Consider the following 56,421-nt stretch of genomic DNA (forward strand, 5'->3'; position numbering starts at 1 on the left):
GTCGCGACGAGCGCGCGCCAGTCGTCGCGTTCGACCTTGCCGGGCTTGCGCTCGCCGAACAGCAGCGCGACGTGGTCGCCCTGCCGATCGAACAGCTCGAGCGACGTGACGATGCCGTCGCTCGTCGGCTTCTTCACGACCCACGCGGCGGCGATCAGGTCCTCGCGCACGTGCAGGTTGAAGCCCGGATCGAGCACGTTGATCCACGCGCCGACCTCGCGCACGTTCGCGACCGGGCCCGTATGAATCTGGATCATCCCCGCGTTGCCGACGAACACCATGATCGGCTGGCCGCTTTGGGCGGCCTGTTCGAGCACGTGGCGCAGCGCATGCGCGGTTTCGACCGGATACGCGTATTGCGGATCGGCGAGGCGCAGCGCCTGCATGCGGCTCACGCCGAAGCGCTGCGTGATGCCGAAGAACTGGTGCGTGTCGGTCATCGCGTCCCAGGCGGCGCGAAAACCCGCGACGTCGATCTCGGTGTCGGCGCGCTCGGGCGTTTTCGGCGCGGCGGCCGCGACCTCGAGTCCCGGCTCCTGCGACGGCGCGCGCCAGCGCTCGACGAACGCGTCGTACGCGGCGTGGTCGCTGTGCGCGCGCAGGTAGACCTTGTGAATCGCATGCCCCTGCGCGTCGAAGAACTGCAGGCTCTTCAGCGGGCCGTGCGCGGTCTCGTCGCGCACCGCGAACGCCGACACCCAGTGACGATAGAAGATGCGCAGGTCGATATCGCCGAGCGCGAGGCCGACAGGCCCGTCATGGCTCATCTGCGCATATTCGCCGTCCTTCTCGTGGACGGCCGTGTCGTTGCGCGTGAGCGCCATTACGCGGCCGAGGCGCGGCATTTCCTCGAACATCGCCGGAAAGCGCGCGTCGAGCCGCACGACGTGCTCGCCGACGAACGCGGCGAGCGCCTCGCCTTCGCTGACGCCGAGCGCCTGCGCGACGTCGCGGTTGCGCAGCTGGCGCTCGGTCTTGAGCTTGATGAACGCGTCGCGCAGCGCGGCGGCCGCGCGGGCCGGCGTGGCCGGTTGACCGGGAAGGGCGGATTGCATCATGTCGGACTCCTTCAAGTAACGGTTGGGGTGGCAGCGCGGGCGGCGCGCATCAGAAATCCACTTTCATGCTGACGGCGACCGTGCGTCCGGACGACGTATACGCATCGAGCACCTGCGAATCGGCTGCGATGCCGCGCACGTCCGACCAGTTCCAGTATTTGCGGTCGAACAGGTTGCGGATGCCGATCGTCGCGCTCACGTGCTTGTTGAAGCGGTAGCCGCCGCGCAGGTCGACGACGAACGACGACGGCGGCGAGAAGCACGTCTTGTTCGAACAGTCGGACTTGTCGATGTCCTTGTCGCGTTTCGCGGCCTGGAACAGCAGGTCGGTCTGCACGAACCAGCGTTCGGTCGGCTCGTAGCGCACGCCGAACACGGCGGAGAACGGGTTGACGGTGTTGAGTGGCTGGCTCGCCGCGCCGTCGTTCTGCGTCGAGCCCTTCGTGAACGCCATCGCCGTCTTCAGCGTGATGCCGTTCGGCATCACCCATTCGGCGCGGCCTTCGAGGCCGTGGATGCGCGCGTCGGCGAAGTTCACGTACTGGAACACGAACGGGTCGGCCGGCCGGCCGCTGCCCGCGATCGTCGTGCGCGAGATGAAGTTGCGGTAGCGGCCCGTGAACGCGGCCGCGCTGTAGCGCACGACGCCGTAGCCGGTGCCGGCCTTGCCGCGCAGCCCGGCTTCGAAGGTATCGCTCGTCTCGGGCTTCAGGTTCGGATTGCCGATCGACGTATAGCCGTACACCGGGTTCGAGAAGCTGCTGTTCACCTGGTCGGGTGTCGGTGCGCGGAAGCCGTGCGCGTACTGCGCGTACGGAATGACCGCGGGCGTGATCTCATAGAGCACGGCGACGCGCGGCGACAGTTCGTTCGCGCTGGTCGACACGGCCTTGCCGGTGAACAGCGGATCGTTTTCGGTCGGGCTCAGCCGGTACGTGTCGAAGCGCAGGCCCGGCGTGACGAGCAGGCGGCCGTAGCCGATCTGGTCCTGCAGGAACGCGCCGAACAGCGTGTAGTCGGTGTCGGGGAACGCCTTGTTCGGGAACGCTTCGCCGACGCCCGGCACCGTGCCGTCGCGCAGGTTCGTCACGCGCGACACGCTGCCGTCGACGCCATACAGCAGCTTGTGCGCGAACGGCCCGGTCGCGAAGCCGCTTTCGGCGAACGCCGAGCCGCCGAACGTGCGTTCCTTGTACTGGTTGTCGCGAGAACGCGATTTCAGCGGCGCGCCGCGCGTCTCGAACGCGTACTGGTCCTGCTTCGCGTCCTGGTAGTAGAACTGCACGTGCGCGGTCTGGAACCAGCGGAACGCATCGTCGCGGAAATCGTAGTCGACGCTGAAGCGGTTGCGTTCGAGCCGGTCGTTCGTCGTGAGGCCGAGCGTGTTCGGCGGATTGATCGCGGACAGCACGTCGGTGCTCACGCGCCGCTGCACCGTTTCGGCGGTGAGCTTGAACGTGTCGCGCGCGGTGGGCGTCAGTACGAGCTTGCCGAGCAGCGATTCCGAATAGACGTCCTGCGGGTTCGACGTGGTGCGCAGCGTGCTCGCCGAGTTGTTGCTGCCGCGCGTGTCGACCTCGTGGCCGCGCCGGCCGTCGGCGATGATCATTCCCTGGACGCGATCGTTGCCGCCCGCGGCCGACACGGTCGCGCCGATGCTGCGGTCGGCCGAGTCGTAGCTCGGCCGGAACGAGAAGTAGTAGGGCTTGTTGTAGATCGACAGCAGGTCGCGCGGATCCTTCGTGATGAAGTTCACCGCGCCGGTCAGGCCGTCGCTGCCGTAGAGCGCCGACGCCGGCCCGCGCAGGATCTCGATGCGCTTGAGCGTGTCGAGATCGGCGTAGTCGCCGCGCCCCGCTTCGAGCGGGCCGAATGAAAACGCGTTCGGCAGGCGGATGCCGTCTTCCATCAGCAGCACGCGATTGCCTTCGAGGCCACGGATGTTGATGCTCGAATCGCCGTCGCGGCCGCCGCCGAGCGCGGCGCTGCCGGGCCGGTACGCGGTGCGGCGCACCGTGATGCCCGGCTCGTAGCGCAGTGCATCCTTGATGTTGGTGGCCTGCTGTTCCTCCAGATCCTCGTCGGTGATCACCGAGACGGACGCAGCCGTGCGGCTCGTGGCCGTTGCGGTGCGATTGGCCGTGACGGTGACGGGGTCGAGCAGCGCCGCATCGCCGCGCGTGGACGCGGCAACGAGCAGGGTGGAAGGCGGGGTGGCGCCTTGCGGCGACGAATCGGCGTGAGCCGGGGCGGCGGACAGGCCGAACGCGCCGAACAGCGCGGCACAGATCGGCCGCCGCGCCAGCGTATAGCAATGCACAGGTGGTCTCCCATTGACGAAAACAAGCCCGAAGGCTGGCTGGGTGACGCGTTCACCTGGCTGGCCCGCCCGCGCACGGAATGCGGCGAGCGGCGAATTGAAAGGCAACTGACAATTTTGCCAGTGTAAATGAGAATTATTATCAATACAAGAACGAAAAGCGGCGCGCGTGGGTGAGCGCTCACCTGCGCGGCTCGGGCGAGCCGCGCCGGAAAATACGGAAGAAACGCGGGCCGTGGAGCAAGCCCGTCACGAGCGTGAACAGGCTCTAGGCGAGTGCTTCGATGCGGATCAGCAGGTTGCGCGCATGCGTGATGAACGCATCGTGGGTCGCGCGATCGCCGTGGCCTTCGAGGCCGGCCTGTTCGGCGAACGCGATCTGCTCGGTGTAGAGGTCGACAAGCGCACGGCGTGCATCAGGGGGAAGCGCGCGGACCATCGACACGATCAGCAGTTCCTGCGCGCGAAGCGTGCCGGACAGCGTCTGGACGTTCATGCTGGCCTCCTCGGACGATGCGGCGACGAGCCGCTCTTTCCATACTAGGCGGTCGGCGTACGCAGCGCAGGCGAGGCGTCGGCGGAATGCGATTCGACGGGGCAATCGAGGGCGCCGTTGCGCGACGCGAAACGCGCCGCGCGCGGCCGGGCACCACGAATTGAAGCGTGCAGGGATGCGAACGGAATCAGCCGGCCGTCGTTGCGGCCCGCGCATCGCGCACGACCTGCGCGACGCGTTCGACGAACTCGACGTCGACGCTCGACAGCGCTTCGCGCTTGCCGTCGGGCATCTCGACCATCAGGCGATACGTGACGTCCTGCGTGGTCCATGCGAGATAGCCGACGACGGCGAGCATCACGCCGACGACGAGCGCGGCGCTCGATCCGGCGATGCCGCCCGCGACGGCGGCGGCCGCGCCGATCAGCGAGATCAGCGACGGCACGAGGCGGTTTTTCGGAATCTTGACGACATCGACGTGGCGGATGTCACGCAGCGCGAATACCTGCCCGGCGGCCGACAGGCCGTTGCGCGTGATCATCACGCCGCGTTCGTTGAATGCGTTTTCCATCGTGTGTTGCGTGGACGAAAACGCGCAGCGTAGCAGGTTTCGTTGCTGCATCAAACGAGACCGACTGCCGCACGATGCGTGCGGCGCGCTCGAAAGACGGGCAGCGGGTGGAACGGGACGGCGTTCAGAACTGCAGCCGGCCGTCGCCGTAAAGCCGGCCCGGCACGTGCGACGCGACGACCTCGGCGATCTCTTCGTCGGTCGATTCGGCCGGCACGATCTGGCGCCGCGCGGGTGCGTCGAGGTGCATCGTCCATTCGACGAGACGATACGGTCGTCCCCACGGGCGCTGCATTTCGACCGATACGCGGCAGCTCTGGACCGGCATCGAGTGTTGGCACGTCAGAATCGCGTGCAGATGGCTGAAAACGGTATCTTCGATCATCATGGCCTCCGATCCTGTCTTGTGGGCAATCGATGGCGGCGCCGTCGGCGGTTCAAAAAAAAAGCCGCCGATGTTCAGGCGGCCAACAGGGGGGGTGAGAGCATCCTCTCAGCCCAGAATTAAGCGAAACTTAAAAGCCCATAAAAAAGCGCCCCGCGTGGAGCGGGGCGCTTCTTGCCGTCGTGATCCGCGAGTTAAGCGGATGCTTTAGAACTTGTGACGGATACCGATACGAGCGGCCAGCTGATTCGACGAACCGTTGCCCGACGTGTTGAAGTAGCTCGTGCTCGAACCGATCTGCGCTTGCACGTTGTTGCCCGACGCCTTCTGGTAGACGACCAGGCCGTACACGTCCGTACGCTTGCTCAGTGCATAGTCGAGGCCCACGTTGCCCTGGTTCCAGTGCGCGGAGCTGCCGCTTTGCGTCGCGCTCGTGTACGTGTAGCCCGCTGCTGCCGACAGCGCCGGCGTGAACGCATACTTCACGCCTGCCTCGTATGCGTTGTAGAACGTGCCTGATGCGCCGGCCGCGATCGGGGTGAACTGCGTGCGCGTCCAGAGCAGCCATGCCGTTGCCGGGCCGAAGATGTAGCGGCCGCCGACGCCGTACGTGCGCAGGTCGCGGATGTTCGTCAGCGCGAGGTTCGCGATCGACGTCGAGAAGGCCGGCGTCGACTGGCTCGGGAAGCGGATGTCCGTGTAGGCTGCGCCGACCGACAGCGGGCCGTTCGCGTAGTTCAGGCCGAAGCTGTATGCGCGCGACGAGCCTGCCGTCGTCGTCGTGCCCGACGTCGTTGCCGGTGCGCCGGCGAAGTCCGTCGAGTTCGAGAAGCCGTACAACGCGCCGAACGTGAAGCCCGAGTAGTTCGCGCTCTGGAACTTCACGGCGTTGTTGATGCGGCTCGACGTGAGCTGGTCGATGTCGTTCACGTGGTACGCGTAGTTGCCCGCGACCGTGTTGCCGCCCGTCGAGTAGTTCGAGCCGAGGATGTCGGTCGAGAACGAGTACTGGCGGCCGAACGTGACCGTGCCGTATTGCGACTGGCTCAGGCCGACGTAAGCCTGGCGGCCGAAGATCGCGCCGCCCTGGCCGATCGTGCCGTTACCGCTGTTGAAGCCGTTTTCGAGCACGAAGATCGCCTTCAGGCCGCCACCGAGGTCTTCGGTGCCGCGCAGGCCCCAACGGCTGCCCTGGGCAACGCCGTCGTCATACTTGAACAGCTTGCCCGAGCCGCCGTTGGCGGTCTTGCTGTGGTTCACGTAGCTGATACCGGCATCGATGACGCCGTACAGCGTCACGCTGCTTTGTGCGTGCGCCGTGCCGGCCGTTGCTGCCAGGACGGCGATGGTCAACAGTTTCTTGTTCAAAGGATTCTCCGAGCGAATAAATGGCGTGTCCAGTTGCGGTTCCGGCGCTCTCTGTGGGCGCTTTCACGGACCGGCGGCAACTTTATCGAGGGGCCACGTAATGAATATGACAGCGACTGTCATATGAAGAATGTGTGGCGCCGATGCGACACTGAATTCTGCCCGGTTGTACCGTCGCGGGTTATACCGAATTCGGCTGAGAATCGATCCGGCCCCGGAATATGCACATGAAATAAGCTTGGTTGGTGGCGTTCCGGCCCCGTGCCACGATCCGTCTTCCAACAAACGACACGGGACAAGAGGACACCATGCGACGTTCATTCCTGACCGGCCTCGGCGCGCTCGCAGCCGCACTGGCATTCGCGGCGCCCGGCGCGCACGCCGACTCGCAAACGCTGAAGATCGGCACGATGAGCGGCCCCGACGCGCAGATCTGGACCGAGGTGACGAAGGTCGCCGCACGCGAAGGCCTCGCGATCAAGGTCATCGAATTCAACGACTACGTGCAGCCGAACGCGGCGCTCGATGCCGGCGACCTGGACGCGAACGGCTTCCAGCACCAGCCGTTCCTCGACAGCCAGATCAAGCAGCGCGGCTACAAGATCGTCAACGTCGGGCTCACCTACACGGCGCCGATGGGTTTTTATTCGAAGAAGATCAAGTCGCTGAAGGATTTGCCGGTGGGCGCGAAGGTCGGGATCCAGAACGATCCGTCGAACGGCAACCGCGCGCTGCTGCTGCTGCAGAAATACGGCGTGATCAAGCTGAAGCCGGGCGTCGGCACCAACGGCGTGAACGCGACGCCGCTCGACGTTGCCGAGAACCCGAAGAAGATCAAGATCGTCGAACTCGACTCCGCCCAACTGCCGCGCGCGCTGCCCGATCTCGACGCCGCGTCGATCAACACCGACTACGCGGTCAAGGCCGGGCTCACGCCGGTGAAGGATGCGATCGCGATCGAGGACCTGCGCGGGCCGTACGCGAACCTGATCGCCGTGCGCGCGCAGGACAAGGACAAGCCGTGGGTGAAGAAACTCGTCGCGGCCTATGAATCGGCCGACGTGCGCAAGTTCATCGACCAGAAGTTCGGCGGCGCGATCGTGCCGGCGTTCTGAACGCCCACGCGTGCCTTCGCCCGGCCGGATGGATCGCCGGGCATTCCGGAAAGCAAATCGCCCGCGCAAGCGGGCGATTTCGTTGGTGCGCGCGGGTGAGCGCCGGGGGATGCCCGATACGCGCCGTGACCCGGCGCGCGGGCCGGCCGCTCAGGCCGACAGCAGCGAACCCGTGCGGATCGCGGTCGCGCCCGCGATGCGCGCGACTTCCATGCCGGCCGTCGCGAAGCGCACGATCTGGCGCGCGTACAGCACGCCCGACACGCTGCTCTTCAGCGTGACGACACGATCGGTCAGCGGATCGACGATGTCGGCCACGGCCTGGCCGGCCTCGATCATCACGCCGACCGGCGTGCGGAACACGATCACGCCCGACACGGGCGCGACGAGCGGATCGGTGCCCGCGAGCGGCGTGGCCGGATGCGCGAGCGGCGGCAGCGGCGCCGGCGTGCCTTCGACGACACCGCGCTCGGTCAGGTATTCGACGATCGCCTGCGCGTCCTTTTCGGCGAACTCGTACGACACGTCGCGTTCGCTGCGCAGTTCGACCGTGACGGAAATCGCGCCGTTCGGGATCGGGAAGCGGTCGCCGAAACGGCTGCGCAGATCCGACCAGCAGAAGCTGTGGATTTCATCGAACGGATTGCCGACCGAATTCAGCGCGAGCAGCGACGCCTGCGCGTCGAGATAGCGCGCCAGCGGCTCGACGTCGGTCCACAGATCGGGATTCGTGTAGAGGTGCATCACCGCATCGCTGTCGCAGTGCAGGTCGAGCACGATATCGGCGTCGAACGACAGCTTCTGCAGCGCAAGGCGCTGCGAATCGAGCTCGGTGCGCGGCTTCTGCTCGTCGAGCGCTTCGCGCATCGCGGCGCGCACGGCGACGAGGTTGTGCTGCGCATCGTGCGTGAGGCGGTGTTCGACGCGCGGCAGCACGAGCGCCGCGAGATCGTAGAAATTGCGGTTGAAGTTCTGCATCGAGCCGAGCTCGAAGCGGCCGAGGTGATCGCCGAACACGTGCTGCGACAGGCCGATCGGGTTCGGTACGGGCACGATGACGACTTCGCCGCGCAGCTTGCCGGCCGTTTCGAGGGCGGCGATCTTGCGGCGCAGCAGCGTGGCGACCAGCATGCCGGGCAGTTCGTCCGCGTGCAGCGACGACTGGATGTAGACCTTCTTGCCGCCGCGCGGGCCGTAGTGAAAGCTCGTGATCTGGCGTTCGGTACCGACGGCGGGGGAAATCAGCGGATGGGTCTGCGTTTGCATGATGGGGGAGTGCGGCGCAGCCGCGAATGATCCGGTGTGCGTGGAAGATCGATTGTACGTTGCCTTCCTCGCCCCCATCAAACCGGCGCCAGAACGCGCCGATTTTCGTTGCGAATCATCAGGTTGGTGCGGAAAAAATAACGCCGCGTCCGCCGTGCACGAAAAAAACGGGCTCCTTGCGGAGCCCGTTCGTGCCGAAGCGAAGCGTGCGCTTGCGTGGCGGATTACTTGCCGTAGACGTCGAAATCGAAGTACTTCTTCGCGATCTTCGCGTACGTGCCGTCCTTGCGCATGCCGGCGATCGCGCTGTCGATCTTCGCCTTCAGGTCGGTGTCTTCCTTGCGCAGGCCGATGCCGGCGCCTTCGCCGAGCGTCTTCGGATCGTCGAGATCCTTGCCGGCGAAGTCGTAGTTCGCGCCGCGCGGGGTCTTCAGGAAGCCGATTTCGGCCTGCACCGCGTCCTGCAGCGCGCCGTCCAGACGGCCGGAGATCAGGTCGGCGTAGACCTGGTCCTGGTTCTGGTAAGGCACGACGTTCACGCCCTTCGGGGCCCAGTACGTCTTCGCGTAGGTTTCCTGGATCGTGCCCTGCTCGACGCCGACCGACTTGCCCTTCAGCGATTCGGCCGTCGGCATCAGGCCGGCACCCTTCTTCGTGACGAGGCGCGTCGGCGTGTTGAACAGCTTCGCCGAGAAGGCGATCTGTTCCTGACGCGCCGGCGTCATCGACATCGACGACAGCACGCCGTCGAACTTGCGGGCCTTCAGTGCCGGGATCATCCCGTCGAAGTCGTTTTCGATCCACACGCACTTCGCGTTCATGCGGCGGCAGATTTCGTTGCCGAGATCGACGTCGAAACCCACAACCTTGCCGTCGGCGCCTTTCGATTCGAAAGGCGGGTAGCTTGCGTCGACGCCGAACCGCACGGTCGACCAGTCCTTCGCATACGCGCTGCCGGCCGATACGGCGAGCAGGGCAACGGTCACAGCCGCAAGAATCTTTTTCACCAGGTGACTCCTCGTTTTGTTCGATGGGTGCGCGGTTGTGCCGCGCCGTAAGCCTTCGGCCCGCCGCGGCTTCGCGTCAGGCTGTCCGTTTCGCCCACCCGATGCGGGCGCGCGACGTGCGCAAGATTATCAAGACAAAATACCGGCAGGGCGCCTAGGACAAGCCCCGATACCGGGCCCGGCGGCGGCGCGTTGCGTGCGCCGCCGTTTCAGACACAGGAACGATTCAGCCGAGCGTTTCGTTGACCGCACGCTGCAGGCACGTGACGAATTGCGTGACGGCGGGCGTGGGCAGCAGGTCGCGCCGCGCGATGATCGACAGGTCGAAGCGCGGCATGCGCTCGTCGAGTTCGGCCGTGCGGATGCCGAGCGGCGCGACCGTCGCGGCGAGCGGGCGCGTGAAGCAGCCGATCACGTCCGAGCGCGCGACGAGCCCGAGCGTCACCGCGAACGACATCGGCGAGCGCAAGAGCCGCTTCGGCAGCGGCAGCCCGTGCGCCTGGAACATCCCGACCATCACGCTGTGCGGAAACTGCTCGGCGCCGACGGTGACGATCCACTCGGCATCGAGCAATTCCTCTAACCGGCGCGCGTGCGCGAGCGGGTGGCCTTCGCGCATCACGACGGTGAATTCGGTGGACAGCAGCGGCAACTGCGTGAAATCGCGGTCGAGCGCGGGCACGTGGTGCATCGCAGCGATGTCGAGCGTGCCGTTGCGCAACTGCGCGAGCGCGTCGGGCACCGTCACTTCCTCGAGATACAGGCTCACGTCCGGCATCGACCGGCGGAACGCCGTCACCGCGCGCGGCAGTGCCGTCAGCGCGATCGACGGCATCGTGCCGACCGCGACGCGGCCGGACATCTCGCCCTTCACCTGTTCGACGGCCTCGACCGTGCGGCGGATATCGCCGAGCAGTTGCTCGGCGCGCGGCAGCAGCGCATGGCCGCACGCGGTCAGCTCGACGCCGCGGACGCTGCGCGCGAGCAGCTCCGCGTTGAGCGCCGTTTCGAGCTCGCGGATCGTATGCGTGATCGCGGGCTGCGTGACGCCGAGTTCGCGCGCCGCGGCGCGCAGGCTCTTGTGATGCGCGGCGGAGACGAACGCCTGGAGCTGCGCGATGTTCAGGGGATTGCGGATGCGGGTCATCGATCGGGTCCGGTTGGCGCGAAAGGGGGCGGCGGCTGGATGCTTCAGGTAGTGATCCTGACGAACGTCACGCGCCGGTGCGTGCGCGGAACGTCTGGCGATAACGCTGCGGCGACGTGCCGACGATGCGCACGAACCGCTCGCGAAATGCGGTGACCGAACCGAATCCGGCTTCCGTCGCGACATGCTCGATCGACAGCGCCGTCACCTCCAGCAACTGCTGCGCGTGCCTGACGCGCGCGGTCTGCAGCCATTGCCGCGGCGACGTGCCGGTCTGTTCCTGGAAGCGCCGCGTCAGCGTGCGCACGCTCGTCGATGCCTTGCGGGCCATCTCGTCGAGCGTGAGCGGCTTGCGCAGGTTCGCCTGGAGCCAGTCCATCAGGTCGTGCAGCCCGTCGCCGCCGGTCGGCCATTCCGGCGCGATGAACTGCGCCTGGCCGCCTTCGCGCACGCGCGGCGCCACCGCGCTGCGTGCGGCGTCGACGGCAACCGCCGCGCCGTAGTCGGCCTGGATCATGTGCAGGCACAGGTCGAGGCCGGCCGCCGCGCCGGCCGACGTCAGGATGCGCCCGTTGTCGACGAACAGCACGTTCGGATCGACGTCGACGTCCGGATAGCGGCGTGCGAGTTCGGCGGCCGCGAGCCAGTGCGTCGTCGCGCGCAGGCCGTCGAGCAACCCGGCTTCCGCGAGCACGAACGCGCCGCTGCAGATCGACGCGATCCGGCAACCGCGCGCGGCAGCCGCGCGCAACGCCGCGAGCACGCGGGGCGACGTGGGCGCGAGCGGCTCGGACGTGCCGGGGACCATGATCGTATCGGCGCCGGCCAGCGCGTCGAGCCGAAACGGCGGGCGCAGCTCGAACAGGTCGCCGGTGACGCGCGGCTGTTCGCTGCACACCCGCACGTGGTAGGCCGGCGCGACGTCGGGCGACCGCACGCGCGCGAACGTGTCGCAGGCGACGCCCAGGTCGAACGGGACGACATCGGGCAAGGCAAGAACGGCGACCGTGTGCATGGCGTTCGCGGCCGTGGCCGGAATCCGTTGAAAGATGTCATTCTAGCCAATGGCTCGAACCCGCACCACGCGCGACAATCGCGGCGGATCAACCTGGAGCCCGCCGATGAAACAAGACGATCGCAACGCGTTGCGGAACCTGCAGTACCTGTCGTTGCTGGAGGCGGCCACGCTCGTCGTGCTGGTGTGCGTCGCCGTGCCGCTCAAGCATCTGGCCGGCTACCCGGTCGCGGTATCGATCATGGGGCCGGTCCACGGCATCGCGTTCGCGATGTACGTGTGGGCGGTCGTCGGCACCGCATCGAGCGGGCTGTGGAGCAGGGACGACGTCGCGCGGCTCGTGCTGTCGGCCGTCGTGCCGTTCGCGGGGCTGGCGAGTGCGGGATGGATCGCGCGCCGGAGGCACGCGCGATGATCTACCTGATGATGAAGACCGTGCACGTGGCGGCCGTCGTCACGTTCGTCGGCGGGCTGCTGATGCTGTCCGTCGGTGTCCGGATCGCGAACCTCGCCGTGCATCGCGCGGTGCGGCGCTGGGATCGCACGGTGACGGCGCCCGCACTCGCGATCGTCTGGATCACGGGGATCGCGATCGCGCTGAGCGGTCACTGGTTCGGCGCGGCGTGGCTGCCGGTGAAGCTTGCGATCGTCGTCGCGCTGTCGGCGCTGCACGGCATGCTGGCCGGCACGCTGCGGCGCATGGAGCGCGACGATCTCGTCGTCGTGCCGACACCGTGGCTCGGGCAGGCGGCGGGCGCGGTCGTGGCCGCGACGGCGATCGTCGTCGGGCTGGTCGTGATCAAGCCGTTCTGACGAGTGCCGTTTCGACCGCCGCCAGCGTACGGCGCCGGATCCAGCCGCTTCCCAGCCGGATCGCGAGCCAGTACGGCGTGAGCAGCCAGCGCGTGCGCTCGCTCGGGCAGTGGATGAACGTTTCCGTGCGCAGCATGTGCGCGCCCGATGCGAGCCCGACGACCTCGAAGCGGAGCACCAGCTTCGCATCGCGCGGGTCGTCGTGCCGCACGAAGGCCGTTGCGTCGGCGATCGTTCGAACGTCGGGCGTGGGACGCCAGAAGCGGCCGACGAGGCCGAGCGACAGCGATGTGTCGTCGCGGTGGAGCAGCGTGAACGAGTCGAAGCCGAAGCGCGCGTGTTCGGGGCGGGCCGGCCCGTTGCGGAGCGCGCCGGCGACGGCGGCCGGGAATTCGCGCACCATGAGCAGTGCGTCGATGACGGGATCGGCGCGCATGTCGAGCGACGCGACGGCGTCGATGATGCGCGCGGGCGGCGCGTCGATCGGCTGCGATTCATGCACTTCGTGGAACCCGAACGACGGGATGAACGGCGGCTTGCGCGCCGAGGTCCGGGTGCTCGATTCGGAGACGATGCCGAGCGCGTTCATCGCGGCTCCTGAAGGGGGCAAAGCGCGATCGTAGCACCGGGCGCGAATTTGCGTCGCGCCGTTTCCGCGACGCGCATCATGCTGCACTGCACGCACAAAAAAAGCCTGGAAACTTGCGTTCCCAGGCCTGGAGACCATCAACGACGATGGTGGAGGAGACGATGTCGTCCCGATGCGCGCCGCCCTTCTGCAGGCGACGTCGCGCAGGTTTCGCGGTCAGATCGCCCAGCCGCCGAGATAGAACGTGACGAGCACGGCCGCGATGAGCACGGTGCCGACGTTCAGCTTGCGGAATTCGCCGCTGGCGATGCGGCCGATCACGAGCGTCGAGAAGCCGAGCATGATGCCCGTCACGATGTTCGCGGTCAGCACGATGAACACCGCGCACACGAGGCCCGACATCGCGTCGACCATGTCGTCCATGTGCAGCTTGCTCACGCTGCCGAGCATCAGCAGGCCGACGTACATCAGCGCGGGTGCGGTGGCGTACGACGGCACGAGGCCCGCGAGCGGCGAGAAGAACATCACGACGAGGAACAGCAGGCCGACCACGGCGGCCGCGAGGCCCGTCTTCGCGCCGGCGGCCACGCCGACGCTCGACTCGATGTAGGCCGCCGCCGGCGCGCCGCCGAGGAAACCGGAGAAGATCGAGCTGATCGAATCGGCGGTCAGCGCGCGGCCGCCGTTGATGATGCGGCCGTTCTCGTCGAGCTGGCCGGCCTGGCCCGCGACCGCGCGGATCGTGCCGGTCGCGTCGAACACGGCGGTCATCACCAGCGCCAGCACGCTCGGCAGCACGGCCATCGACAGCGCGCCCTTGATGTCCATCGCGCCGATCAGCGATGCGTGGCCCGGTGCGCTCAGCGACGGCAGCGCGAAGACGCCGTGGTACTTCACGGCGGGATCGAAGATCAGCCCGAAGATCGAGATCGCGATCACGACGAGCAGGATGCCGCCCGGCACGCGACGTTTCTCGAGGCCGAAGATCGCGGCGAGGCCGACGACGGACATGATCACCGGGAGGGCGGTGATCTGGCCGAGCGAGACCGGCAGGCCGGCGCCCGGGTTCTTGATCACGAGGCCGACGTCGTTCGATGCGATCAGCAGCAGGAACAGGCCGATGCCGATCCCGGTGCCGTGCGCGACGCCTGCGGGCAGGTTGCGCAGGATCCACGAGCGCACGCCGGTCACCGAGATGCCGGTGAACACGAGGCCCATCAGGAACACGGCGCCGAGCGCGACCGTCGGATGCAGCCCCTTGCCGAGCACGAGGCCGAACGCGGTGAACGCGGTCAGCGAGATCGCGCAGCCGATCGCGATCGGCAGCTTCGCCCACAGGCCCATCAGCAGCGAGCCGAATGCGGTCGTGAGGCAGACCGCGACGAACACCGCGCTCGTGTCGAAGCCGGCCTTGCCGAACATGCCGGGCACGACGAACACGGAATAGACCATCGCGAGGAAGGTGGTGACGCCGGCGACGATCTCGGTGCGTTGCGTGCTGCCGCGCGACGAAATGCCGAAGTACCGGTCGATGACTCCCTGGGTGCCAAAGTCAGATTCTGCCGCGCCGACGTCGACCGTCGGCTGCACCGGGGTATCACTCATGAGCTTGCTCCTTTATCAGCATGCTGAAACGGCCCGTAGCGAACCGTCGTCAGGGTGTCTCGTATCTAGTTGGGATTTGTCGGCAACGTCGTGGGGACGAATGACGCGTGATGCGTGTCGTTACGTGCGAATCGAAACGATCGCGAGGGTGTCGCGTCGGACGACGCGTGGTGTGGTCGACCCCGTCACGTGTGCTTTGCCGTAGCGAAGGTTAGGCGAGCGGCCCATCACGTCCCATCGGGGGAAGTGCATGCAGCGCATGTCGCAGCGCTTATATCGGCGTGCGACCGGGCTCCGTCGCGACGACACGCGTGTATACGCCTAGTTCGAATCCGTTAAGGCGACTATTTGAATGCAGGGTCGACGGGCAGGGCGGGAGCGGGTGAGGCATTGAATCTTACGAATATCTTTCATCGAGGCGGTGCACGCGCATGAAAACGGCGGCGCGCGACGCGATGCGGTGCGCGGCCGTGTACAAGCGGCACCCGGATGATACCGATGCCGCACGCGGCTTGCGCTCGCGCGTTCCGGCCCTCGTCGCTTCGGTCGCGCCGGTCGCGTCAGGCGCTTGCGAGATGCGCGAGGTACGCGCAGAACATGTCGGCCATCGCGGTCGAATAGGCGTCGATTTCCGCCGGCGTGCGCGCGGTTTCGGAGAACGCCTTGCCGCCCGACGTGAGCGTCGTCATGAGCAGCTCGCAGGCGAGCGCATGCGCGGCGTCGGGCACGCCGGGCAACGCTTCGCGCATGAACGCGTTGAAGACCCGGTTGCCTTCGGCTTTCACTTCCTGCGCTTCGGGGGCGTCGCGATAGAGCGGTGCGGCGTCGTCGAGCGCGATGCGCATGCTCGCCTCGTCGCATTCCGACTGGATGAACGCATGGACGGCCGTGCGCAGTCGCTCGGGCGGCGTCTTCTGCGTGTCCTGCAGTATCTGGCACAGCATGTCGGACGTCTGCCGCCATTCGTCGTGCTGCAGCCGGAACAGCACCGACGCCTTGTTCGGGAAGTACTGATACAGCGAGCCGACGCTCACGCCGGCGCGCTCGGCGACGCGCGCCATCGTGAAGCGCTGCGCGCCTTCGGTCGCCAAAACCTGAACAGCAGCCTGGAGGACGTCTTCGACGAGACGGGTCGAGCGCGCTTGCCGAGGCAGCTTGCGCGTGGCAATCGGGGCGTTTCGGCGGTCGGTCATGGGCGGTTGGCCAATGCGAATAGTAAAACCTGAATAGTTCGTCATATTCTAGTCGGGCGCACTGACGCACTCAACCTGACACCGGAGATTCGCATGACCACCCTGATTCACGACCCGCTGGCGTCGCTGCTCGCGCGCCTGTTCGACGAAGCCGAGGCGGCGTCGCCCGCGACGAGCCCGGACTTCGCCGACCTGTCGCGCGACGAGCAGGCGCGGCTGATGCGCAGCAAGACGGACTACACCGATCTGTATGCGCGCCTGAAGGACTATCCGCTTCCCGTGTCGCGCGAGACGGGCACGCTGCTGTACATGCTCGCGCGCAGCCGCGGCGCGCGGGCGATCGTCGAATTCGGCACGTCGTTCGGCATTTCGACGCTGCATCTCGCGGCCGCGCTGCGTGACAACGGCGGTGGCCGGCTGATCACGAGCGAGTTCGAACCGTCGAAGGTCGCGCGCGCGAGGGCGAACCTGACGACGGCCGGGCTCGCCGATCTCGTGGAGATTCGCGAGGGCGATGCGCTGCGCACGCTGGCCGCCGATCTTCCGGATTCGGTCGACCTGTTGCTGCTCGACGGCGCGAAGGGGCTGTATCCGGAGATCCTGGCGCTGGTCGAACCTCGCCTCGGCGCGGGGGCGTTCGTCGTGGCCGACAACGCGGAATACAGCCCCGACTACCTCGCGTACGTGCGCGCGCCGGAAAACGGCTATCTGTCGGTGCCGTTCGGCGGCGATGTCGAGTTGTCGATGCGGATACGCTGAACGGGCGTAACGCGGGTGTCGACGCTGTCACGCTTCCGCGCATGAAAGACAGGAAAACTGAATGAATGGCGGCGTGGCAGCGTGGTGGCAGGAAGCGGGAAGAGGCCCGGTGCCGGCGGCGCCGGGCGTTACCTCACTTCACTTCAGGAACACATAGCGTGCGAAGTAAGGAAAGCGTCCGACCGCATGCTCGGTCGTGCACGTCGCGGCCGGCGGCGTGCCGCCCGCCGTGTCGAGCCGCTGCACGAAGCGCACGCCGGCAAGCGTGCCGGTGGCGGCCGGCGTGGCCGCGAGCAGCAGTTGAGGAACGCTGCCCGGGCGTGCGCTCGGCGCTTCTTCGAGCTTCTTGCCGGTGATGCGGCTGCCGTCGAGTGCCTCCCACGACGGGCCCGCGCCGTGCCGGACGACGAGGGTGCCGCCGGCATCGAACAGCAGCGCTTCGGGGTACTGGAATGCCCACGCGAGCCGGTGCCCGGCATCGTATTCGCAGGCATAGACCTGCATGCCGCTCGCGGTGGTCGACAGCACCGGCGTGGCCGGCTCGGGCGGCGCGAGGCCGGCGGCCTCGTCGGCATGCGCGGGCGCGGTGAACGCCGCGCAGGAAAGACCGGCCGCAAGGGCCAGCAGCATGTCGCGTGTCGGGGAACGGCTGGGCATGGCGGAGCGTCCTCTCAGGTCGGGTGACGGTCGTGTGAAGTCGATCTCGTCAACACTAGACGCCGATGGCGCGGGCCGCAACCCGGAAATGACAATCGCGGCGCTAGCGGCCGCGATTGTCCGGGGAAGGCGGATGCGCGATCAGCGGATCGCAACCGGGTTGATGTTGACCTGCGTGGAGCCGACGTACAGCGGCTGGCCGAGCACGAACAGGAATTCCCACGCCTTGTCGCGCACCAGCGCGCGGCTGTCGATCAGCTCCAGGTTGTAGATGCCGCGCTTCGCGAGCATGTACTGGTTGATCGGGAATTCATCCTGCGTGTGCGGATTCGGATAGACCTCCGACGCCCACGTGTCGCCGCCGAACGCGACGATTCCCTGGTCGGCCAGCCATTTCGCGGCTTCCATGCCGATGCCGGGCTCGACTTCGAGGAACTGCTTGTTGTCCTTGCCGATCAGCTCGAGCCAGCCGGTGTTGAACAGCACGACGTCGCCCTTGCGCAACGTCAGCCCCTGTTTCTTCAGCACGGCCTGGATGTCGGCGACCGTGAACTCGGTGCCGCCCGGCACGATCGGCTTGCCGTAGTAAGCGGTCATGTCGAGCACGACGCCGCGCGTGACGATCGGCGGCACCTTTTCGACGCCGAGCTTCTTCACGCCGTCGACGGTCACGAAATCGGCCGCCCGGTTGCCGTTGTAGTACACGTTGTCGATGCCGATGTGGCCGATGCCGTTGAGCTGCGTGCCGACGCCGGTCCACGCGTTCACGAGCTCGTCGTTGAACGTGAACCTGTTCGGGCCGAGGCTCTTGCCGGCCTGCTGGCCGACCTGCACGTTGTACAGGCGGAAGCTGCGGTGGCGGAATGCCGGCAGGTTCTTGTCCACCGGCACGGCCAGCGGATAGGTCTTGCCGGCCTTCACGAGGCCGACGGCCTGCTTGACGACGTCGGGCGTCAGCAGGTTGGCCGCGCCGATTTCGTCGTTCGCGCCGTAGACGGACGGATACCAGTCGGCCGCGGGTGCGGCCGGCGCGGCGTGTGCCGCCTGGGCCGCCGCGAACGGCAGGATCGCGGCGAGCGCGAGCCGGGCGAGCGTTGCTTTCATTCCGGACTCCGGTGAATCGTTACGCCGCGGCTTGCGCGAGCGTCGGGTAATCGGTCAGGCCCCGGGCACCGCCGCCGAACAGCGTGTTGCGGTCGTGCGGCGCGAGCGCGGCGCCGGTGCGCAGGCGTTCGGGCAGGTCGGGGTTCGCGACGAACGGGCGGCCGAACGCGACGAGGTCGGCCCAGCCGGCGGCGATCGCTTCGCGTGCGCGCTCGGCGGTGTACGCGCCGGCGTAGATCAGCACGCCCGGGTACGCGGCGCGCAGCTGCTGCTTGAATGCGACCGGCATCAGCGGCGCGTCGTCCCAGTCGGCTTCCGCGATGTGCAGGTAGCCGACGCCGAGCTCGCCGAGCAGCTTCGCGGCCGCGAGATAGGTCGTTTCCGGATCGTCGTCGACGCAGCCGTTCAGCGTGGTCAGCGGCGCGAGGCGGATGCCGACGCGCGTCGCGTCGCCGGTGCCTTCGATCAGCGCCTGCGTGACTTCACGCAGGAAGCGCAGCCGGTTCTCCAGCGAGCCGCCGTATTGGTCGGTACGCGTGTTCGCGTTCGAATCGATGAACTGGTTGACGAGGTAGCCATTCGCGCCGTGCAGCTCGACGCCGTCGAAGCCGGCTTCGATCGCGTGGCGCGCGGCGGCGCGGTACTGGTCGACGATCTCGCGGATTTCGTCGACGGACAGCGCGCGCGGCTCGGATGCCTGCACGAAGCCCGGCGTGCTGCCGTCTTCACCGGCGATGAACACGTTCACGCCCTTCGCCTGGAGCGGCGACGACGATACGGGTTGCGCGCCGCCGAGCAGGCTCGTGTGGCTCAGGCGGCCGACGTGCCACAGCTGCGCGAAGATGCGGCCGTGCGCGGCATGCACGGCATCCGTCACCTTGCGCCAGCCGGCGACCTGCGACGGCGTGTGAATGCCGGGCGTCCATGCGTAGCCCTTGCCGAGCGGCGCGATGTAGGTGCCTTCGCTGACGATCAGGCCCGCACTCGCGCGCTGCGCGTAATACGCGGCCATCAGTTCGTTGGCTTCGTCGCCGGGCTGGCTGGCGCGCGAACGCGTCATCGGCGGCATCACGATGCGGTTCGGCAGCGTCAGCGTGCCGAATTGCAGCGGTTGGAAAAGCGGGTCCTGGGTCATGATGGAGTCCTGTCGGTGCCGCGGCCGGCTGGCCGCGGACGATTCGATTGAGAGAGCGGTGCGCTTAGTCCCACTTCGGCGCGAGGCCGGCCGGGTCGACTTCGCGGCCGTTGCGCTCCAGCGCGGCGATCTGCGCCATGTCTTCGTCGGTCAGGCGCAGCGTCTGCGCGAGCAGGTTGCTCGCGAGGTTCTCGCGCTTCGTCGACGACGGAATCACCGAGTAGCCGAGCTGTAGCGCCCACGCGAGTGCAACCTGTGCCGGCGTCGCGTCGTGACGCTGTGCGATCGCGCCGATCACCGGGTCGCCGAGCACCTTGCCGTACGCGAGTGTCATGTACGACGTCACGTGGATGCCTTCGGCGTTCAGGAACTCGACGAGCTTGCGGTTCTGCAGGTACGGGCTCAGTTCGATCTGGTTCGTCGCGATCGCATCCTTGCCGACGGCCGCGATCGCTTCCTTCGTCAGTTCGATGTTGAAGTTCGAGATGCCGATCTGGCGCGTGAGGCCCTTCGCCTTCGCGTCGGCCAGCGCGGTCATGAACGCCTGGATCGACACGCCGTTGCCCGGGGCCGGCCAGTGGATCAGCGTCAGGTCGACATAGTCGGTGCGCAGCTTGCGCAGGCTTTCCTCGAGGCTCGCGACCAGCTTTTCCGGTGCGTAGTTGTCGACCCAGATCTTCGTCGTGAGGAACAGGTCTTCGCGGCGCACGCCCGACGCGGCGATCGCTTCGCCGACTTCGGCTTCGTTGCCGTAGATCTGCGCGGTGTCGATCGCGCGGTACCCGACTTCGAGGCCGTTGCGCACCGAATCGATGACCACCTGGCCTTGCAGGCGGAACGTACCGAGGCCGAATGCGGGAATGTTGCTCATCAAGTGCTCCTGAAAGGGGTGGAACGGTTGCGGTATGGAAGTCATTCTGGCGCTTGAGACTGATGAGATAAACGCCTTTAGAGGTCAAAAATATTTGATTTGAATTCAAATATCGGTCGTGCGGCGGGCTCGCTCGAGGCCGTTGCCGGCCTTATGCGGCGCGCGTCTGCGCGTTTGCCTTCGTCTTCGCGTGGAATGCCGGCAGCACGTCCGACGCGATCTCGGCCATCGTCTCGTCGAGCGGGCGGCGGTTGCGGCGGAAATGCAGGCCGATGTGCCGTACACCCGCGTCGCGCATCGCCGCGAGTTCTTCCGTCAGCGCGATGCGTCCGGCGCGGGCGCCGAAGCGGTGGCGCTGCAGCGGCTCGTGCGGATCTTCCGCGAGGTCGAGGTGGATGAAGCTCACGTAGGGCTTGTCGCCGGCCACCGCGCGCCAGTTCGCGGCGCGCTGCGCGTGGTCGGCCGGCGTGCCCGGATACGCGAGGCAGCCGTCCATGTGTTCGCCGATCCACGCGGGCGTCTGCTGGGCGAGACCCGCGACGAGCAGCGGCACCGGCGAGCGCGCGGCCGGCAGCACCTCGAGGCCCGGCGGCAGGTGCCCGCGCGCGCCGTCGCGCAGCAGTGCGACCTGGTCGCGGAAATTCGCGCCGCGCGACGCGAAGTCGCGGCCGAACAGCGGATATTCGACTGGCCGGTCGCCGCTCGCGACGCCGAGCATCAGGCGGCCGCCGCTCAGTTCCTGGATCGTCGCGGCCGATTTCAGCGTCAGCAGCGGCTCGCGCAGCGGCAGCACGACGGCCGCCGTGCCGAGCAGGATGTCGTTCGTGATGCCGGCAAGGTAGCCGAGATACGAGAACGTTTCGAACACCTGCGCGGCGTCGCCGAACGACGGGTCGTACACCGGCACGTCGCGCACCCAGAGCGCGCGGAAGCCGAGCGTGTCGGCCAGCTGCGCAAGCTCCGCGTGGATCGCCAGGTCGGGCACGCCGGGGCGGCGGCCCTGTTGCTGGCGCTTCGCATCACCGGCCGGCGACCAGTCGTTGTCGAGCGGCAGTTCGATGCCGACGCTGAAGCCGCCGTCGGCGAGTTTCTCGAGTGAAGTGGACATGGTCGGGCTCCGTTCAGACCGCGCGCAGGCTGCCTTCGAGGCGGTAGAAATCGAGCGACGCCGCGGTGAAGAACGAGCGCGACGTGCCGGCGGCGAAATCGTCGACATGTACGACCGTCGCGCGGTCGGCTTCCTGCCACGAGATCGCGTAGGTGTCGCCGGCGACGTGCTGCCACGTGTATTCGACTTCACCCTTCGCGCCCGCGTACGGGCCTTCGGTGATCTCGTAGCGCATGTGGAGGCCGTCCTCGTCGTACGCGTTGAGCGCGGTGAGACCGTCGTAACGGACTTCGAAAGTCTTGCCGGCGAACGGCGGACGTTGGGTCGATGCGTTCATGCTGGTTGGCTCCTGCAAAAAGTGACGTTCAATGAGCGAGTTCGACGGGTTCGGCCGTGCGTTCCGGCAGCCCGTGGCGGCGGTCGAGACGGCCGCTCAGCGCGGTGAGCGCGAACGCGCCGAGCGTGACGACGGCGGCGATCCACGGCGTGTGGCCGAGGCCGACGTTCGCGACGATCAGGCCGCCGAGCGACGAGCCGCCGGCCACGCCGAGGTTGAAGGCGGCGATGTTGAAACCCGATGCGACGTCGGTGGCGTCCGGCGCGAAGTGGCGCGCCTGCGTGACGACGTACACCTGCAGCCCCGGCACGTTGCCGAACGCGACCGCGCCCCATGCGAGCATCGTCAGCACCGCGAGCCATTTCACGTGGATCGTGAAGGTCAGCGCGAGCAGCACGATCGCGAGCAGCAGGAAGATCCGCTTGAGCGCCTTCACGGGGCCGACGGCATCCGCGAGCTTGCCGCCCCACACGTTGCCGAACGCGACCGACACGCCGTAGCCGACGAGCACGAGGCTGACCTGCGACGGCGTGAAGCCGGCGATCTGTTCGAGCAGCGGCGCCATGTACGTGAACGCGATCAGCGAGCCGCCGTAGCCGACGGCCGTCATCGCATAGACGAGCAGCAGGCGCGGCTGGGCCAGCACGCGCAGCTGGCGGGCGAGCGGCGCCGGCGGCGTCTGCGGCAGGCCGCGCGGCACGAACGCCACCGCGCCGAGGAACGCGACGAGGCCGAACAGCGCGACGATCAGGAACGTCGCGCGCCAGCCGAAGTGCTGGCCGATGAAGGTGCCGAGCGGAATCCCGGCGACGAATGCGACGGTCATTCCGCTGAACATCGTCGCGATCGCGCTGGCGGCCTTGTCTTTCGGCACGAGCGTGGTCGCGATGATCGAGCCGACCGAGAAGAACACGCCGTGCGCGAGGCCGGTGAGCACGCGCGCGACGATCAGCGATTCGTAGCTCGGCGCCTGCCAGGCGACGAGGTTGCCCACGGTGAAGAGCGCCATCAGCCCGGCGAGCAGCGTCTTGCGCGGCACGCGACCGGTGAGCGCGGTGAGCAGCGGCGCGCCGATGGCGACGCTCAGCGCATAGAGGCTGACGAGCAGGCCGGCCGACGGCAGGCTGACGCCGAGATCGGCGCCGATCGTCGGGATCAGCCCGACGATCACGAATTCGGTCGTGCCGATGGCAAAGGCGCTGATGGTCAGCGCAAGCAGGGCGAGTGGCATGATGGGATCCAGGTTCCAGTAAGGATGGATCGCAGTGTGCCGACTTTACTTTTGCGGAAAAACTGGTCTATAAACCAAATTGTTTTGATTTCAGATCAACAATGAAGATCACGCTCGACGAACTCCAGGCCTTTGCCGCCGTGGTCGACACCGGTTCGATTACCGCGGCGGCCCAGCAGCTCGACCTCACCGTGTCGGCCACGAGCCGCACGCTCGCGCGGCTCGAGGAGAAGCTGAAGACCACCCTGCTGCGCCGGACCACGCGCCGGCTCGAACTGACCGAGGAAGGGCGCGCGTTCCTGCAGGACGCGCGCGCGATCATCGAATCGGTCGAGACGGCGGAAGAGCAGATGCTCGCGCGGCGCGAGATGCCGTCGGGGCGGCTGCGCGTCGACGCGGCGACGCCGTTCATGCTGCACGTGATCGTGCCGCTCGTACGCGGCTATCGCGAACGCTTCCCGAAAGTCGAGCTGGAACTGAACAGCAACGAGGGCATCATCGACCTGCTGGAGCGGCGCACCGACGTCGCGATCCGGATCGGGTGGCTGAAGGATTCGACGCTGCACAGCCGGCGCATCGGCAACAGCCGGCTGCGCATCTTCGCGAGCCCCGCGTATCTCGAAGCGCACGGCCAGCCGCGCAAGGTCGAGGATCTCGGCAAGCACACGCTGCTCGGCTTCACGCAGCCCGAATCGCTGAACGTGTGGCCGATCCTCGGCGCGGACGGCGAAGCGTGCCGCATCGAGCCGGACATCTGTTCGTCGAGCGGCGAGACGTTGCGGCAGCTCGCGCTGGAGGGCGCGGGTGTCGTCTGCCTGTCGGATTTCATGACCGCGCAGGATCGCGAGGCCGGGCGGCTTGTGCAGGTGCTCGCGCGCCAGACGCTCGAGGTCGAACAGCCGATCAACGCGGTGTATTACCGGAATACCGCGATTTCGTCGCGGATCGCGTCGTTCGTCGATTACATGATCGAGGTGCTGGGCGGCGGGAGCGGCGGCAGCGATGCGCCGGCGCGGCGCAAGGCGGCGTGGATGGGGACGGTGTAGCCGGGGAGGGCTGCATCGTTGCCGCCGGGCGCCGTTCCCGCGCGGGACGGCTCGGCGGACTTCCTCCTGCCGAAGCGAACGGCGCGGAGGCGGGCGCGCCGATGTGATCCGGCATGCCGACGGCGCTTGCGCTGCCGACATGCCGTCGCGTGCCGCGCTTCCTACGCTTCCTCGGACCACGACATCCCGTCGCGCGCGAGCAGCGCCGACGAAGCCGCGGGCCCGAACGTGCCGGCCGTGTACAGGCGCGGCCGGTCGCCGAGCTGCTTCCAGCCGTCGAGGATCGGCTCGACCCACGACCAGGCGGCTTCGAGCTCGTCGCGCCGCATGAAGTGCGTGAGGCGGCCGCGGATCACGTCGATCAGCAGCCGTTCGTATGCTTCCGCGCGCCGCTCCGGAATCGCCTGCTGCAGGTCGAGGTTCAGGCTCACGGGCACCATGTTCATCCCGCTGCCCGGTTCCTTCGCGAGCATCTGCAGCTGGATCGACTCTTCCGGCTGAAGCTGGATCACGAGGCGGTTGCTGTAGTGGCGCGGGCCGGTCGGGATGATCGAGAACGGCATGTCCGCGAACTCGATCACGATTTCCGACTGGCGGCGCTGCAGCCGCTTGCCGGTGCGCAGGAAGAACGGCACGTTCGCCCAGCGCCAGTTGTTGATGTGCGCGCGCAGCGCGACGAAGGTTTCCGCGCGGCTGTCGGCCGGCACGTTGTCTTCCTCGAGGTAGCCCTTCACCGGCTGGCCGTCGACCGCGCCGGCCGTGTACTGGCCGCGCACCGTGTCGCGCGCGACGTCGGAGAGCGCCATCGGCCGCAGCGAGCGCAGCACCTTCAGCTTCTCGTCGCGCACCGCGTCCGGGTCGAGCGACACGGGCGGCTCCATCGCGACGATGCACAGCAGCTGCAGCAGGTGGTTCTGCACCATGTCGCGCAGCGCGCCGGTATGGTCGTAGAAGCCCGCGCGGCTGCCGACACCCACCGTCTCCGCCACCGTGATCTGCACGCTGCGGATGCTCGGCGCCTGCCACAGCGGCCCGAAGATCGGGTTGCCGAAGCGCAGCACCATCAGGTTCTGCACGGTTTCCTTGCCGAGATAGTGGTCGATCCGGTAGATCTGCGATTCCTCGAAGTGCTTGCCGACCGCGTTGTTGATCGCCTTCGCGGACGCGAGATCGTGACCGAGCGGCTTTTCGAGGACGACGCGCGAGTGCCTGTCGACGAGATGCGCGGCCGACAGGTTGTCGCAGATCGTCGTGAACAGCTCCGGCGACGTCGACAGGTAGAACACGCGGATCGCGTCGCCGCGCGCCGCTTCCGCGAGCCGCAGGTAGTCGTCCGGCGCGTTCACGTCGATCAGCACGTACTTGAACAGGTCGAGGAAACGGCTCCAGGCGGCGGGATCGAACGCCTTTTCGTCGATGAACGGGCGCGACTGCTCGTCCATGAACTTGCGATAGCCGTCGATGCCCCAGTCGCGGCGGCCGACCGCGATGATGCGCGTCTCGGGCGGCAGGTTGCAGTGCAGGTGCGCCATGTACAGCGCGGGCAACAGCTTGCGGGCGGCCAGGTCGCCGCCGCCGCCGAAGATGATCATGTCAACGGGCCGGTCGGCCGCGGTCTGGGTAGGCTGATTCGTCATGGGAGGTTCGCGTCTGAAACGGTGAGCGTGGAACGAACGTCGAAGGCGCCGGGCGCCGGTACGGCAAAACCCTAATAGTGCACGCATTTGATGGATCGCGTGTGTGTCCGTTTCCTGTCGCGCAGCTGGCGGATGGGTCGCAGGCGGTGCGGGCGCTGAAGGAGCCGGGCCGCTGCCGGAGCGGGCGAGCGGCATGGACGGCCATCAGGGGGCGGCTCGTCGGCAGGGTGTGGTGCCGCCGGCCTGCGAGCCGCGTCGCCTCGCTCGATCGGTACGGCGACCGGCACACGCATCCGGTACAGCGACACGGCCTGGATCGCGAGCGTACAGACGATCGCGAAACCGTCGGCCGGAATCGGGTCATGCCGCGTGAGCGTCAGGCTCGGCACATGAAAGAACGCTGCGAAGCTCGGCAGCCCGGTGGCCGTCCCGCCCGCGTGAGCGCACGACTGCCCGCCGAGCGCTCAGCGCCCCAGCGCGTAAAACTCCGCGTTCGGCCGCATGTTCGTCACGTTCGCGATGCGATTGGACATGCCGAAGAAGGCCGAGATCGCTGCGATGTCCCAGATGTCTTCTTCGACGAAGCCCTGCGACTTGAGCGTGTCGAAATCCGCTTCGCCGACCTGGTGCGCGGCCTGCGACACCTTCATCGCGAAGTCGAGCATCGCCTTCTGCCGGGCGGTGATGTCGGCCTTGCGATAGTTGGTGGCGACCTGGTCGGCGATCAGCGGATCCTTCGCGCGAATGCGCAGGATCGCACCGTGCGCGATCACGCAGTACTGGCACTGGTTCGCGCTGCTGGTGGCCACGACGATCATTTCCCGTTCGGCCTTGCTCAGGTTGCCCGGCTTGTCCATCAGCGCGTCGTGGTAAGCCATGAACGCGCGAAACTCGTCCGGGCGATGCGCGAGGGTCAGAAAGACGTTCGGGATGAAGCCCGACTTCTCCTGGACGGCCGCGATGCGTTCGCGAATGTCCTCGGGCAGGTCTTCGAGCGCGGGCACGGGAAAGCGGCTGATGGGGGCGGTGCTTGCGGCGGTCATGAGGTCTCCTGGATAAGACGGCGCGGCCGCGCTCGATGCGCGGGCGGCCGTCCGAAAAATGAAGCGCCGGTGGTCGGCGGCGACGTTACGCGTTGACGTCGACGACGATACGGCCGCGAACCTTGCCGGCGATCAACTCCCCGGCAAGCGGGATGACGTCGCCCAGGCCGACCTGGTGGCTGATCGCGCCCAGCTTCCCGACGTCGAGATCGGACGCGAGCCGGCGCCACGCCTCCAGGCGGTCGGCGCGCGGGCACATGACGCTGTCGATCCCGACGAGCGTGACGCCGCGCAGGATGAACGGCATGACGGTCGCGGGGAAATCCATGCCGGCGGCCAGGCCGCAGGCCGTCACGACGCCGCGGTACCGCGTGGTCGCGCACACGTTGGCGAGCACATGGCTGCCCGCCACGTCGACCGCGCCGGCCCATCGTTCCTTGCCCAGCGGCTTGCCGGGCTCGCTGAATTGCGCCCGCTCCAGGATCTCCGCCGCGCCGAGCTGCCGCAGGTAGTCGGCATCGGCGGGGCGGCCGGTGACGGCGACGACGCGGTATCCCAGCCGCGCGAGAAGGGCCGTGGCGACGCTGCCTACCCCGCCTGCCGCGCCGGTCGCCACGATCTCGCCGTCGTCCGGTCGCACGCCATGCCGCTCCAGTGCCATCACGCACAGCATCGCGGTGTAGCCCGCCGTGCCGATGGCCATCGCCTGTTGCGGCGAAAAGGCGGACGGCAGCGGCACCAGCCAGTCGCCATCGACGCGGGCCTTCTGCGCCAGGCCGCCCCAGTGCGTTTCGCCGACGCCCCAGCCGTTGAGCACGACCTGGTCGCCGGGGCGATAGTCCGGGTGCGTGCTGTCCTCGACTTCCCCGACCAGATCGATGCCGGGCACCATCGGGAACTTGCGGACCACCGGGCTCTTGCCGGTGATCGCCAGCCCGTCCTTGTAGTTCAGCGTCGAATAGCCCACGCGTACCGTCACGTTGCCGGCCGGCAGCTGCGCGTCGTCCAGCGTCTCGAGCCGCGCTTGCTGGCCGGTTTCATGCCTGTCGATCACGATGCCTTGAAACATGCGTCCTCCTTTCTAGACCGATCGTCTAGTTAATGGCAAAAAAATTCAGCGGCGGGGCAGTCCGTTGAAGAAGAACTGCGCGAACAGGGCCAGCGGTGTATCGCTGCGCTCCAGCTTTGCGCGCAGCACGGCGCCTTCCCAGCCGATCCAGAAGAATGCGGCGAGTTCGGCAGGGTCGGCCGAGTCGGCCAGTTCGCCGGCTTGCTGCGCGGCGGCCAGGCAATCGGCGAGGCGGCGTTGCCAGTCCTCGAAGGTGGTGCGCAGGCGTGCGCGGAAGCTTTCGGGCAGCGCGCCCATTTCCTGCCCGAGGTTGCCGATCAGGCAGCCCCGGCTGTATTCGTAGCGGGCCATGCCGTCCCGGGCATCGTCGACGAACGCGCGCACGCGCTGCAACGGCGAGCGTGCCGCATCGCTGAAATGGCGGTCCAGCTTGCGCGCGAAGAAGTCGGCATAACGGTCGATCAGTTCGAGGCCGAACGCTTCCTTGCTGTCGAAGTAGTGATAGAAGGAGCCCTTGGGCACCCCGGCGCGCCCGAGGATCTCGTCGAGCCCGGTGGCCGAAAACCCCTTCTCGGTGAGCACTTCCAGCCCGGTGCGCAACAGCATGTCCCGCGTGGCGACGAGGTCTTCATGCTGCTTCGGTGGCCTGCCGCGACGGCGAGGCGGATCAGTTCGAACGTCCATGCGCGAATAATAGACCGTTTGTCTCAAAAATCAACGGGCGCGTGTCGAGCCCATCCGATCAGGCACGGACGGCGAGCGACGCCCGTATTAACCCTGATTAAAAAACCTTATCGCGGTGAAAAATTCCGCATCTTATTGAACCGATATCGGCTCGATATAGTGGCTCGCTTTCCCGCACGCACCGGTTGCGTGTGCAGACAAACAGCAGGAGCCCCTTGATGACCACCGATACCCGATTCACCGAAATCGAGGATCTGATGCCCGCCGCCGGCGGGTTGCGTGAGATCCGTCACCACATCCACCACCATCCCGAGCTTGCATACGAAGAGCACGACACGGCCGCGCTCGTCGCCGAGAAGCTCGAACAGTGGGGCTGGCAGGTGACGCGCGGGGTCGGCAGGACGGGCGTGGTCGGCACGCTGCGCATGGGCGACGGCACGCGCAGCATCGGCATTCGCGCCGACATGGACGCGTTGCCGATCGTCGAGGCGACGGGGCTGCCCTATGCGAGCGGCACGCACGGCAAGATGCACGCCTGCGGCCACGACGGCCACACGACGATGCTGCTCGGCGCCGCGCAGCAGCTCGCGAAGACACGCAATTTCTCCGGCACCGTGCACCTGTATTTCCAGCCGGCGGAAGAGCACGGCGTCGACAGCGGCGCGAAGAAGATGATCGACGACGGCCTGTTCGAACGCTTCCCGTGCGACGCCGTGTTCGGCATGCACAACCATCCGGGCGCGGCGCCGGGCGTGTTCCTCACGCGGCGCGGCCCGTTCATGTCGGCCGGCGACAAGGCGATCATCACGATCGAAGGCGTCGGCGGCCACGCGGCACGGCCGCACCTGACGGTCGACCCGGTCGTCGTCGCGGCCAGCATCGTGATGGCGCTGCAGACGATCGTCGCGCGCAACGTCGACCCCGCGCAGCCGGCGGTCGTCACGGTCGGCTCGATGCACGCGGGCACCGCGAACAACGTGATCCCGAACGGCGCGCGCCTCGAACTCAGCGTGCGTTCGTTCAGCCCCGACGTGCGCGCGCTGCTCAAGCGCCGCATCACCGAGCTGGCCGAATCGCAGGCCGTGAGCTACGGCGCGACGGCCAGCGTCGAGTACATCGAAGGTTATCCGGTCGTCGTCAACACGGACGCCGAAACGGATTTCGCCGCGCAGGTCGCGCGCGAACTGGTCGGCGACGCGCACGTGGTCGAGCAGACCGACCTGCTGATGGGCAGCGAGGATTTCGCGTTCATGCTGCAGCAGCGGCCGGGCTCGTTCGTGCGGCTCGGCAACGGCGAAGGCGAGGACGGCTGCATGGTGCACAACCCGAAATACGACTTCAACGATCGCAACCTGCCGATCGGCGCGGCGTTCTGGACGCGTCTCGTGGAGCGCTACCTCGGGCGGTGATTCCGGCGGCGGGGCGCGCGGCCGGCGCTTCCGGCCGCATTGAGAGGAGAGGACAACGATGCAGAAAGACCATCTCGCGCTGCACCCCGTGTCGACGGGGAGCGCCGAAGTCGGCACGCCGCGCGCACCGGCCGTCACGCGGCGCGGTGCGATCGCGGCGGCCGTGATCGGCAACTGGCTGGAATTCTTCGATTTCACCGTGTACGGCTTCTTCGCGGTGCTGATCGGCAAGCTGTTCTTCCCGTCGAGCGACCCGACCACGTCGCTGCTGCTGTCGGTCGCGACGTTCGCCGCCGGCTTCTTCACGCGGCCGCTCGGCAGCGTCGTGCTCGGCGTCTACGCGGACCGCAAGGGGCGCAAGGCCGCGCTGAACCTGACGATCATGCTGATGGCGCTCGGCACGGGCCTGATCGCGATCGCGCCGACGTATGCGCAGGTCGGCGTGGCCGCGCCGCTGCTCGTCGTGTTCGCGCGGCTGATGCAGGGCTTCTCGCAGGGCGGCGAATTCGGCGCGGCGACGTCGACGCTGCTCGAGCAGGGCGGCACGTCGCGCCGTGCGTTCCGCGCGAGCTGGCAGTTGGCGACGCAGGGCGGCGCCGCGCTGATGGGCTCGGGTTTCGCGGCGCTGCTGTCGAACACGATGACGAAGGACGCGCTCGAAAGCTGGGGCTGGCGGCTGCCGTTCCTCGTCGGCGTGCTGATCGCGCCGGTCGGCATGTACCTGCGCCGCCGGCTCGCGGACGATGCGCCGGGCGACAGCCATCACGGGATCGAACGCGGCGTGCTGCACGAGCTGTTCTCGAAGCACACGCGCACGGTGCTGCTGCTGATGCTCACGGTGATGGGCGGCACGGTGTCGACCTACATCCTGACGTTCTACATGCCGACCTACGCGATCCACACGCTCGGGCTGCCGATGAAGCTGTCGATGTTCGTCGGCGTCGCATCGGGCTGCGTGATGCTGGTCACGTGCCCGCTGTTCGGGTGGCTGTCGGACCGGCTCGGCAGCCGCCGCCTGCCGATCTTCGTCGGCCGCGGCGTGCTGGTCCTGTTGCTGTTCCCGGCATTCTGGCTGATGAACCATCACCCGACGCTGTCGGTGATCCTGCCGCTGACCGCGCTGATGCTGCTGTTCTATTCGCTCGGCTCGGCGTCGGAAATGGCGCTGATGTGCGAGTCGCTGCCGCGCCACGTGCGCGCGACCGGCATCTCGATCGCGTATGCGCTCGCGGTGACGATCTTCGGCGGCACCGCGCAGCTGATCGCGACCTGGCTCGTGAAGACGACCGGCAGCAAGCTCGCGCCGGCCGGCTACGTGGCCGCGTGCGTGGTGCTGTCGCTGATCGCGGTCGCGATGCTGCGCGAGACGGCGCGGGATTCGATCGACTGACGCGCGGCACAGCACGGCGGGCGGCGGGCTGCAGTACGCGCTTACCGCCCGCGCACCATCCGCAGGTACGACGCGAGCATCGTCGCGAGTTCCTGCGCGGCCGGTGTCAGCGGCACGGCCGCGCGCTGCAGCAGGCAGATGTCCTGCGATTCGGCCTGTTCGCGCACGGGCACCTTCGCGAGCGCGCCGGCGAACGGCCCGTGCCGCGTGATGGCTTCGGTTTCGAGCGCGAGGGAATCGGTCTGCGTGACGATCTGCAGCGTCTCGAACATCCCTTCGACGGTCGCGAGAATCCTCGGCGGCGGCTGGCCATGCGCGTCGAAGTACGCGAGCAGCCGGTTCACGACCGGGTCGGCGCTCAGGTTCGGTGAGCGCGTCGACACCCACGCGTAGCCGGCCAGTTCGGCGAGCGATTTTGCGTGCATCGCCGGATGCCCGTTGCGGCACACGACCACCGGCGCTGACGCACGCAACGGCGTGACCGCGAGATCGGTCGTGTCGGTCTGCTTCGCGACGAGTGCGATCGCGAAATCGACCGCGCTTTCGCGCAGCCAGCCGATCATCATCCGCGACGTGCCGGTGCGCAGGTGCACGTCGACCTTGTCGAAGCGCGCGCGGAACGCGCTCAGCACGGGCGCGAACGCGTCGATCAGCGGTTCGGCCACGAGGCCGAGCGTGACGGTGCCTTCGTACGCGCCGCTCAACTGCCGGATCTCCCGCTCGACCTGCTCGCATTCGCCGAGGATCGAACCGGAGCGCGCGAGCAGCCGCTGGCCGACGGCCGTCGGCACGATCCCGCGATTGGTGCGCGTGAACAGCGTCGCGCCGAGCGTCGCCTCGAGGCTCTGCAGCTGCTGCGTGACGCCGCTCTGCGCGAGATCGAGCGCGCGTGCGGCGGCGCGCAGGCTGCCGTGCTCGACGACGGCCTGGAAGATGCGGAGCTGGGAGAGCGTGAACGCCATGGGCACGCGCGGGGCCGGTGATCGGAAATACCGATCATGATAAGGCAGTCGATGGTTCCGGCGGCGGCCCGTGCCGCCTACGATCGCAGGCAGTCCGGCTGATGCCGTTTGCCTTCCTTCCTGTCCTCCGTCGACCATGAAACGTATCCTCGTCCCGCTCGTTTCCCTGTGCCTTGGCTGGGCCGCCACGTCCGCGTTTGCACTCGACGCGCACGTCGTGCGCCTCGGCATCGATCCGACCTATCCGCCGATGGACTCGAAGGCGCCCGACGGCAGCCTGAAGGGCTTCGACGTCGATCTCGGCAACGAGATCTGCCGCCGCGCGCAGTTGCGCTGCCAGTGGGTCGAGCTCGAATTCTCCGGGATGATTCCCGCACTGCAGGCGCGCAAGATCGACGCGATCCTGTCGTCGATGGCGATCACCGAAAAGCGCGAGAAGCAGATCCTGTTCTCGTCGAAGCTGTTCCGCTTCAAGTCGCGGCTCGTCGCGCGGCCCGGGAGCGGCCTCGGCAGCACGACCGCGTCGCTGGCCGGCAAGCGTGTCGGCGTGCAGTCGGGCACGCAGTTCGAATCGTGGGCGCTCGCGCACTGGGCGACCGCCGGCGTGAGCGTGGTGCCGTACAAGAGCCAGGACGACGTGTTCGCCGATCTCGTCAACGGCCGCCTCGACGCGGCGCTGCTCGGCACCGTGGAAGCCGACTACGGCTTCCTGCGCACGCCGAAGGGCAACGGTTTCGCGTTCGTCGGCGCGCCGCTCGACATGGGCGATCGCGGCGTCGGCATCGGCATGCGGCAGTCGGATACGGCGCTCAAGGCGTCGATCGACGGCGCGATCGCGTCGATGCTGAAGGACGGCACGTACGACCGGATCGCGAAGAAGTATTTCGACTTCAACCCGTACGGCGACTGAGCGCCGAGCCACCGCGCCGTTGTACCCGCGGCCCCGTTTTCATCCGTTCGAGACCCTCGATGCAGATTCGCACCACGCCACTCCTGTCGCCGTCGATCGGCACGCAGCGCACGCTGACGAGCTTTCATTTCGGGCCGGCCGGCACCGGCCGCAAGATCTACCTGCAGGCCGCGCTGCACGCGGACGAGACGCCCGCGATGCTCGCGGCGTTCGTGCTGAAGCAGCGTCTCGCGCAGCTCGAGGCCGAAGGCCGGCTCGCGGCCGAGATCGTGCTCGTGCCGGTCGCGAACCCGGTCGGCCTCAATCATCATCTGCTCGGGCAGTTCATCGGCCGTTTCGACCTTGCGAGCGGCCGCAACTTCAATCGCGGCTTCCTGCCGCTCGCGGACATCGCCGCGCGTGCGCGCGACCGGCTCGGCGACGACGGCGAACGCAATCGCGCGATCGTGCGCGAATGTGTCGGCGCGGCGCTCGACGATATCGCACCGCGTACGGAATTCGATGCGCTTCAGCTGGCGCTGCTGAAGCTGTCGTTCGACGCCGAGGTCGTGATCGACCTGCATTGCTCGCTCGAAGCGGTGATGCACGTGTACACGAGCGATACCGCGTGGCCGCAAGTCGAGCCGCTTGCGCGCTATCTCGGCGCGCAGGTGTCGCTGCTCGCCGAGGATTCGGGCGGGCACGCGTTCGACGATGCGCATCATCTGCTGTGGTCGCAGTTGCGGCAGCACTTGCCGGCCGGCACGCCGATGGCGGCCGGCGCCGTGGCCGTGACGGTCGAGTGCCGGGGGCAGCGCGACGTCACGTACGACCATGCGGAGCGCGATGCCGATGCGCTCGTCGCCTATCTCGTGTGGCGCGGCGCGATACGCGGCGAACGCGTGCCGCTGCCGCCGCTCGCCGCGCCGGCCACGCCGCTCGCGGGCAGCGAGCAGTTCTACGCACCGGTGAGCGGGATCCTCGTGCACCGCGCCGCGATCGGCGCGACGATCCGCGCCGGCGATCCGCTGTTCGACATCGTCGATCCGCTGACCGATGCGATCACGACGATCTCGAGCGGGACCGACGGCGTGTTCTACATGCGCCGCGCGATTCGTTTCGTCACGGCCGGCGCGCCGCTCGGCCGCGTCACGGGCGCCGTGCCGGTGCGCAAGGGGATGTTGCTCGGCGCGTGACGAGCGGCGCGCGTCGCGCGCGACGAACCCGATCTGTATGAGATCGGCAAGAAACTTCGGTTTCCTCAGATAATCGCTCGTCGCTCGATCCCGGCCTGCACCGGGTCGGCCGCCTGTAGACGGCCGGCGGACGCAGGCCGCATCGTCAGCCGTGCCGTTCATGGCCCGCCGCGACGCACGGCAGCACGCTTGCCTGACTTGCCGCGCGCCGTCGTCCCGCCGTTGCGGCCGTCCGCGTCCGAAAACATCTTCATGTCCCGAAGGATGCCGCGCAGCAGCGTATCGGCTGCCACCCCGAGCGTGCGGCCGGCCTTGACCAGCAGCCGCGCGTTGGCTGCCTCGAGCAGCGGATGGGCGACGGGAACGGCGACGAGTTCTCCCGCCTCCAGTTCCTGATAGGCCGCGAACGCCGCGAGCAGCGTGACGCCGTCGTTGCGCCTGACGAAGTGGCGCAGCACGGCCAGCGAGTTGGTGGTCAGCGTCGGGTGGAGCTGGATGTTCTCTGCATAGGCGAGCATCTGCACGGCCTGCCCGAGACCGAACGCCGGCGGCATCAGCGCGAGCGGATACCCGGCGAGTTCGTGTACCGCGACGGGCCGGCCCCGCGCGGCGAGCGGGTGCCCGGGATGCACGAGCGCCACCACCGGCTGCGGCGCGGTGGCGACGTACTCGATATCCGGATGCGCCGGGGGATTGTAGGCGAGGCCGATATGCGCGCGGCTCTCGGCGACTTCCTGCAGCAATGTGCTGACCGGAAGGATATCGACGGTGACGTCGAGCTTCGGATAGCGCGCGCAAAAATCGGTGAGCACCTCGTCCATCAGGCAGTCGATATAGCCTTCGCTGGTGGCGATGCGGATCTGGCCGTGTTGCAGGCCGTGCAGCGCCTGCAGGCGGTCTTCGAACAGTTCCTGCTGGGAGCGGCAGCCGCGCCAGTATTCGAGCAGGTGCGCCGCGGCTTCGGTCGGCCGGACGCCGCGCGGCTGGCGCTCGAACAGCGGCGCCCCGATTTCTTCCTCGAGCAGCCGGATCTGCCGCGTGATGACGGACGGCGACGTGTTGATGCTGTCGGCCGCGCCGCGGATCGAGCCGTGCGTCAGGACTTCATGGAAATAGCGCAGGCGGCGCTGGTTCAGTTCGCGCATGGTGTCGGTCCGTTTGCCGTTGAAGTGTTGCTCGTTGAGCAACGATAACTCGCTTAGGTTGCTATTGCGCTGCTTTTTCGGCTCCTCGACGATTCGAACGGAGTCGATCATCGATGCGGGATTCGAAGCAATACGCCCTAAAGGAGAGCGCATGTCCGCCATTCCATCCCCTCAAGACCCGGTCGCGCCCGACAGCCCGGCGCATCAGGCCCTGTATCGCAAGCTGAACTGGCGCCTGCTGCCGTTTCTGCTGCTCTGCTACACGTTCGCCTATCTCGATCGCGTGAATATCGGGTTCGCCAAGCTCTCGATGCAGAGCGACCTGGGCATCTCCGATGCGGTGTACGGGCTGGGCGCGGGCATCTTCTTTCTCGGCTACGTGCTGTTCGAGATCCCGAGCAACCTGCTGCTGCCGCGGATCGGCGCTCGCAAGACCATCAGCCGGATCATGGTGCTGTGGGGCCTGACCTCGGCGGGCATGATGTTCGTCCACAACGAGACCACCTTCTACGGGATGCGTTTCCTGCTCGGCGTGTTCGAGGCCGGTTTCGCGCCGGGGATGATCTTTTACCTGACCTACTGGTATGGCCAGCGCCGCATGGCCGGCGTGATGGCGGTCGTGATGCTCGCGGGCCCGATCGGCGGCGCCTTCGGCTCGCCGCTGTCGGCGTGGCTGATGACCGGGCTGTCCGGTGCCCACGGCCTGGCCGGCTGGCAGTGGATGTTCATCGTCGAAGGCCTGCCGTGCGTGCTGCTCGGCGCGCTCGCACTCAAGGTCCTGTCCGACCGGCCGGCCGACGCAGCCTGGCTGACCGACGACGAGAAGCGCATGCTCGCCGCCGAGCTGCACGCACCCGGTGCCGGTCATCACTCGTTCGGACAGGTGTTGCGCGACCCGCGCGTGTACCTGCTGGCGTTCGCGTACTTCACGATCATCTGCGGAATCTACGCGGTGAGTTTCTGGCTGCCGTCGATCCTCAAGGCCGACGGCGTGACCGACACGATGCAGATCGGGCTGTACTCGATGATCCCGTACGTCTGCGCCGCGATCGCGATGATCGTCATCGGCCGCCGGTCGGACCGCCGCGGCGAACGCCGTTTCCACAGCGCCGTGCCGGCCCTGATCGGCGCGATCGCGCTGGCCGTGGCGACGACGGCCAACGGCAATCTCGTCATTTCACTGGTCGGCATGACGATCGCCACGTCGATGATCTGGGCCGCGTACACGGTGTTCTGGGCGATTCCGTCGCAATACCTGAAGGGCGACGCGGCTGCCGGCGGCATCGCGCTGATCAATACGATCGGCCTGATCGGCGGCTTCCTGAGCCCGACCATCATCGGTGCGATCCACTCGGCGACGGGCAGCATGGCAGCCGGCCTGCTGGTCATGGTCGCGCTGCTGGTCGCGGGCGCCGCGGTGCTCGTGGCGAACCGGCTGCCCGCGCCGCAGGACGCGTTGGCGACAGCGTGATATCGCGGGCGCGCAAGCGCTCGCGACCTCCGTCGCGGCGCAGCACGGCCCGTGCCTTGACTACCTATTTCCGGAGACACGTTTTTGAACACGCGGATCTTGATTGCCGGCTTTCAGCATGAAACCAATACGTTTGCGCCGTCGAAAGCCGCTTACGCGAACTTCGAGCGCGGCGAGGGCTTCCCGGCCATGGTGCGGGGCGACGACGTGCTTGCGCTGCGCGACGTCAACATTCCCGCGGGCGGATTCATCGTCGCGGCGGAGCGACGCGGCTGGACCCTGCTGCCGGTCATCTGGGCGGGCGCGAGCCCGTCGGCCCACGTGACCGAGGATGCGTTCGAGCGCATTGCCGGTGAAATTCTCGCGGCGGTTCGCGGCGGAGGCTACGACGCGGTGTACCTCGACCTGCACGGCGCGATGGTCGCCGAGCATACCGACGACGGCGAAGGCACGTTGCTGGAGCGCGTGCGCGCCGCGGTCGGCCCGGCCGTGCCGGTGGTCGCGTCGCTCGACCTGCATGCCAACGTCACCGCGAAGATGCTGCACGAGGCCGACGCGCTGGTCGCCTTCCGCACCTATCCGCATGTCGACATGGCCGAGACCGGCGAACGCGCGGCCGTGCTGCTCGAGCGCCTGCTCGCCTCGCGGGCGGCGGGTGGCCGCCCGCTGCATCGCGCGGTGCGGCGGCTGCCGTTCCTGATCCCGATCAACGGCATGTGCACGCTGCTCGAGCCTTCGCGCGGCATGTATGCGCAGCTCGCGGCGCTGGAAACCGGGGCCGTGGTATCGCTGTCGTTCGCGCCGGGTTTTCCGGCGGCCGATTTTCCCGAATGCGGCCCGGTCATCTGGGGTTACGGCGATGACGCCGCGTCGGCCGAGGCCGCCGTGCAGGCGCTCTACGACAGGATGCTGGCGGACGAGGCCGCGTGGCAGGTGCCGTTCCTGTCGCCCGACGCCGCCGTGCGCGAAGCGATGCGGCTTGCCGACGGGGCCGGCAAGCCGGTCGTCATCGCCGATACGCAGGACAACCCCGGCGCGGGCGGCGACTCGAACACGACGGGCATGCTGCGGGCGTTGCTGCGCAATGGCGCGAGAGAGGCGGCGATCGGCCTGATCTGGGACCCGGCGGCCGCCGCGGCGGCTCATCGCGCCGGGGTCGGGGCGTTCGTCGAGCTGGCGCTCGGCGGCGTTTCCGGCGTGCCCGGCGACGAGCCGGTCCACGCGCGTTTCGAGGTCGTGAAGTTGTCGGACGGCGTATGCCGGTATGACGGCCCGATGATGAACGGCATGCGCGCGGATATCGGCCCAGTCGCCTGCCTGCGGATCGATGGTGTGCTGATCGTGGTGAGCAGCGGCAAGGCGCAGATGCTCGACCGCAATCTCTATCGCGTGGGCGGCGTCGAGCCGGAAGCGATGCGCATCCTCGTCAACAAAAGCTCGGTGCATTTTCGCGCCGACTTCCAGGGGATCGCCGAGGCGGTGCTCGTTGCCACGGCGCCGGGCCCGATGACGGCCGATCCGGCCGAGTTGCCCTGGACCCGGCTGGCCCCGGGCATCCGGACGAAGCCGATGGGCGACGCATTCGCCGGCAACGGCTGAAGCACGGCCCGCCGCCGGCGCGCCGGTGCGCCTGCGAGCGGGCGGCTGTCCTGGACAATGCCGTCGCGCGGGCCGACACAGGGCGCCGCGCGTCGTTTCACGTCGCGCGGCTTGCACCTACCCGCGCGCGGATCGGCGCTCACCCGCGCCGCGCCACCAGCTCCGACACCGTCTGCGCGGCCTGCTGCAACGGCTCGAGAAACTCCTTCACCATCTGCTTCGCGGTATGCCGCTGCGCGTTGCCGCTGATGTTCATCGCCGCGATGATCTGCCCGCGCCGGTTGCGAATCGGCGCGGACAGCGACATCAGGCCCACTTCGAGTTCCTGGTCGACCACGGCCCAGCCCTGCTGGCGCACCTGTGCGATCGCCGCCTTCAGTTCGCCGAGGTCGGTGATCGTGCGCGCCGTATGCGCGCGGATGCCGCTTTGCGCGAGCGTTTCGTCGAGCGCGGCGTCGTCGAGCGCGGACAGCAGCACGCGGCCCATCGACGTGCAGTACGCGGGCAGCCGACTGCCGATCGACAGGTTGATCGTCATGATCTTGCGGGTCGGCACGCGCAGCACGTAGACGATCTCGGTGCGGTCGAGCACGGCCGCCGAGCAGCTTTCGTGGATCTGCTCGGACAGTTGCTCCATCACGGGATCGGCGAGATTCCAGAACGGCATCGACGTGAGGTACGCGAAGCCGAGCTCGAGGATCTTCGGCGTGAGCCGGAACAGCCGGCCGTCGGCCTCGACGTAGCCGAGCGTCTGCAGCGTGAGCAGGATCCGGCGCGCGCCCGCGCGCGTGAGCCCGGTGGCCGAGGCGACCTCGGTGAGCGTCTGTTCCGGACGGGCCGCGTCGAACGCGCGGATCACCGCGAGGCCGCGTGCGAACGACTGTACGTAGGAGTCGCCGGGTTTCGTCTGAGTGTCTTCGGTTGTCATGAGCGCCTGGAATATCGTGCAGCCGAGAAGATAGCGCACGGGGCCCGACACGCCAACCGCACGGCGGACCGGGCGCTTGACAGGTCGTCCCCGCACTCCCTATGATGCGTTGAACGTTCGATACACGATCTTATGTTCGTATATAGAACATTTAAGCGCATCCCGGCGGGCAATGCAAGGGGCGCGCCCTGTTCATTCCCCAGCCTGTCCTGGGAGCGGAGACACTGATGACCGAAGCTTTTCTGTGTGATGCGATCCGTACGCCGATCGGGCGTTACGGCGGTGCACTGTCCGGCGTGCGCGCCGACGATCTGGGCGCCGTGCCGCTCAAGGCGCTCGTGGAGCGCAACCGCGACGTCGACTGGACGGCGATCGACGACGTGATCTACGGCTGCGCGAACCAGGCCGGCGAGGACAACCGCAACGTCGCGCGCATGTCCGCGCTGCTCGCGGGGCTGCCGCAGGGCGTGCCGGGTTCGACGATCAACCGCCTGTGCGGCTCCGGGATGGACGCGGTCGGCGTGGCCGCCCGTGCGATCAAGTCGGGCGAGGCCGCGCTGATGGTCGCGGGCGGCGTCGAGAGCATGACGCGCGCGCCGTTCGTGATGGGCAAGGCCGCGAGCGCATTCGCGCGCCAGGCCGACATCTACGACACGACGATCGGCTGGCGCTTCGTCAATCCGTTGATGAAACAGCTGTACGGCGTCGATTCGATGCCGGAGACGGCCGAGAACGTCGCAGTCGACTACAACGTCAGCCGCGCCGACCAGGACCTGTTCGCGCTGCGCAGCCAGCAGAAGGCTGCGCGTGCGCAGCAGGACGGCACGCTCGCCGAGGAAATCGTGTCGGTCACGATTCCGCAGAAAAAGGGCGATCCGGTGGTCGTGTCGCGCGACGAGCATCCGCGCGAGACGTCGCTTGAAACGCTTGCGAAGCTGAAGGGCGTTGTGCGTCCGGACGGCTCGGTGACAGCCGGTAACGCGTCGGGCGTCAACGACGGTGCCGCCGCGCTGCTGCTCGCGAACGAGGAAACCGCAAAGCGCTTCGGCCTGACGCCGCGCGCCCGCGTGCTGGGCATCGCGACGGCCGGCGTCGCGCCGCGCGTGATGGGCATCGGCCCCGCGCCTGCCACGCAGAAGCTGCTCGCCCGGCTCGGCATGACGATCGACCAGTTCGACGTGATCGAGCTGAACGAGGCGTTCGCATCGCAAGGTCTCGCGGTGCTGCGCATGCTCGGCGTCGCCGATGACGATCCGCGCGTGAACCCGAACGGCGGCGCGATCGCACTGGGCCATCCGCTCGGCGCATCGGGCGCGCGTCTCGTGACGACCGCGATGTACCAGCTGCATCGCACGAACGGCCGCTTCGCACTGTGCACGATGTGCATCGGCGTCGGTCAGGGCATCGCGATCGCGATCGAACGCGTCTGACCCGCGTTTCATGTCTCGCGGCGAAGCGGCGGCCACGAGCCGCTTCGCCGCTCGACCACTTCGCCTCTCGACCGATTCGCCGCTTTGGATACGATGCGCGGCACGAGGATGCTCGTGCCGCGCATCGTCGTTAACCGGCCTGCGACAGCTCCCTGAGACGCGCCTCGAGCGCGTCGATCTCGGTGTCCGCGAACACCTCGATCCCGTGCTCGCGCAGCAACGCCGCCGTGACGCCGGCGCCCGCGTGCCGCCGGTTCCCGAAACTCCCGTCATGGATGAACGTGCTGCCGCACGACGGACTGCCGTCGGCCAGGATAGCGAAGCGGCAACCGTGCGTGCGCGCGAGGGCCAGCGCGGCTTGCGCGCCGGAGACGAACGGCGCTGTCACGTCGGTGCCGTTTACGTCGACAATGCGCGCGGCGCCCGACAGCACCTGCTGACCCGATGCGCCGCCGGCGATTTCGGCGGGCGGGCGCGGCACGCTGAAGCCGCCGGCCAGTTCGGGGCAGACGGGCACGAGACGCCCTTCGTGCTGCCACCGTTCGAGTGCCGCGTGCGCGGCGGTCTTGGCCGAGCCGTTGTAACGCACCGGATGGCCGACCACGCACATGCTGACGAGGATCTTCGGCATGGTTGGCGGCTGTGCTTTGTCCTGCAATTTTGCTCTCCGTGATTGCGCGATGGCCGAGGGCAGCCGAGGCAAGGCGGGACATCCCGCGCTTCACCCGCGTGCCGGTGCGTCAGGCCACCGACCCTTCCAGATGAATGTCGTCCGGCTCGAGCGCGTAAAGCGCCGGGTCGGGCGACGCGCTGACCGTGAAGCCGAGCCGCAGGTAGAAGTCGATCGTGCGCCGCGACGGCGTCGCGGACACGTACAGGCGTGCGGCGCCCATCGCGCGCGCCTGCTCGCGGGCTGCGCGGTAGAGCTGCTCGCCGAGCCCGCAGCCGCGCCAGTCGCGGCTCACGTGCAGGAACTTCAATTGCAGCATGTCGCCGTGCGGGCCGAGCGGCCGGCTGTCGACGACGACCGCCGCGACGAGCCGTTCGCCGTCGAACATGCCGAGGCACCAGCCGCCGCGATCGTGGCAGTCGAGCAGGATCGGCGTGTAGTGGTCGGCTTCACCTTCCGGCCAGCCGCCGACGTCGTAGAACTCGGGAACGAGATGCAGCGCGCCGTCGCGCAGCACGTACAGGTGCTCGATGATCTCGCGCCGGTCGATGGTCCACACGAGCGGCACTTCGTCGCGCGTGAGCGGGCGTGCGCAAAGCGCGTCGCGTTCGGCGGCGGTGCGGCGCGTCATGCGGCCTCCCGATGCGCGGCGATCGCATACATCAGCGGCAGGCTCGGCATGTGACCGGGCGGCACCATCCGGCGGCCGTCCAGCTCGCGCATGCCGTCGAAGCCCTTCCAGCCGTTCGAATACGGATATTCGGTCAGGCGGTCGATCGCGAGCCCCGCCGACACGAGTGCGTTCACGACCTCGCCGATGCCCCACATGAACTCGTAGCTCGGATGCGGGTTCGCGAAATCGACGACGCCAGGATGGTCGTGCTGTGCGCCGAGCCCCGTGCCGGATACGGCGACGTAATCGCCGACGCCTGCCGGCTCCTCGGTCGCGTCGCTTTTGAAATAGTCGTAGTGTGGCTTCCACTGTTCGTCGAAATACAGCGCGAACGGATGGAACTCGACCATCGCGAAACGGCCGCCCGGCGCGAGCAGCGCGGCGATCCCGCGCGCCCACGCGTTCAGGTCGGACAGCCAGCAGATCGCGCCATACGACGTGAACACGCGATCGAAGCGCTCGCCGCGCGCGGCGGCCTCGGGCATCCAGTCGAGCACGTCGGCGCGCTCGAAACGCGCGGGCAGGCCCGCGTCGGCCGACAGTTGCCGTGCGAAGGCGATCGCTTCGTCGGAGATGTCGACGCCCGTCGCATCCGCGCCCTCGCGCACGAGGCTCAGCGTGTCCTGCCCCGCGTTGCATTGCAGGTGCAGGAGCCGCAGCCCGCCGACGTCGCCGAGCAGTTCGCGTTCTTCCGGATAGAGCGTCGAGCCGCCCGCGCGGAAAAACGCGGCCTGATCGCCTTTGTGGCTGTTATGCGCGACTGTCGCGGTATTCCAGGACAGCCGATTCAGTTCGTGTAATGCCTTTTTCATCGAATTCGAATACCGGTTGAATGGAGCAGGATAAACGGAATCGTTTCGCCGCGCGCAACGGTCGATGGCGTGGGTCTGCCGCGCGACGTCGTCGCGCAGCGTGGCGTGACATTGGGATGAACGCTCGCGGCGATTATTGCCGGATTATTTGATCGAAATCATGGCGGCGGACGAATTGGATATTTTATTCGAGGAAAGGGTAAGGTTTTTCCCCAATATGCCGACAGTAAGATGAAGACCGTCGTTAAGCGATAAACCGTTTTTCGGCTACTGAGCGTGATTTCAGCGCGGCGCGGACGACAGATCCGCCTTTCGGAGCCTTGCATGCGCAATAACCAGCCCGTTACCCAACAGGAATTCGATTTTCCCGACGACGTCACGCTGATGTCGACGACCGATGCAGACAGCATCATCACCTACGCCAACACGACGTTCGCGCAGGTGAGCGGCTTCACGAACGAGGAACTCGTCGGCCAGCCGCACAACGTGGTGCGCCACCCGGACATGCCGCGCGAGGCGTTTGCCGACATGTGGGCGACGCTCCAGCGCGGCGAGCCGTGGACCGCGCTCGTGAAGAACCGCCGCAAGAACGGCGATCACTACTGGGTGCGTGCGAACGCGATACCCGTGATGCGCAACGGCGAGCCGCAGGGCTACATGTCGGTGCGCACGAGGGCGCCGCACGACGAGAGCGCGGCCGCCGACGCGCTGTATCGCGCGTTCCGCGACGGCAAGGCCGGCCAGCGCCGGTTCCACAAGGGGCTGGTGATCCGCACGGGGCTGCTGCGTATCGCGTCGCTGTCGCAGACGATGTCGGTGCGCGCGCGCGTGCATTCGGCGCTGTGCGTGCTTGCGCCGGCGGTCGTCGGCGCGGGCTGGGCGTGCGGGCTCGCCGGTGGCGGCCTCGCGGCATTTGCCGGCGTGACGGTCGGCGTGGCGGCGGCGGCCGGCCTGTGGCTCGATGCGCAGATCGTGCGTCCGCTGAAGCGGCTGCACGACCAGGCGCTGAACGTCGCGACCGGCGAAAGCCGGCGCGGCGTGCGGATGAACCGCGTCGACGAGATCGGCATGACGCTGCGCACGATCAACCAGCTCGGGCTGATGTTCCGCTGGCTCGTCGACGACGTCAGCGAGCAGGTGCACAACGTGCAGCGCGCGAGCAACGAGATCGCGCAGGGCAACAACGACCTGAGCGCGCGTACCGAGCAGGCGGCGTCGAGCGTGCAGGAGACGGCTGCGTCGATGGCCGAGATGACGGCGACCGTCGACAGCAACGCGGAGACCGCACTGCAGGCGAACCGGCTCGCGATGTCGGCGAGCGAAGTGGCCGGCCGCGGCGGGCAGGCGGTGGGCGAGGTCGTCGCGACGATGAGCGACATCACCGCCAGCTCGCGAAAGATCTCGGACATCATCGGCGTGATCGACGGCATCGCGTTCCAGACCAACATCCTTGCGCTGAACGCGGCCGTGGAAGCGGCCCGCGCCGGCGAACAGGGGCGCGGCTTCGCGGTGGTTGCCGGTGAGGTACGGGCGCTCGCGCAGCGCAGCGCGAACGCGGCGAAGGAGATCAAGACGCTGATCGGCGCGAGCGTCGAGCGCGTCGAGTCGGGCGCGCGGCGCGTGGACGAGGCCGGCAAGACGATGGAGGACATCGTCGCGCAGGTGAAGCGCGTGTCGGATCTGATAGCGGAGATCAGCTCGTCGACGGCCGAGCAGAGCACCGGGGTGTCGCAGGTCGACCAGGCGGTGGTGCACCTGGACAACATCACGCAGCAGAACGCGGCACTGGTCGAGCAGAGCACGGCGGCGTCAGAGAGCCTGAAGCAACAGGCAACGCGTCTCGTGGATGCGGTGAACGTGTTCCGGTGATCGTCGGGGCGCGCACGCGATGTGCGCGCCCGATCGATGCATCGTGACATCGTGATTGACGCGCGTAATGCGCGTTCAGGTTTTTCGATTCAATTAAAATACGCGAAACGAGAAATATTCGTATTCAGGATTTTTCATTCATGCATTGAATCGATTCGGACGAATTACGCTGATTAATCAGACGAATATCCGTCAAACCGTTGCCTGGCCTGGTGTTTAGTTTCATCAGTAAACGGATTGTTCGGCAAAGGCAAGGTGATGCATTTTTAATGCATATTTACCCGGGCAAGGCATAATGTTTTCGTAAAAGTTGCCGAAAGTGCAGGAGCATGACCAATGCGCATGCGGATTGACCGCAATGTGCAGGGTCGCGAATCAATCGACAAGCGGACGCAAGATCCGTTACCCGGAGCTCCACACCATGCGCAACAACCAGCCCGTCACGCAACGCGAATTCGATTTTCCCGACGACGCGACGCTGATGTCGACCACCGACGCGAACAGCTACATTACCTACGCGAACGCGGCATTCATCCAGGTCAGCGGATTTTCTCCCGAAGAGATCGAGGGCCAGCCGCACAACGTCGTGCGGCATCCGGACATGCCGAAGGAGGCGTTCGCCGACATGTGGGCGACGCTCAAGGGCGGCGAGCCGTGGACCGCGCTCGTGAAGAACCGCCGCAAGAACGGCGATCACTACTGGGTGCGTGCGAACGCGATACCCGTGATGCGCAACGGCGAGCCGAAGGGCTACATGTCGGTGCGCACGAAGGCGACGCGCGACGAGATCGCGGCCGCGGAGGCGCTCTACAAGGACTTCCGCGAAGGTCGGGCCGGCAACCGGCATTTTCACAAGGGGTTGATCGTCCGCAAGGGCGTGGCCGGTTTCACGTCGCTGTTCCAGACGATGTCGGTGCGGGCGCGGCTCCATGCGGCGCTGTGCGTGTTTGCGCCGGTCGTGGTGGCCGGCGGCTGGGCGTGCGGGCTGGCCGGTGGCGGGCTCGCCGCGTTCGCGGCGGTGACGGCCGGCGCCGCGGTGGCCGCGGGGCTGTGGCTCGATGCGCAGATTGCGCGTCCGCTCGTGCAGTTGCGCGACGAGGCGCTGCGCGTCGCGACCGGCGAGAGCCGCAGCGGCGTGCGGATGAACCGTGTCGACGAGATCGGCATGACGCTGCGCACGATCAACCAGCTCGGGCTGATGTTCCGCTGGCTGGTTGACGATGTCAGCGAACAGGTGCTGAACGTGCAGCGCGCGAGCAACGAGATCGCGCAGGGCAACAACGACCTGAGCGCGCGCACCGAGCAGGCTTCGACGAGCGTGCAGCAGACGGCCGCATCGATGGCCGAGATGACGGCGACCGTGTCGAGCAATGCGGAGACGGCGCTGCAGGCGAACCAGTTGTCGGTGTCGGCGAGCGAAGCGGCCGGGCGCGGCGGGCAGGCGGTGAGCGAGGTGGTGGCGACGATGAACGACATCACCGCCAGCTCGCGAAAGATCTCGGACATCATTGGCGTGATCGACGGCATCGCGTTCCAGACCAACATTCTTGCGCTGAATGCGGCCGTTGAAGCGGCGCGGGCCGGAGATCAGGGGCGCGGTTTCGCGGTGGTTGCCGGTGAGGTGCGGGCGCTCGCGCAGCGCAGCGCGAATGCGGCGAAGGAGATCAAGACGCTGATCGGCGCGAGCGTCGAACGCGTCGAATCGGGTGCGCGGATCGTCGACGGCGCGGGCAAGACGATGGAGGACATCGTCACGCAGGTGAAGCGCGTGTCGGATTTGATCGCGGAGATCAGCTCGTCGACGGCCGAGCAGAGTACGGGCGTCGCGCAGGTCGACCAGGCGGTGGTGCACCTGGACAACATCACGCAGCAGAACGCGGCACTGGTCGAGCAGAGCACGGCGGCATCGGAGAGCCTGAAGCAGCAGGCGACGCGGCTGGTGGAGGCGGTGAACGTGTTTCGGTGATGGCGGGAACGCGTGAAGCAGGAGGAAGGCGGCCCGCGTTGTGCGGGCCGGTTTGGGCGTGTCCTGCTACGTCATTGCGCCCTGGGTACGGGATTCAGGTTCGGGCAACAGTGGTTGGGGCATCCCGGACCGAATGTGATCTCGACGCGCCGCCCGTTGTCATCAAACTCGCTCGCAGGAAACGGCAGCTTGTAGATTCGCGCGATCATCGAATTTCGTTCGCCCCGAATCAAGAATTGATCTAGCGCGCTTTTGACGTTCGCTGCACGTCGGTGCGCAAGCTCTTGCGCGCTTCGTTCCGTCGGTTCGGCCAATCCGACAACTGACACCACATCGACAATGGGGAAGCGATTGCGCATGTCGTTCGACCATACGGACAGCTTCGCCAGTTCGGAGGTAGATAGGTCGCTTGAATTGTTGTCGAATCGAACATCGAAATCCCAGGCGGGCATGTTCGACGGGCCATCGCACGCGAACGCCGTATGTGCGCAGATCAACACGAATGCAGCGGCGGTTAGATGGATCGTGCATACAGATGATCTGCATGTTGTCTCTATACGCCTGATCGATCGAGTCGGGCGCATTTTTCGGCCGCGTGTATTGCTGCTGCACCATCGCGTAAAGCCGGATCGACGAGTGAAGAAAGTAAGGGCAGGCGGCATGTTTTTCTTCCACGGACTCGTATCCCTTGTGTATGGACGAGCCATAGACAGTGGCCGGTAAGATTTTCTCTGTCTATAGAACAAGTACGATTCTTATTTTGGAATCCGACGGAGATTGATGATCCAAAACGATCGTCGAGATGGAGGCGAAGGGGCGAGCGAGTAGAACGCGGCCGGGCGTATAACCGTCCGTCCGTCATGCCGGCGACCGTTAATGTGTGTCACGGCACCGTCGGCTACAGCAGTGCTTGTATGCGCTGACTCCGCACACACCGTTCCGTCGCGTGAAGTGTTCATGCGCGTGCAAACCGGATCGAGGCGGAGCGCTCAATCTGGCGTCGTGCAGCGAAGTGAGAAATGAGACTGAAACGAAATTCGCGCGCGATATGACGTATCGGCGGATACAGCGATCGAAACAGGGTACGCAGAGCGTGGCGATCTCATGCGTATCAAGACGACGCGGGCACGACGGAGAGGGACGCCGGCCCGCGTCGGACCGCCCGGTTCCGGCCGGGCGGTCAGGGCCTGTCACCGAAGCGGTGCCAGGCCCTGAACCGTCAGACGGCGAGGCAGAGGTACTTGATCACGACGTAGTCGTCGATGCCGTAGTGCGAGCCTTCGCGGCCGAGGCCCGATTGCTTCACACCACCGAACGGCGCGACTTCGTTCGAGATCAGGCCCGTGTTCACGCCGACCATCCCGTATTCGAGCGCTTCGGCGACCTTCCACACGCGGCCGATGTCGCGGCTGTAGAAGTAAGCGGCGAGGCCGAATTCGGTGTCGTTCGCGAGGCGGATCACTTCATCGTCGCTGCCGAACTTGAACAGCGGCGCGAGCGGCCCGAACGTCTCTTCCTTCGCGACCTTCATCGCCGGCGTGACGCCCGTCAGCACGGTCGGCTCGAAGAAGCCGTGGCCCAGCGCGTGGCGCTTGCCGCCCGTCACGACGGTCGCGCCCTTCGCGAGCGCGTCCTCGATGTGCGCCTCGACCTTCAGCACCGCTGCTTCGTTGATCAGCGGGCCTTGCGTGACGCCCGGCTCGGTGCCGCGGCCCACCTTCAACTGGCCGACGGCTGCCGCGAGCTTCTGCGCGAACTGGTCGTACACGGCTTCATGCACGTAGAAGCGGTTCGTGCACACGCAGGTCTGGCCGCTGTTGCGGTACTTCGATGCGATCGCGCCCTGCACGGCCGCGTCGAGATCGGCGTCGTCGAACACGATGAACGGCGCGTTGCCGCCGAGCTCCAGCGACACCTTCTTGACCGTCGCCGCGCATTGCGACATCAGCAGGCGGCCGACCGGCGTCGAGCCGGTGAACGACAGCTTGCGCACGATCGGGTTCGACGTCAGCTCGCCGCCGATCGCCTTCGGGTCGCCCGTGACGACGCTGAACACGCCGGCCGGCACGCCCGCACGCTCGGCCAGCACGGCCATCGCGAGCGCGGAGAACGGCGTCGCCTCGGCCGGCTTCACGACGATCGGGCAGCCTGCGGCGAGTGCCGGGCCGACCTTGCGCGTGATCATCGCCGCCGGGAAGTTCCACGGCGTGATCGCCGCGCACACGCCGATCGCTTCCTTCGTCACGACGATGCGCTTGTCGCTCGCCGGCGTCGGGATCGTGTCGCCGTACACGCGCTTGCCTTCTTCCGCGAACCATTCGAGGAACGATGCGGCATAGCCGATCTCGCCCTTCGCTTCAGCCAGCGACTTGCCCTGCTCGGTCGTCAGGATCAGCGCGAGGTCGTCGGCGTTTTCCATCATCAGGTCGTGCCACTTGCGCAGGACGACCGCGCGTTCCTTCGCGGTCTTCTTGCGCCACGCCGGCCATGCGGCGTTCGCGGCTTCGATCGCGTGACGCGTCTCGGCCGTGCCCATCGCCGGCACGGTGCCGAGCAGGCCGCCCGTCGCCGGGTTGCGGACTTCGAACGTCTCGCCGTTCGTCGCGCCTTGCCATTCGCCGTTGACGTACGCCTGCTGGCGGAACAGCGACGGATCTTTCAGTGCCAGGGTTTCCTGAACAGTGCTCATATGAATCGCCTGCTTTGAAGATGACGGATAAAAAGGCCGCCGCCGTCGTGACGACGGCGGCGGCGCATTCGGAAGGCAGGAACTCAGGCGGGCACGCCGACCGTTTCCTTCAGCACTTCCTCGAGGATCACGAGCGCTTCATCGAACACGGCCTGCGGGATCGTCAGCGGGAACAGGAAGCGCACGACGTTCGAGTACACGCCGCACACGAGCAGCAGCAGGCCGCGCTCGAGCGCACGCGTCTGCACGCGCTTCGTGAACTCGGCATCCGGCTCGCCCGAACCCGGCTTCAGGAACTCGACCGCGATCATCGCGCCCGGGCCGCGCACGTCGGCGATCTGCGGCACGTCGGCCTGCAGCGCGTTCAGCTTCGCCTTCAGCACGTCGCCGAGTTGCGTTGCACGCTCGCACAGCTTCTCTTCGTCGATGATCTCGAGCACGGCGTGCGCCGATGCCACGGCCAGCGGGTTGCCCGCATACGTGCCGCCGAGGCCGCCGGGCGCTGCCGCGTCCATCAGGTCGGCACGGCCGACGACGCCCGACAGCGGCATGCCGCCCGCGAGGCTCTTCGCCATCGTGATCAGGTCGGCCAGCACGTCGTAGTGCTGCATCGCGAACAGCTTGCCGGTACGCGCGAAGCCGGTCTGCACTTCGTCGGCGATCAGCAGGATGCCGTGTTCGTTACAGATCTTGCGCAGCGCGCGCACGAATTCGGCCGGCGCCGGGTTGAAGCCGCCTTCGCCCTGGACCGGTTCGAAGATGATCGCGGCAACGCGCTTCGGGTCGATGTCGGCCTTGAACAGCATCTCGATCGCCTTGATCGAGTCGGCCGTCGTCACGCCGTGCACGGCGTTCGGGTACGGCGCGTGGAACACGTCGCCCGGGAACGGGCCGAAGTTCAGCTTGTACGGGGCGACCTTGCCGGTCAGCGCCATGCCCATCATCGTGCGGCCGTGGAAACCGCCCGAGAAGGCGATGACGCCCGGACGGCCGGTGGCCGCGCGTGCGATCTTGATCGCGTTCTCGACGGCTTCCGCGCCGGTCGTGAAGAATGCGGTCTTCTTCGGGAAATCGCCCGGCGCGCGTGCGTTGATCTTCTCGGCCAGCTCGACGTACGACGCGTACGGGACGATCTGGTAAGCGGTGTGCGTGAAGTTGTTCAGTTGATCCGCGATCGCCTTGACGATCTTCGGGTGGCGGTGGCCGGTGTTCAGCACCGCGATGCCGGCGGCGAAATCGATGAAGCGGCGGCCTTCGACATCCCACAGTTCCGCGTTCTCGGCGCGGGCTGCGTAGAAATCGCACATCACGCCGACGCCGCGCGGGGTGGCGGCGTTCTTGCGGGCCTGCAGGTCGGCATTCTTCACGGTCATCTCCTTGATGTTCTTTCCGGTGAGGTGAAAATCGGGCGCTTCGACAGCCCATGGAGGCGACTATAATCACATTTGGCTCTGACAATCAGAGCCATTTCAATAAATATTCAGGAGCCAATCATGCGCGCGAGCGTGTTGTCGGACTGGCTGGCGCAGCGCCTCGTGCGAGGCGGCGAACAGCCGATCTACCGGCAGCTTCACCGGCTGCTGCAACAGGCGATCCTGTCGCGTGAACTGCCGGCCGGCACGCGCGTGCCGTCGTCGCGGCTCCTCGCGGCCGAACTCGGAATCGCGCGCAACACGGTCACGCAGGTTTACGAACAGCTTTCACTTGAAGGCTACGTGAACTCGGCGACCGGCCGCGGTACGTTCGTGGCCGACAGCGCACCCGACGAGATCGTCGGCGCGCCGCCCGACGCGACCGCCACCCACCCGGCGCTCGTGCAGCCGTCCGCGCGGCGGCTGTCGGCGCGCGGTACGCGGCTCGTCGAAGGGGCCGGCGTGTCGAAACGGCAGGGCGGCGCGTTCATGCCGGGCGTGCCCGATGTGTCGCGCTTTCCCGCTCGCGTGTGGACGCGGCTGCACAACAAATACTGGCGGCGGCTGCGCCCCGACCTGCTGACCTACGCGCCGGGCGGCGGGCTCGCGCTGCTGCGCGAGGCGCTGGCCGATTACCTGCGCACGTCGCGCTCGGTGCGCTGCACGCCCGAGCAGATCGTGATTACGACCGGCATCCACCAGTCGATCGACCTCGCGGTACGGCTGCTGACCGACCCGGGCGACGCGATCTGGACCGAGGATCCGTGCTACTGGGGCGTGCGCAGCGTGCTGAACGTGTCGGGGCTGACGACGCGGCCGATCCCGGTCGACGAGGAAGGCATCGCCCCGTCGGCGGCCGATCTCGCCGAACCGCCGAAGCTGATGCTCGTCACGCCGTCGCACCAGTATCCGCTCGGGATGGTGATGAGCCTCGCGCGGCGGCGGATGCTGCTCGAATACGCACGCCAGCACGGTTGCTGGATCATCGAGGACGACTACGACAGCGAATTCCGCTACGGCAGCCGCCCGCTTGCGTCGCTGCAGGGGCTCGACACGGCCGGGCAGGTGATCTACGTCGGCAGTTTCGGCAAGACGCTGTTCCCGGGGCTGCGGGTCGGCTACCTGGTCGCGCCCGAGCCGCTCGCGGAAAGTTTCGCGACCGCGAGCGCCGAGTTGTACCGCGAAGGGCAGTTGCTGCAGCAGGCGGTGCTTGCCGAATTCATCGCGGAAGGACACTTCGTGTCGCATATCCGCAAGATGCGCACGCTGTACGGACAGCGCCGCGAGGTGCTGCTCGACGCGGTCGCGCAACGCTATGGCGACACGCTGCACGCGCTCGGCAGCGATGCCGGGCTGCATCTGGTCACGCAGTTGCCGGAGGGCGTCGACGATCGTGCGGTCGCGCAGGCCGCGCTCGAACGCAATATCGTCGTGCGACCGTTGTCGGGTTATTACGCGGACCGCGAACGCGCGGCGCCGGGGTTGCTGCTCGGTTATGCGTGCGTGCCGGAGGACGAGATCGCGACGGCGTTCGCGACGCTCGCCGAGGCGATCGACGAGCGGGCATTCGGCGGGGCGGCGGTCGCGGTCTGACGCCTGGCAGGTCGGCACGACCTGCAGACGAACGCGTGTCGCACGCGCCGCCTACAGGCGGATCAGCGCCGCGCCCACGACCACCAGCGCGCACGCGGCAAGCCGCTGCGCGCCGGGCCGCTCGCGCATCACGAGCCAGCCGATCGCGACCGCGAAGATCGAACTCGTTTCACGCAGCGCCGACACCGTCCCGACCGGCAGGTACCGGTACGCGAGGATCACGATCCCGTAAGCGGCGAGGGAGATCGTGCCGGCGATCGCGCCCTGCGTGAGCGCCGTGCGCGAGGCGAGCACCGCGCGCGGGCCGCCACGTACCGCGCAGACCAGCACGAACTGCGGCACGCTCCACAGCACGTACACCCACGCGATGTAGCCGAGCGCACTGCCGGACACGCGCGAGCCGATGCCGTCGCAGATCGAATACGCGGCGATGAACACGCCCGTGAGCAGCGCAAACGGCACGCCTTCACCGGAGAACCGGAAGCCGCGCCGCAGCGCGAGCGACATGATGCCGAACGACACGAGCGCGATGCCCGCGAAGCCGAACGGGGTCGGCTGTTCGTGGAGAAAGGCGAGCGCGAGCACCGACACGAGCAGCGGCGAGATCCCGCGCGCGATCGGATAGATCTGCCCGAACTCGCCGCTGCGATAGGCGCGCGCCAGCGTGAAGCAGTACGCGACCTCGAGCGCGGCCGACGCGGCGATATACGGCCACGCGGCGGGTGCCGGCGCGGGCAGCAGCGCGGCGCCGGCGACGCCGAACGCGAAATAGGGCAGTGACATCGTGCCGAGCTGTACGAGCCGGTCTTCGCTGACGTGGAGGAACGCATTCCAGATGGCGTGCAGCAACGCGGAGCACAGCACGAGGCCGATGAAGAGGTGATCCATGGACGGAAGGTGCGGGCGGCAGCGGGAGCGGGGAGTGCGCCGCCATTATGTGGGTATCGGGCGCACTCGCACGGAATTGTCGATAATGTCGTGTTGTTATTCACCGGATGCCGACGATGACCGAAGCCACCCAAGCCCAGCCTGCCGTTCCGCGCCTCACGAGCCTGTCGCACGGCGGCGGCTGCGGCTGCAAGATTGCGCCGGGCGTGCTGTCCGAGCTGCTGAAGCGCGCGACGCCGCCCGCGCTGTTCCCGGATCTGCTGGTCGGTACCGAGACGTCCGACGACGCGGCCGTCTACCGTCTCAACGACGAGCAGGCGATCGTCGCGACCACCGACTTCTTCATGCCGATCGTCGACGATCCGTTCGACTTCGGCCGCATCGCCGCGACCAACGCGCTGTCCGACGTCTACGCGATGGGCGGCAAGCCGATCCTCGCGCTCGCGCTGGTCGGGATGCCGATCAACGTGCTGCCGCACGAGACGATCGCGGCCGTGCTGCGCGGCGGCGAATCGGTGTGCGCCGACGCCGGCATTCCGGTGGCGGGCGGCCATTCGATCGATTCGGTCGAGCCGATCTACGGGCTCGCGGCGATCGGCGTCGTGCATCCGTCGCGCGTGAAGCGCAACGCGGCCGCGCGTGCGGGCGACGTGCTCGTGCTCGGCAAGCCGCTCGGCGTCGGCGTGCTGTCGGCCGCGCTGAAAAAGAACCAGCTCGATGCCGCGGGTTACGCGCAGATGGTCGCGACGACCACCAAGCTGAACCGTCCGGGCGCCGACCTTGCCGCGCTGCCGGGCGTGCATGCGCTGACCGACGTCACGGGCTTCGGGCTGCTCGGTCATACGCTCGAGCTCGCACGTGGCGCGCACCTTACCGCGCGCGTGCACTACGCGTCGCTGCCGTGGCTCGCGGGCGTCGAGGCGTTCGTGGCCGACGGCGTGTTCACCGGCGCGTCGGGCCGCAACTGGGCCGCGTACGGCGCGGACGTTCAACTGGCCGACACGCTGCCGCCCGTCGCGCAGGCGCTGCTGACCGATCCGCAGACGTCGGGCGGCCTGCTGGTCGCGTGCGCGCCCGAGGCCGTCGACGACGTGCTCGCGTGCTTCCGTGCCGACGGCTTCGACCGCGCGGGCGTGATCGGCGAGATGGTGGACGGGCCGGCGCGCGTCGATGTCGCGTGATGCCGAATCGCCGCACCGGAGATTTTTGCGTTCGCTAGAATCGATGCCTTCGATCGAAGGCATCGACGACCGATGAACGATTTCCTGTTCGGGCTGATGATCGCGCTGTCGGTCGGGCCCGTTGCGCTGATGATCGCGAATTACGGGATGCGCGCCGGCACCGCAAGCGGCGTGCGCGCGGCGGTGGGTGTCGCGACGGCCGACGGCTGCTACGCGGTCGTCGCGTTCACGCTCGGCGCGATGCTGGCGAGCACGCTCGCGGCGCATCTGTCGCTGTTTCGTCTGGTGGGGGCGCTCGTGCTGCTCGCGATGGGCGCGCGGATGCTGTGGCAGGCGTTGCGGGATCGCCGCCGCACGCTCGACGGTGATGCGCGGCCGCCGGGCAGCCGCCCGTTTGCATCGATGTTCTTCGTCACGCTGGCGAACCCGCTGACGATCCTGTTGTTCTACGGCTATGCAACGGCCGCCGCCGGCGCGCAGCGGCACTGGCTGCTCGGTGCCGCGTGCGTGTTTGCCGGCAGCCTCGCGGGGCAGCTGGTGTTCGCATTCGGCGGCAGCGTGATCGGCCGGATCGTGAAGTCGCCGGGGCTGCTCGCGGCGAGCCACGTGGTCGCGGCGCTTGTCGTGCTGGGGTATGGGGTGGCAGGACTGGCACGGCTGTAGCGGTTTGCCGGGCGACGGGCACGCAAGTGCGATCGACGTGTCGATGGCGATCAACCGGATAGTATTCCTGACGGTATGTCGACGTGCGGAGCGAATTTCCGTTGTGCTTCCCGCGTGCGCCGCACCCGACCCGACGCACCGGCAGTCGTTTCGTAGTCGGGTTCCGCAACGCGCACGCCCGTTCTATACTCCGTCGCGCAGTCTACGAGAGCCGTTCTCACCCAACATCATCGAAACAAGGAACGCCGATGCTGACTCGCTCCATTCTTTCCGCCGCTGCATTCTCGCTCGCAGCCTGTGCAACCGCGCCGTCGATCGCGCAGGACAACCAGGGCAACAACGCGGGCAACAATGCATTCGCCGAGACCGGTGCACAGGGCCGCCCGGTCAAGGTCATGATCATCACGATGTTCGGTCCGGAGGGCCAGGCATGGCTCGACCGGCTCGGCCCGTGGCGCGACATCGCCGTGCCGGGCCTGTCGCCCGACTACCCGAACGTTCATTGCAACAAGCAGGACGTGTGCGTGGTCACGACCGGCATGGGCTATGCGAACGCGTCGGCGACGATCATGGCGCTCACGTTCTCGCAGCGCTTCGATCTGCGCCGCACGTATTTCCTGATCTCCGGCATCGCGGGCGTCGACCCCGCGCAAGGCACGGTCGGCTCGGCCGCGTGGTCGAAGTACCTCGTCGATTTCAGCCTGCAGTGGGAGCTCGATGCACGCGAGATTCCGGCCGGCTGGAATACCGGCTTTCTCGGCATCAACACGAAGAGCCCGAACGACAAGCCGCCGCTCGACTATCGCACCGAGGTGTTCCAGCTCAATCCGCAGTTGACCGACGCCGCGGTCGCGCTGTCGCGCAACGTCGTGCTCGCCGACAGCGCGCAGGCGCAGGCCGCGCGCGCGAAGTTCACGTATGCGCCGGCGAACCGGCCGCCGACGGTGATCCAGTGCG

General features: G+C 67.4%; 52 protein-coding genes (1 of these 52 only partly in view). 18 read left to right on the forward strand and 34 right to left on the reverse strand.

The genetic code is table 11. The annotated features are described in order from the left end of the window. The 6 genes from ABY44_RS31845 to ABY44_RS31870 form a co-directional block, all read right to left on the reverse strand. The coding region (locus ABY44_RS31845) for a hemin-degrading factor (RefSeq protein ID WP_431643184.1) at positions 1-1,058 on the reverse strand (1,058 nt) is incomplete at its 3' end. 49 nt (positions 1,059-1,107) lie between these two features. Then, complete coding sequence (locus ABY44_RS31850) at positions 1,108-3,378, reverse strand: TonB-dependent hemoglobin/transferrin/lactoferrin family receptor (protein ID WP_060359363.1); 2,271 nt, start codon at positions 3,376-3,378, stop codon at positions 1,108-1,110. A 268-nt stretch (positions 3,379-3,646) separates the two neighbouring features. Then, a complete protein-coding gene (locus ABY44_RS31855; RefSeq protein ID WP_027790410.1) occupies positions 3,647-3,874 on the reverse strand; it encodes a hypothetical protein in 228 nt (75 codons plus the stop codon). 187 nt (positions 3,875-4,061) lie between these two features. After that, positions 4,062-4,445, reverse strand: coding sequence for a DUF6232 family protein (locus ABY44_RS31860; RefSeq protein ID WP_059684083.1), 384 nt, complete (start codon positions 4,443-4,445; stop codon positions 4,062-4,064). A 124-nt stretch (positions 4,446-4,569) separates the two neighbouring features. Then, complete coding sequence (locus ABY44_RS31865; RefSeq protein WP_011353838.1) at positions 4,570-4,830, reverse strand: DUF2866 domain-containing protein; 261 nt, start codon at positions 4,828-4,830, stop codon at positions 4,570-4,572. A 207-nt stretch (positions 4,831-5,037) separates the two neighbouring features. Further along, a complete protein-coding gene (locus ABY44_RS31870; RefSeq protein ID WP_431643187.1) occupies positions 5,038-6,198 on the reverse strand; it encodes a porin in 1,161 nt (386 codons plus the stop codon). Positions 6,199-6,506: 308 nt separating this feature from the next. Between ABY44_RS31870 and ABY44_RS31875 the strand changes: the two genes are divergently transcribed. Continuing rightward, positions 6,507-7,313, forward strand: a complete 807-nt coding sequence (locus ABY44_RS31875; protein ID WP_027790413.1) for a MetQ/NlpA family ABC transporter substrate-binding protein — start codon at positions 6,507-6,509, stop codon at positions 7,311-7,313. A 150-nt stretch (positions 7,314-7,463) separates the two neighbouring features. On the opposite strand, the gene ABY44_RS31880 is transcribed toward ABY44_RS31875, so the two are convergent. From ABY44_RS31880 to ABY44_RS31895, 4 genes are all read right to left on the reverse strand, one after another. Further along, positions 7,464-8,579 (reverse strand): succinylglutamate desuccinylase/aspartoacylase family protein, encoded by a 1,116-nt coding sequence (locus ABY44_RS31880; RefSeq protein ID WP_027790414.1) that lies wholly within the window; start codon positions 8,577-8,579, stop codon positions 7,464-7,466. A 224-nt stretch (positions 8,580-8,803) separates the two neighbouring features. Next, a complete protein-coding gene (locus tag ABY44_RS31885) occupies positions 8,804-9,586 on the reverse strand; it encodes an ABC transporter substrate-binding protein (protein ID WP_027790415.1) in 783 nt (260 codons plus the stop codon). Between the two features lie 226 nt (positions 9,587-9,812). Further along, positions 9,813-10,733 carry a LysR family transcriptional regulator gene (locus tag ABY44_RS31890; protein WP_060173980.1) on the reverse strand — a complete coding sequence of 307 codons (921 nt, stop codon included), beginning with the start codon at positions 10,731-10,733 and terminating at the stop codon, positions 9,813-9,815. A gap of 67 nt (positions 10,734-10,800) precedes the next feature. Further along, positions 10,801-11,748 (reverse strand): GlxA family transcriptional regulator, encoded by a 948-nt coding sequence (locus tag ABY44_RS31895; RefSeq protein WP_060173979.1) that lies wholly within the window; start codon positions 11,746-11,748, stop codon positions 10,801-10,803. 106 nt (positions 11,749-11,854) lie between these two features. On the opposite strand from ABY44_RS31895, the gene ABY44_RS31900 reads away from it, so the two are divergent. Beyond that, positions 11,855-12,163, forward strand: coding sequence for a DUF3817 domain-containing protein (locus ABY44_RS31900; RefSeq protein ID WP_431643192.1), 309 nt, complete (start codon positions 11,855-11,857; stop codon positions 12,161-12,163). After that, positions 12,160-12,561, forward strand: a complete 402-nt coding sequence (locus ABY44_RS31905; RefSeq protein WP_431643234.1) for a CopD family protein — start codon at positions 12,160-12,162, stop codon at positions 12,559-12,561. The genes ABY44_RS31900 and ABY44_RS31905 overlap by 4 nt, the downstream gene beginning before the upstream one ends. Here the strand turns inward: ABY44_RS31905 and ABY44_RS31910 are convergent. From ABY44_RS31910 to ABY44_RS31920, 3 genes are all read right to left on the reverse strand, one after another. Further along, positions 12,548-13,150: a hypothetical protein gene (locus tag ABY44_RS31910; RefSeq protein ID WP_021156468.1), complete on the reverse strand. Its 603-nt coding sequence runs from the start codon at positions 13,148-13,150 to the stop codon at positions 12,548-12,550. The genes ABY44_RS31905 and ABY44_RS31910 overlap by 14 nt on opposite strands. A gap of 216 nt (positions 13,151-13,366) precedes the next feature. Continuing rightward, entirely contained in the window at positions 13,367-14,755 is a 1,389-nt protein-coding gene (locus tag ABY44_RS31915) for an NCS2 family permease (protein ID WP_021156467.1), read from the reverse strand. 560 nt (positions 14,756-15,315) lie between these two features. Further along, a complete protein-coding gene (locus ABY44_RS31920; protein WP_431643194.1) occupies positions 15,316-15,993 on the reverse strand; it encodes a TetR family transcriptional regulator in 678 nt (225 codons plus the stop codon). Positions 15,994-16,041: 48 nt separating this feature from the next. Here ABY44_RS31920 and ABY44_RS31925 point away from each other — a divergent pair, with 48 nt between their 5' ends. Continuing rightward, positions 16,042-16,707, forward strand: coding sequence for an O-methyltransferase (locus ABY44_RS31925; protein WP_431643195.1), 666 nt, complete (start codon positions 16,042-16,044; stop codon positions 16,705-16,707). 138 nt (positions 16,708-16,845) lie between these two features. Here the strand turns inward: ABY44_RS31925 and ABY44_RS31930 are convergent, their stop codons facing one another. From ABY44_RS31930 to ABY44_RS31960, 7 genes are all read right to left on the reverse strand, one after another. Beyond that, on the reverse strand, positions 16,846-17,364 hold the full coding sequence (locus ABY44_RS31930) for a DUF3455 domain-containing protein (RefSeq protein ID WP_059699776.1): 519 nt from the start codon (positions 17,362-17,364) through the stop codon (positions 16,846-16,848). A 141-nt stretch (positions 17,365-17,505) separates the two neighbouring features. Beyond that, a complete protein-coding gene (locus ABY44_RS31935; protein WP_059699774.1) occupies positions 17,506-18,468 on the reverse strand; it encodes a cyclase family protein in 963 nt (320 codons plus the stop codon). 19 nt (positions 18,469-18,487) lie between these two features. Continuing rightward, positions 18,488-19,603 (reverse strand): alkene reductase, encoded by a 1,116-nt coding sequence (locus ABY44_RS31940; RefSeq protein ID WP_060173974.1) that lies wholly within the window; start codon positions 19,601-19,603, stop codon positions 18,488-18,490. Between the two features lie 64 nt (positions 19,604-19,667). Continuing rightward, positions 19,668-20,474: a 2,5-didehydrogluconate reductase DkgB gene (gene dkgB / locus ABY44_RS31945; protein WP_059590975.1), complete on the reverse strand. Its 807-nt coding sequence runs from the start codon at positions 20,472-20,474 to the stop codon at positions 19,668-19,670. A 151-nt stretch (positions 20,475-20,625) separates the two neighbouring features. Beyond that, a complete protein-coding gene (locus ABY44_RS31950; RefSeq protein ID WP_059684101.1) occupies positions 20,626-21,582 on the reverse strand; it encodes an LLM class oxidoreductase in 957 nt (318 codons plus the stop codon). Positions 21,583-21,595: 13 nt separating this feature from the next. Beyond that, positions 21,596-21,919 (reverse strand): MoaF-related domain-containing protein, encoded by a 324-nt coding sequence (locus ABY44_RS31955; RefSeq protein WP_060173973.1) that lies wholly within the window; start codon positions 21,917-21,919, stop codon positions 21,596-21,598. 28 nt (positions 21,920-21,947) lie between these two features. After that, a complete protein-coding gene (locus ABY44_RS31960) occupies positions 21,948-23,150 on the reverse strand; it encodes an MFS transporter (RefSeq protein WP_431643198.1) in 1,203 nt (400 codons plus the stop codon). A gap of 101 nt (positions 23,151-23,251) precedes the next feature. Between ABY44_RS31960 and ABY44_RS31965 the strand changes: the two genes are divergently transcribed. Beyond that, positions 23,252-24,196, forward strand: coding sequence for a LysR substrate-binding domain-containing protein (locus ABY44_RS31965; RefSeq protein ID WP_431643200.1), 945 nt, complete (start codon positions 23,252-23,254; stop codon positions 24,194-24,196). Between the two features lie 161 nt (positions 24,197-24,357). Here the strand turns inward: ABY44_RS31965 and zwf are convergent, their stop codons facing one another. The 4 genes from zwf to ABY44_RS31985 all read right to left on the reverse strand — a co-directional run bounded on the left by zwf (position 24,358) and on the right by ABY44_RS31985 (position 28,629). Further along, positions 24,358-25,833, reverse strand: a complete 1,476-nt coding sequence (gene zwf, locus ABY44_RS31970) for a glucose-6-phosphate dehydrogenase (RefSeq protein ID WP_060083781.1) — start codon at positions 25,831-25,833, stop codon at positions 24,358-24,360. Between the two features lie 464 nt (positions 25,834-26,297). After that, positions 26,298-26,876: a peroxidase-related enzyme gene (locus tag ABY44_RS31975; RefSeq protein WP_091920602.1), complete on the reverse strand. Its 579-nt coding sequence runs from the start codon at positions 26,874-26,876 to the stop codon at positions 26,298-26,300. Positions 26,877-26,961: 85 nt separating this feature from the next. Next, a complete protein-coding gene (locus ABY44_RS31980) occupies positions 26,962-27,945 on the reverse strand; it encodes an MDR family oxidoreductase (protein WP_334068599.1) in 984 nt (327 codons plus the stop codon). Positions 27,946-27,990: 45 nt separating this feature from the next. Continuing rightward, a complete protein-coding gene (locus tag ABY44_RS31985; protein ID WP_200056751.1) occupies positions 27,991-28,629 on the reverse strand; it encodes a TetR/AcrR family transcriptional regulator in 639 nt (212 codons plus the stop codon). Between the two features lie 218 nt (positions 28,630-28,847). Here ABY44_RS31985 and ABY44_RS31990 point away from each other — a divergent pair, with 218 nt between their 5' ends. Together ABY44_RS31990 and ABY44_RS31995 are read left to right on the forward strand one after the other, a co-directional pair. Next, positions 28,848-30,038 (forward strand): M20 aminoacylase family protein, encoded by a 1,191-nt coding sequence (locus tag ABY44_RS31990; RefSeq protein ID WP_431643204.1) that lies wholly within the window; start codon positions 28,848-28,850, stop codon positions 30,036-30,038. Positions 30,039-30,096: 58 nt separating this feature from the next. After that, positions 30,097-31,428 (forward strand): MFS transporter, encoded by a 1,332-nt coding sequence (locus ABY44_RS31995; protein ID WP_060083778.1) that lies wholly within the window; start codon positions 30,097-30,099, stop codon positions 31,426-31,428. 41 nt (positions 31,429-31,469) lie between these two features. Here the strand turns inward: ABY44_RS31995 and ABY44_RS32000 are convergent, their stop codons facing one another. Further along, on the reverse strand, positions 31,470-32,390 hold the full coding sequence (locus ABY44_RS32000) for a LysR family transcriptional regulator (protein ID WP_059496357.1): 921 nt from the start codon (positions 32,388-32,390) through the stop codon (positions 31,470-31,472). Positions 32,391-32,526: 136 nt separating this feature from the next. On the opposite strand from ABY44_RS32000, the gene ABY44_RS32005 reads away from it, so the two are divergent. Continuing rightward, a complete protein-coding gene (locus ABY44_RS32005) occupies positions 32,527-33,300 on the forward strand; it encodes a transporter substrate-binding domain-containing protein (RefSeq protein WP_059699752.1) in 774 nt (257 codons plus the stop codon). Positions 33,301-33,359: 59 nt separating this feature from the next. Continuing rightward, positions 33,360-34,475 (forward strand): succinylglutamate desuccinylase/aspartoacylase family protein, encoded by a 1,116-nt coding sequence (locus ABY44_RS32010; protein ID WP_119336899.1) that lies wholly within the window; start codon positions 33,360-33,362, stop codon positions 34,473-34,475. A 158-nt stretch (positions 34,476-34,633) separates the two neighbouring features. Here the strand turns inward: ABY44_RS32010 and ABY44_RS32015 are convergent, their stop codons facing one another. Then, on the reverse strand, positions 34,634-35,620 hold the full coding sequence (locus ABY44_RS32015; protein ID WP_431643236.1) for a LysR family transcriptional regulator: 987 nt from the start codon (positions 35,618-35,620) through the stop codon (positions 34,634-34,636). Between the two features lie 151 nt (positions 35,621-35,771). Between ABY44_RS32015 and ABY44_RS32020 the strand changes: the two genes are divergently transcribed. Beyond that, positions 35,772-37,091, forward strand: a complete 1,320-nt coding sequence (locus ABY44_RS32020) for an MFS transporter (protein ID WP_431643211.1) — start codon at positions 35,772-35,774, stop codon at positions 37,089-37,091. Positions 37,092-37,175: 84 nt separating this feature from the next. Further along, entirely contained in the window at positions 37,176-38,690 is a 1,515-nt protein-coding gene (locus tag ABY44_RS32025; RefSeq protein WP_124532348.1) for a M81 family metallopeptidase, read from the forward strand. Between the two features lie 139 nt (positions 38,691-38,829). Here ABY44_RS32025 and ABY44_RS32030 read toward each other — a convergent pair whose 3' ends face one another. Further along, entirely contained in the window at positions 38,830-39,618 is a 789-nt protein-coding gene (locus ABY44_RS32030; protein WP_027790453.1) for an IclR family transcriptional regulator, read from the reverse strand. A gap of 227 nt (positions 39,619-39,845) precedes the next feature. Here ABY44_RS32030 and pcaF point away from each other — a divergent pair, with 227 nt between their 5' ends. After that, positions 39,846-41,048 (forward strand): 3-oxoadipyl-CoA thiolase, encoded by a 1,203-nt coding sequence (pcaF, locus tag ABY44_RS32035; RefSeq protein WP_027790454.1) that lies wholly within the window; start codon positions 39,846-39,848, stop codon positions 41,046-41,048. 130 nt (positions 41,049-41,178) lie between these two features. Here pcaF and ABY44_RS32040 read toward each other — a convergent pair whose 3' ends face one another. The 3 genes from ABY44_RS32040 to ABY44_RS32050 form a co-directional block, all read right to left on the reverse strand. Next, a complete protein-coding gene (locus tag ABY44_RS32040) occupies positions 41,179-41,679 on the reverse strand; it encodes a DUF523 domain-containing protein (protein ID WP_060173969.1) in 501 nt (166 codons plus the stop codon). A 109-nt stretch (positions 41,680-41,788) separates the two neighbouring features. Continuing rightward, on the reverse strand, positions 41,789-42,349 hold the full coding sequence (locus ABY44_RS32045) for a GNAT family N-acetyltransferase (RefSeq protein WP_060173968.1): 561 nt from the start codon (positions 42,347-42,349) through the stop codon (positions 41,789-41,791). Next, complete coding sequence (locus ABY44_RS32050) at positions 42,346-43,203, reverse strand: class I SAM-dependent methyltransferase (RefSeq protein ID WP_060173967.1); 858 nt, start codon at positions 43,201-43,203, stop codon at positions 42,346-42,348. The genes ABY44_RS32045 and ABY44_RS32050 overlap by 4 nt, the downstream gene beginning before the upstream one ends. 324 nt (positions 43,204-43,527) lie before the next feature. Here ABY44_RS32050 and ABY44_RS32055 point away from each other — a divergent pair, with 324 nt between their 5' ends. Both ABY44_RS32055 and ABY44_RS32060 read left to right on the forward strand, forming a co-directional pair. Continuing rightward, a complete protein-coding gene (locus ABY44_RS32055) occupies positions 43,528-45,072 on the forward strand; it encodes a methyl-accepting chemotaxis protein (protein ID WP_027790458.1) in 1,545 nt (514 codons plus the stop codon). Positions 45,073-45,493: 421 nt separating this feature from the next. Next, the gene (locus ABY44_RS32060) at positions 45,494-47,038 is read left to right on the forward strand and encodes a methyl-accepting chemotaxis protein (protein ID WP_027790459.1); all 1,545 of its coding nucleotides are present in this window, start codon (positions 45,494-45,496) and stop codon (positions 47,036-47,038) included. Positions 47,039-47,109: 71 nt separating this feature from the next. On the opposite strand, the gene ABY44_RS32065 is transcribed toward ABY44_RS32060, so the two are convergent. From ABY44_RS32065 to ABY44_RS32075, 3 genes are all read right to left on the reverse strand, one after another. Then, positions 47,110-47,490: an OmpA family protein gene (locus ABY44_RS32065; RefSeq protein WP_081072778.1), complete on the reverse strand. Its 381-nt coding sequence runs from the start codon at positions 47,488-47,490 to the stop codon at positions 47,110-47,112. Between the two features lie 767 nt (positions 47,491-48,257). After that, positions 48,258-49,727, reverse strand: a complete 1,470-nt coding sequence (gene gabD / locus ABY44_RS32070) for an NADP-dependent succinate-semialdehyde dehydrogenase (protein ID WP_021156413.1) — start codon at positions 49,725-49,727, stop codon at positions 48,258-48,260. Between the two features lie 83 nt (positions 49,728-49,810). Continuing rightward, positions 49,811-51,094, reverse strand: a complete 1,284-nt coding sequence (locus ABY44_RS32075; RefSeq protein WP_059523374.1) for a 4-aminobutyrate--2-oxoglutarate transaminase — start codon at positions 51,092-51,094, stop codon at positions 49,811-49,813. Positions 51,095-51,220: 126 nt separating this feature from the next. On the opposite strand from ABY44_RS32075, the gene ABY44_RS32080 reads away from it, so the two are divergent. Then, a complete protein-coding gene (locus ABY44_RS32080) occupies positions 51,221-52,732 on the forward strand; it encodes a PLP-dependent aminotransferase family protein (RefSeq protein WP_059695399.1) in 1,512 nt (503 codons plus the stop codon). A gap of 51 nt (positions 52,733-52,783) precedes the next feature. Here the strand turns inward: ABY44_RS32080 and ABY44_RS32085 are convergent, their stop codons facing one another. Beyond that, on the reverse strand, positions 52,784-53,620 hold the full coding sequence (locus ABY44_RS32085; RefSeq protein WP_027790462.1) for a DMT family transporter: 837 nt from the start codon (positions 53,618-53,620) through the stop codon (positions 52,784-52,786). A 116-nt stretch (positions 53,621-53,736) separates the two neighbouring features. Between ABY44_RS32085 and selD the strand changes: the two genes are divergently transcribed. The 3 genes from selD to ABY44_RS32100 form a co-directional block, all read left to right on the forward strand. Continuing rightward, entirely contained in the window at positions 53,737-54,801 is a 1,065-nt protein-coding gene (gene selD / locus ABY44_RS32090; RefSeq protein ID WP_027790463.1) for a selenide, water dikinase SelD, read from the forward strand. 72 nt (positions 54,802-54,873) lie between these two features. Next, on the forward strand, positions 54,874-55,464 hold the full coding sequence (locus ABY44_RS32095) for a LysE family translocator (RefSeq protein ID WP_027790464.1): 591 nt from the start codon (positions 54,874-54,876) through the stop codon (positions 55,462-55,464). Positions 55,465-55,712: 248 nt separating this feature from the next. Beyond that, on the forward strand, positions 55,713-56,421 hold the 5' portion of the coding sequence (locus ABY44_RS32100) for a purine-nucleoside phosphorylase (RefSeq protein WP_021156407.1). It continues 371 nt past the right edge of the window; 709 of the gene's 1,080 nt are visible here — the first part of the coding sequence; it begins with the start codon at positions 55,713-55,715; its stop codon lies off the right edge, out of view.

The organism is Burkholderia sp. ZZQ-2 (genome assembly GCF_050768715.1).
Lineage (GTDB): Bacteria > Pseudomonadota > Gammaproteobacteria > Burkholderiales > Burkholderiaceae > Burkholderia > Burkholderia cepacia.

What these genes read in the sequence shown, in the direction of transcription:
- ABY44_RS31855 (WP_027790410.1), bottom strand. Translation starts at nt 3,874, where the DNA reads ATGAACGTCCAGACGCTGTCCGGCACGCTTCGCGCGCAGGAACTGCTG.
- ABY44_RS31860 (WP_059684083.1), bottom strand. Translation starts at nt 4,445, where the DNA reads ATGGAAAACGCATTCAACGAACGCGGCGTGATGATCACGCGCAACGGC.
- ABY44_RS31865 (WP_011353838.1), bottom strand. Translation starts at nt 4,830, where the DNA reads ATGATCGAAGATACCGTTTTCAGCCATCTGCACGCGATTCTGACGTGC.
- ABY44_RS31875 (WP_027790413.1), top strand. Translation starts at nt 6,507, where the DNA reads ATGCGACGTTCATTCCTGACCGGCCTCGGCGCGCTCGCAGCCGCACTG.
- ABY44_RS31880 (WP_027790414.1), bottom strand. Translation starts at nt 8,579, where the DNA reads ATGCAAACGCAGACCCATCCGCTGATTTCCCCCGCCGTCGGTACCGAA.
- ABY44_RS31890 (WP_060173980.1), bottom strand. Translation starts at nt 10,733, where the DNA reads ATGACCCGCATCCGCAATCCCCTGAACATCGCGCAGCTCCAGGCGTTC.
- ABY44_RS31895 (WP_060173979.1), bottom strand. Translation starts at nt 11,748, where the DNA reads ATGCACACGGTCGCCGTTCTTGCCTTGCCCGATGTCGTCCCGTTCGAC.
- ABY44_RS31900 (WP_431643192.1), top strand. Translation starts at nt 11,855, where the DNA reads ATGAAACAAGACGATCGCAACGCGTTGCGGAACCTGCAGTACCTGTCG.
- ABY44_RS31905 (WP_431643234.1), top strand. Translation starts at nt 12,160, where the DNA reads ATGATCTACCTGATGATGAAGACCGTGCACGTGGCGGCCGTCGTCACG.
- ABY44_RS31910 (WP_021156468.1), bottom strand. Translation starts at nt 13,150, where the DNA reads ATGAACGCGCTCGGCATCGTCTCCGAATCGAGCACCCGGACCTCGGCG.
- ABY44_RS31915 (WP_021156467.1), bottom strand. Translation starts at nt 14,755, where the DNA reads ATGAGTGATACCCCGGTGCAGCCGACGGTCGACGTCGGCGCGGCAGAA.
- ABY44_RS31920 (WP_431643194.1), bottom strand. Translation starts at nt 15,993, where the DNA reads ATGACGAACTATTCAGGTTTTACTATTCGCATTGGCCAACCGCCCATG.
- ABY44_RS31925 (WP_431643195.1), top strand. Translation starts at nt 16,042, where the DNA reads ATGACCACCCTGATTCACGACCCGCTGGCGTCGCTGCTCGCGCGCCTG.
- ABY44_RS31930 (WP_059699776.1), bottom strand. Translation starts at nt 17,364, where the DNA reads ATGCCCAGCCGTTCCCCGACACGCGACATGCTGCTGGCCCTTGCGGCC.
- ABY44_RS31935 (WP_059699774.1), bottom strand. Translation starts at nt 18,468, where the DNA reads ATGAAAGCAACGCTCGCCCGGCTCGCGCTCGCCGCGATCCTGCCGTTC.
- ABY44_RS31940 (WP_060173974.1), bottom strand. Translation starts at nt 19,603, where the DNA reads ATGACCCAGGACCCGCTTTTCCAACCGCTGCAATTCGGCACGCTGACG.
- dkgB (WP_059590975.1), bottom strand. Translation starts at nt 20,474, where the DNA reads ATGAGCAACATTCCCGCATTCGGCCTCGGTACGTTCCGCCTGCAAGGC.
- ABY44_RS31950 (WP_059684101.1), bottom strand. Translation starts at nt 21,582, where the DNA reads ATGTCCACTTCACTCGAGAAACTCGCCGACGGCGGCTTCAGCGTCGGC.
- ABY44_RS31955 (WP_060173973.1), bottom strand. Translation starts at nt 21,919, where the DNA reads ATGAACGCATCGACCCAACGTCCGCCGTTCGCCGGCAAGACTTTCGAA.
- ABY44_RS31960 (WP_431643198.1), bottom strand. Translation starts at nt 23,150, where the DNA reads ATGCCACTCGCCCTGCTTGCGCTGACCATCAGCGCCTTTGCCATCGGC.
- ABY44_RS31965 (WP_431643200.1), top strand. Translation starts at nt 23,252, where the DNA reads ATGAAGATCACGCTCGACGAACTCCAGGCCTTTGCCGCCGTGGTCGAC.
- zwf (WP_060083781.1), bottom strand. Translation starts at nt 25,833, where the DNA reads ATGACGAATCAGCCTACCCAGACCGCGGCCGACCGGCCCGTTGACATG.
- ABY44_RS31975 (WP_091920602.1), bottom strand. Translation starts at nt 26,876, where the DNA reads ATGACCGCCGCAAGCACCGCCCCCATCAGCCGCTTTCCCGTGCCCGCG.
- ABY44_RS31980 (WP_334068599.1), bottom strand. Translation starts at nt 27,945, where the DNA reads ATGTTTCAAGGCATCGTGATCGACAGGCATGAAACCGGCCAGCAAGCG.
- ABY44_RS31985 (WP_200056751.1), bottom strand. Translation starts at nt 28,629, where the DNA reads ATGGACGTTCGAACTGATCCGCCTCGCCGTCGCGGCAGGCCACCGAAG.
- ABY44_RS31990 (WP_431643204.1), top strand. Translation starts at nt 28,848, where the DNA reads ATGACCACCGATACCCGATTCACCGAAATCGAGGATCTGATGCCCGCC.
- ABY44_RS31995 (WP_060083778.1), top strand. Translation starts at nt 30,097, where the DNA reads ATGCAGAAAGACCATCTCGCGCTGCACCCCGTGTCGACGGGGAGCGCC.
- ABY44_RS32000 (WP_059496357.1), bottom strand. Translation starts at nt 32,390, where the DNA reads ATGGCGTTCACGCTCTCCCAGCTCCGCATCTTCCAGGCCGTCGTCGAG.
- ABY44_RS32005 (WP_059699752.1), top strand. Translation starts at nt 32,527, where the DNA reads ATGAAACGTATCCTCGTCCCGCTCGTTTCCCTGTGCCTTGGCTGGGCC.
- ABY44_RS32010 (WP_119336899.1), top strand. Translation starts at nt 33,360, where the DNA reads ATGCAGATTCGCACCACGCCACTCCTGTCGCCGTCGATCGGCACGCAG.
- ABY44_RS32015 (WP_431643236.1), bottom strand. Translation starts at nt 35,620, where the DNA reads ATGCGCGAACTGAACCAGCGCCGCCTGCGCTATTTCCATGAAGTCCTG.
- ABY44_RS32020 (WP_431643211.1), top strand. Translation starts at nt 35,772, where the DNA reads ATGTCCGCCATTCCATCCCCTCAAGACCCGGTCGCGCCCGACAGCCCG.
- ABY44_RS32030 (WP_027790453.1), bottom strand. Translation starts at nt 39,618, where the DNA reads ATGACAACCGAAGACACTCAGACGAAACCCGGCGACTCCTACGTACAG.
- pcaF (WP_027790454.1), top strand. Translation starts at nt 39,846, where the DNA reads ATGACCGAAGCTTTTCTGTGTGATGCGATCCGTACGCCGATCGGGCGT.
- ABY44_RS32040 (WP_060173969.1), bottom strand. Translation starts at nt 41,679, where the DNA reads ATGCCGAAGATCCTCGTCAGCATGTGCGTGGTCGGCCATCCGGTGCGT.
- ABY44_RS32045 (WP_060173968.1), bottom strand. Translation starts at nt 42,349, where the DNA reads ATGACGCGCCGCACCGCCGCCGAACGCGACGCGCTTTGCGCACGCCCG.
- ABY44_RS32050 (WP_060173967.1), bottom strand. Translation starts at nt 43,203, where the DNA reads ATGAAAAAGGCATTACACGAACTGAATCGGCTGTCCTGGAATACCGCG.
- ABY44_RS32055 (WP_027790458.1), top strand. Translation starts at nt 43,528, where the DNA reads ATGCGCAATAACCAGCCCGTTACCCAACAGGAATTCGATTTTCCCGAC.
- ABY44_RS32060 (WP_027790459.1), top strand. Translation starts at nt 45,494, where the DNA reads ATGCGCAACAACCAGCCCGTCACGCAACGCGAATTCGATTTTCCCGAC.
- ABY44_RS32065 (WP_081072778.1), bottom strand. Translation starts at nt 47,490, where the DNA reads ATGCCCGCCTGGGATTTCGATGTTCGATTCGACAACAATTCAAGCGAC.
- gabD (WP_021156413.1), bottom strand. Translation starts at nt 49,727, where the DNA reads ATGAGCACTGTTCAGGAAACCCTGGCACTGAAAGATCCGTCGCTGTTC.
- ABY44_RS32080 (WP_059695399.1), top strand. Translation starts at nt 51,221, where the DNA reads ATGCGCGCGAGCGTGTTGTCGGACTGGCTGGCGCAGCGCCTCGTGCGA.
- ABY44_RS32085 (WP_027790462.1), bottom strand. Translation starts at nt 53,620, where the DNA reads ATGGATCACCTCTTCATCGGCCTCGTGCTGTGCTCCGCGTTGCTGCAC.
- selD (WP_027790463.1), top strand. Translation starts at nt 53,737, where the DNA reads ATGACCGAAGCCACCCAAGCCCAGCCTGCCGTTCCGCGCCTCACGAGC.
- ABY44_RS32095 (WP_027790464.1), top strand. Translation starts at nt 54,874, where the DNA reads ATGAACGATTTCCTGTTCGGGCTGATGATCGCGCTGTCGGTCGGGCCC.